We start from the raw sequence: 57,671 nt of genomic DNA on the forward strand, positions 1-57,671 counted from the left end.
TCTTGGCCGGAGCCTTCTTGGCTGCAGTCTTCTTCGCGGCAACCGTCTTGGCCGGAGCGACCTTCTTCGCGACCGTCTTCTTCGCTGCCGCAGTCTTGGCCGGAGCCTTCTTGGCTGCAGTCTTCTTCGCGGCAACCGTCTTGGCCGGTGCAGCCTTCTTGGCGGCGGTCTTCTTCGCGGCCGTCTTCTTGGCAGCAGCCTTCTTGGCGGCGGCCTTGGTGGCAGGCGCCGCTGCGCCGCGCTTGACTGCCGGACCGGTGGCCGGAAGCTTCTGGCCGCCAGCGATAACCGCCTTGAACTGAGCGCCCGGACGGAACGCCGGCACCGACGTCGGCTTGACCTTGACGGTCTCACCCGTGCGCGGGTTACGTGCGACACGTGCCGCGCGACGCCGCTGCTCGAAGACGCCGAAACCGGTGATGGTCACGCTGTCGCCGCGGTGCACTGCCCGGACGATCGTGTCCACGACATGCTCGACAGCTTCCGTTGCCGTGCGCCTGTCCGTGCCCAGTTTCTCGGTCAGAACATCGATGAGCTCTGCCTTATTCATTGAAATTCCTCCGCGAACTAATGGTCCATCATCGGACCGACTACGAACTACGGTAAACCTGAATACCGCAGGAGTCTATGTGCCACGCCAATTCTCAAACAACGCGGCACCATTCTCAGGAACTTATTATCTGGGAGACAGGGCTCCGATTCCAACTTTCAGTCGACGGAAGTGGGCTCCGGAAGAGTCACAGGTTTCCAAGAAGGCCTTGCCTTTTCGAACTCGGAAATGGCTTCTACCTGCCGTAATGTCAATCCGATGTCGTCCAGACCCTCGATCAGACGCCACCGCGTGTAGTCATCAATCGCAAAGGGCACCACGGTGGTTCCGGCCGTCACCGTCTTGTTCTCGAGGTCGACGATCAATTCGAGACCGGGCTGTTCGTCGAGCAACTTCCAGAGCAGTTCGACGTCCGACTGGGACACCTGGGCGGCCAGCAGACCGGCCTTGCCGGCGTTGCCCCGGAAGATGTCCGCGAACCGGGAGGCGATCACGACGCGAAATCCGAAGTCGGATAGCGCCCACACGGCGTGCTCGCGGGAGGACCCCGTGCCGAAGTCCGGTCCCGCGACCAGAACGCTGCCCTTGTCGTACGGGGCGACGTTGAGAACGAAGTTCGGATCGGTCCGCCACGCGGCGAACAGACCGTCCTCGAAACCGGTGCGGGTCACTCGTTTCAGGTAGACCGCCGGGATGATCTGGTCCGTGTCCACATTGGATCGCCGCAGCGGAACGCCGATACCTTTGTGCGTGCTAAAGGATTCCATCGAAAAATCTCCTAAATTCCTTGGGTCCTAGGCCAGATCTGACGGCGCGGACAGGGTTCCCCGGACTGCGGTCGCGGCGGCGACCAGCGGCGAAACCAGGTGAGTCCGCCCGCCCTTGCCTTGACGGCCTTCGAAATTGCGGTTGGACGTGGAGGCGGAACGCTCGCCGGGCGCGAGCTGATCCGGATTCATTCCGAGGCACATCGAGCAGCCCGCCTGCCGCCATTCGGCGCCGGCGGCGGTGAAGATCTCGCCGAGACCCTCCTTTTCGGCCTGGGCGCGCACGCGCATCGAACCCGGCACGATCAGCATCCGGACCCCGTCGGCGACGTGCCTTCCGCGCAACACGTCGGCCACCGCCCGCAGATCCTCGATCCGGCCGTTGGTGCACGAACCCACGAAAACTGTGTCGATCGCCACGTCACGCAACGGAGTTCCGGCTTCGAGACCCATGTAGGTCAACGCCTTCTCTGCGGCGTGACGTTCGCTCTCGTCCACGATCTGCTCCGGATCCGGCACGGCCTCACCGAGCGGCAGACCCTGCCCCGGGTTGGTGCCCCAGGTCACGAACGGCGTCAGCGAACTCGCGTCGATGTGGACCTCGTTGTCGAAAACCGCGCCCTCGTCGGTCTTCAACTGCTCCCAGGCCTCCACCGCGGCGTCCCAGTCGGCGCCCTTCGGCGCGTGGGGACGTCCCTTGATGAATTCGTAGGTGATCTCGTCCGGGGCGATCATGCCCGCCCGCGCGCCCGCCTCGATGGACATGTTGCAGATGGTCATCCGCGCTTCCATCGACATCTTCCGGATCGCTTCGCCGCGGTACTCCAGGACGTAGCCCTGGCCTCCGCCGGTTCCGATCTTCGCGATGACGGCCAGAATGAGATCTTTGCTCGTCACGCCCTCGGGCAATTCGCCGTCGACGGTGATCGCCATCGTCCGGAACGGACGCAGCGACAACGTCTGCGTCGCCATGACGTGTTCGACCTCACTGGTGCCGATACCCATCGCGATCGCACCGAAGGCCCCGTGGGTGGACGTGTGACTGTCGCCGCACACGACGGTCATACCGGGCTGGGTGAGACCGAGTTGCGGTCCGACGACGTGGACGATGCCCTGGTCGATGTTTCCCATCGGGTGCAGCCGGACGCCGAATTCCTCACAGTTGCGCCGGAGCGTGTCCACCTGAGTCTTGGAGACGGGGTCCGCGATCGGCTTGTCGATGTCGACGGTGGGGACGTTGTGGTCCTCGGTGGCGATCGTCAGGTCGGGCCTGCGGAGCGGGCGCCCCGCCAGTCGAAGTCCGTCGAATGCCTGCGGACTCGTCACTTCGTGAACGAGATGCAGATCGATGTAGATGAGGTCGGGGTTGTCTCCCTCACCCCGGACCACGACGTGGTCGTCCCACACCTTCTCTGCCAGGGTGCGTGCTTTCTCGGCCATCTTCTCCACCTCTGTGTGTCCCTCGCACCGCGGGCTTCGGACCGGTCCGCCGTGCGCTTGTTGTCGTTACCCTCTTCCCGAACACGCACTCGACGTGAGACGAAGGTGCGCTATGATCCCAATATGCGAGAAAGTGGTATCGACCTATGAGACAGCATAGCGGCATCGGGGTCCTTGACAAAGCGGTGGGCGTGCTCCACGCCGTGGCCGAGAAGCCCTGCAGCCTCACCGAACTGTGCTCGCGCACCGGACTCCCCCGCGCCACCGCCCACCGACTGGCCGTTGGACTCGAGGTCCACCGCCTCCTGACGCGTGACTCCGACGGGCTGTGGTGCCCCGGTCCCGGCCTCGCCGAACTCGCTGCAACGGCCAACGATCCGCTCGTCTCGGCGGCGGCTCTCGTCCTTCCGCGTCTGCGCGAGATCACCGGTGAGAGCGTGCAGCTGTACCGCCGGGAAGGCACGCAACGCATCTGCGTGGCGGCGATGGAGCCGCCCACCGGCCTCCGAGACACCGTTCTCGTCGGGGCACGCCTCCCGATGAGCGCCGGCTCGGGCGCCAAGGTCCTCCTCGCCTGGGCCGACCCGCAGACCCAGCGCACGGTTCTTCCCGACGCGGCGTTCGGCGAGCGCGTCCTGCTCGAGGTCCGCCGCCGCGGCTGGGCGCAGAGCGCCGCCGAGCGTGAACCCGGCGTCGCCAGTGTCGCCGCACCCGTGCGGGACTCCGCGGGCGCTGTCATCGCGGCGATTTCAGTGTCCGGCCCCATCGACAGGATGGGCAGGCGCCCCGGCGCCCGGTGGGCGGCCGACCTCCTCGCCGCCGCGGAGGCGCTGCACAAGAGACTCTGACCTCTCACGACCGACACTCACCGCGACAGGAGAAGCCGATGGGGAAGAACCAACGATCGCAGATCACGATGACGGATTCGGAGATCGCCGAATTCGTGGACCGGAGCCGGATCGCCACCCTGGCAACGGTGGCAGCGGACGGCAGGGCCCATCTGGTCGCCATGTGGTACGCCGTGATCGACGGCGAGATCTGGTTCGAGACGAAGTCGAAATCGCAGAAGGCGGTCAACCTGCGCCGCGACGACCGGGTCACCGTTCTGATCGAGGACGGCCAGACCTATGACACTCTGCGTGGAATTTCGGTCGAGGGCCGGGCGGAGATCGTGGAGGACCCCGATGCGATGTTCGCCGTCGGCGTCAGCGTGTGGGAGCGCTACACCGGGCCCTACACCGACGATCTGCGTCCCGCCATCGATCAGCTGCTGCACAAGCGGGTGGTCGTGCGGATCGTTCCCGAACGCATCAGAAGCTGGGACCACGCCAAGCTCGGCCTTCCCGCGATGCCGGTGGGCGGAACCACCGCGGCGTACCTGGAGACGGCCGACCGTCGCTCCTGACACCGGACAGGGCGGAAAAACAGGAGAATTCTCGGTGCCCTCGGCGTAGCTTCACAGAGTGAACCGACTACCCGAGGGAGTTCACCGTGACTGACGCCGATAACGAGGACACGAAAAAGAAATTCCGCGAAGCACTCGAGCGGAAGAATCATCAGGCCGGTCTGTCCGCCGATCACAAGGACGCGCATTCCAAGGTGCACGAGGCCCACGGGCCTGCCGATCACAAACGCGAATTCCGCCGCAAGACCGGATAAGCGACGCACCGTCCGTTTATATGAAGAAACACCCTCCGATTACTCGGAGGGTGTTTCTCTTTGTAGCCCCGACGGGATTCGAACCCGCGCTACCGCCTTGAGAGGGCGGCGTCCTAGGCCGCTAGACGACGGGGCCAGGAACTTTGTCTTGCTGTGGAAGCTCAGCAAGCATAGCTTCCAGAAGTTCGGAGTCAAAATCGGCCGAACTTCCGCTGGGGTACCAGGACTCGAACCTAGAATGGCGGTACCAGAAACCGCTGTGTTGCCAATTACACCATACCCCAATGGCCGTTCTCGAACCGCTGAGCTTCTGGGCTCTGCGGCCCGCCTCGGGCCGAAGAAGAGATTACCAGCCTACTGCCGGGATTTACCAAATCGTATGGTCAGAGGCTGTTTTTGCACCCTTTTCGGCCCGAGGGCGGCGGTTTCAGCCGGCGATGCCGGCCCGCGCGGAACGCAGCCGGGACAGCGACACGTCGCGTCCGAGCAGTTCCATCGATTCGTACAGCGGCGGGCTGATGTGCGAGCCCGTGACGGCCACCCGCACCGGAGCGAACGCCTTACGTGGCTTGAGGCCCAGTTCGTCCACGAGAGCGGTCTTGAGGGCCTCCTCCAGCGAGGCTGCGTCCCACGCACCGACTGCGTCCAGCGATGCGAGGGCGGCGTCGAGAACCGGGGCGGAGTCGGCCCCCAGGTTCTTCGCCCCGGCGGCCGGATCGATCGCGAAGTCGGCCTCCTCGACGAACAGGAACTTCAGCAGATCCCACGCGTCGGACAGGACCACGATGCGCGTCTGGACCAGATCGGCAGCGGTCGCGAAGACGGCCTCGTCCACCGTCTCCCCGAGGTGGCCGTGGAGCGTGAGGAAAGCACGCAGGCGCGCGGCGAAATCGGCGGGCTCGAGCAGCCGGATGTGCTCGGCGTTGATCGCGTCGGCCTTTTTCTGATCGAACCGGGCCGGATTGGAATTGACCTTGGAGATATCGAAGGCGGCGACCATCTCGTCCAGCGAGAACACGTCGTGGTCGTCGGAAATACCCCAGCCCAGCAGCGCCAGGTAATTCAACAATCCTTCGGGGACGAAACCGCGGTCGCGATGGATGAAGAGGTTCGACTCGGGATCGCGCTTGGACAGCTTCTTGTTGCCCTGCCCCATGACGAACGGCAGGTGCCCGAACTTCGGTGTGAAATCGGCCACGCCGATCCGCTGCATCGCCTCGTAGAGGGCGAGCTGCCGCGGCGTCGACGACAGCAGGTCCTCGCCGCGCAGGACGTGTGTGATCTTCATCAACGCGTCGTCGACGGGGTTGACCAACGTGTACAGCGGGATCCCGTTGCCGCGGGTCAGCGCGAAGTCGGGCACGGTGCCGGCCTTGAACGTCGTCTCGCCGCGCACGAGGTCGTCCCACGTCAGGTCGTGGTCGGGCATCCGGAGCCGGACCACGGGCTTGCGGCCCTCGTCGAGAAACGCCTGCCGCTGCTCCGGCGTCAGGTCACGATCGAAGTTGTCGTAGCCGAGCTTGGGGTCGTGGCCGGCGGCCTTGTGCCGCTCCTCGACCTCCTCGGGCGTCGAGAACGACTCGTACGCCTCGCCCGCCGCGAGCAGTTTCGCGACGACGTCCAGGTGCAGGTCACGTCGCTGGGACTGGCGGTACGGCTCGTACGGTCCCCCGACCTCCGGGCCCTCGTCCCAGTTCAGTCCGAGCCAGCGCAGCGCGTCCAGGATCGCCTGGTACGACTCCTCACTGTCACGGGCAGCATCGGTGTCCTCGATGCGGAACACGAACGACCCGCCGTTGTGTCGGGCGAACGCCCAGTTGAACAGGGCGGTTCGGACGAGCCCCACGTGCGGGGTTCCGGTGGGCGACGGGCAGAAACGGACGCGAACTTCGCTTGTGGTCATGGCTCACTTGGGTCGACGCTGGGAAAACGGACTCCTACAGGCTAGTCCGCTCCCGATGTCGACACGAGAGCCGTCAGCGCTTGGCGGTCACCGGGTTGGTGAGGGTGCCGATGCCGCCGATGGTCACGCTGACGCTCTGGCCGTCGACGATCGGACCGACTCCTTCCGGGGTACCCGTGAGGATGACGTCGCCCGGGAGCAGCGTCATCACGGCCGACACCCATTCGATGATCTTCGGAATGTCGTGCAGCAGAAGCGAAGTGTTGCTCCGCTGCTTCACCACCCCGTCGACCTCGGTGGTGATGTCGACGTCGGACGCGTCGAGCTGGGTCTCGATCCACGGCCCCAGCGGGCAGAACGTGTCATGGCCCTTCGCCCTCGTCCACTGACCGTCGTGGCGCTGATGGTCACGGGCCGACACGTCGTTGGCCGCCGTGTAGCCGAGCACCACGTCGAGCGCCTTCGCCGCGGGCACGTCCTTGCAGGGGCGCCCGATGACGACCGCGAGTTCCCCTTCGTAGTGAACTTCGTTGGAGGACTTCGGCAGGACGATCGCGGCGTCGGGGCCCACGATCGAGGTGTTGGGCTTGAGGAAGATCACAGGATCGGCCGGTGCCTCTCCCCCCATCTCGGCGGCGTGGGCGGCGTAGTTCTTTCCGATGGCGACGACCTTGCTGGCGAGGATCGGGGCCAGCAGTCGCACATCGGCGAGCGGCCAGCTCCGGCCGGTGAAAGTCGGGTTGCCGAACGGATGCTCGGCGATCTCCTTCGCGATCGGGGACTCCCCGTCTCCTTCGATACTGACGAACGCAACACCATCGGGACTTGCCACTCGACCAAGACGCATGGCGCCGAGTCTATCGGCCCGGGTTCACCGCCGTGCCGGGACGCCGGAGGACGCGGGGTATAGACTCCCCATCAACGCCAATATATGAGAATCAAATCCTAGATATTGAGATGACATGACAGCATCGATCGACACCGCGTCCGCCGTCGGAACTGCTCGCAGATGGTGGATGCTCGCCCTCGGGATGTTCGCCCAGGCCGCACAGGCGGTCTTCGTCAACGGCGTCGCCTTCCTCATCCCCGAACTCCAGGCAAACCACGGGCTCAGTCTCGCCCGCACCGGACTCGTCGTCGCCGCACCCACCCTCGGGGTCATGGTCACGCTGATCGCGTGGGGCGCACTGGCCGACCGCTACGGCGAACGCCGGGTGCTGGCCGCAGGCATGGCCACCACCGCGGCTGCGGGCGCGGGCGCGGCCCTCGCCGGATCGCTCACGGCCACCGCGGTCTTCCTGCTGCTCGGCGGCATGGCGGCGGCCTCGGCGAATGCCGCGAGCGGACGCGTCGTCGTCGGATGGTTCCCGCCCGAGCGCCGCGGCCTGGCCATGGGCATCCGGCAGATGTCACTGCCGCTCGGCATCGCCTGCGCTGCGCTGACGCTCCCCTCGCTCGCCCACGACCACGGCATCGGATGGGCGCTCGCGCTGCCCGCCGCCCTGTGCGCCGCCGCCGCGCTGGCCTGCGCACTCTGGGTGGTCGATCCGCCCCGGCCGAGTCGCAGCGACGCGGCGGATCTCGGCATGCTCACGAATCCGTACCGCAGCAGCGGCACACTGTGGCGTATCCACGCCGTCTCCGTGCTGCTCGTCGTGCCCCAGTACACGGTGTGGACGTACGCACTCGTGTGGCTGATCTCCGAAAGGCACTGGGAAGCAACGGCGGCCGGCCTGATCGTGACCCTCGCCCAGATCCTCGGCGCGTTCGGCCGGATGGGCGTCGGTTTCTGGTCGGACGTGGTGGGCAGCCGCATGCGTCCGCTTCGCTGGGTCGCGGCCGGCGGCGGACTGTCGATGGCGGCGCTCGCCGCGACGGACGCGATGGATTCGCCTCTCGCGATCGTGGCGCTGCTCGCGGCGTCCGTCGCGACGGTGGCACCGAACGGGCTCGCCTTCACCGCCGTCGCCGAGATCGCGGGCCCGTTCTGGGGTGGGCGCGCCCTCGGAGTCCAGAACACCGGACAGTTCGTCGCGGCCTCGATCGTTCCCCCGGTGTTCGGCGCGCTGATCGGAATCGTCGGATTCCCGGTGACTTTCGCGATAGCCGCGGGATTCCCGGCCGCCTCGATACCACTGATCCCCGTGGCCCGGTCCGAAGACCGGGCCACGGGGATCGAGGGAGACAGGGCCGAAGCCCGGACCTAGAGGGCCGCAGCGATCCGGTCGCCGACCTCCGACGTAACGACCTTCGAGTCGCCCCGGGACGCCAGATCGGCCTCGACCGCAGCTTCGATGCGCGCGGCGTCACCCTCCCGGCCGAGGTGACGCAGCAGCAGTGCCGCGGACAGGATGGCCGCCGTGGGATCCGCGATCCCCTGGCCCGCGATGTCCGGGGCGCTGCCGTGCACCGGTTCGAACATCGACGGGTTCGTCCCCGAGGCGTCGATGTTCCCCGACGCCGCCAGGCCGATACCGCCCGTGACCGCACCCGCGAGGTCGGTGATGATGTCGCCGAACAGGTTGTCCGTGACGATCACGTCGAAGCGCGACGGGTCGGTGACCATGTAGATGGTGGCCGCGTCGATGTGGCAGTACGCCGTCTCCACGTCGGGATATTCCGCCGACACCGTCTCCACGGCACGCGTCCAGATCGCACCGGCGTTGGAGAGGACGTTCGTCTTGTGGATCAGGGTGACGTGCTTGCGCCGGGTCTGCGCGAGGGCGAAGGCATACCGCACCACCCGCTCGGCGCCGAACCACGTGTTGATCGACACCTCGGTCGCGATCTCGTGCGGAGTGCCGACACGGATCGCGCCACCGTTACCGGTGTACGGGCCCTCGGTGCCCTCGCGCACCACCACGAAATCGATGTCCGGCTGCGCCGCGAGCGGCGACTTCGATCCCGGATAGAGCTGCGACGGACGCAGATTCACGTGATGATCCAACGCGAACCGCATGTTCAGCAGCAGACCACGCTCGAGTACGCCCGGCGTGACCGACGGGTCGCCGATGGCGCCCAGCAGGATCGCGTCGTGCTCGCGGATCGCCGCGAGATCGGCGTCCGGGAGCAATTCCCCCGTGGCGTTGTAGCGACGGGCACCGAGGTCGTACTCGGTGGTCTCGAGATCGGGGACGAGTTTCCGCAGCACCTTCAGCGCCTCGGCCGTGACCTCGACACCGATGCCGTCACCCGGAATGACCGCAAGCTTCATGAACGCCTCACTTCACATAGAGCTGTGCGCGTGCCACGACGGGGTCGTGGCACGCGCACAGTGGGGATTAGGCCAGGTTGACGAGCTCGATCTTGGTGGCGCCGACGGCGGTGGAGATCGCGTCCCGCACCTCGCTCGGCACCTCCTGGTCGACGCGGAGGAGGATGGTCGCACCCTCGCCCTCGGCGTCCTGGCTGAGCTGCGCAGCCTGGATGTCGATGCCGGCATTGCCGAGCTGCGTGCCGATCTTGCCCAGCGCGCCGGGCTGATCGGTGTAGTTGATCACCAGGTTGAGACCCTCGGCGCGCAGTTCGAAGTTGCGGCCGTTGATGTTGACGATCTTCTCGACCTGCTGCGGGCCGGTCAGCGTGCCCGACACGCTGAGGACGCTGCCGTCGCCGAACACGGCGCGCAGGTCCACCACGCTGCGGTGGTTGGGGCTTTCGGCGGCCTTGGTGACCTCTGCCGTGACACCGCGCTCCTCCGCGAGGGCGGGGGCGTTGACGAACGTGACCGCGTCCTCGATGACGGCGGAGAACACGCCGCGCAGAGCCGAGAGCGCGAGCACCTCGACGTCCTCGGAGGCGAGCTCGCCGCGCACGTCGACGGACAGGCTGACGGGCAGTTCACCCGACAGGGCGCCGAGAAGCACACCCTGCTTGCGGACGATCTCGAGCCACGGGGCCACTTCCTCGCCCACGGCGCCACCGGACACGTTGACGGCGTCCGGGACGAAATCGCCTGCGAGAGCCAGCAGTACGGACTTCGCGACGTCCGTGCCCGCGCGGTCCTGGGCCTCGCTCGTCGACGCGCCGAGGTGCGGCGTCACGACGACCTCGGGCAGTTCGAACAGCGGGCTGTCGGTGCACGGCTCGGTCTCGAACACGTCGAGGCCGGCGGCGCGCACGTGACCCGACTTGATGGCCTCGGCCAGCGCGGCCTCGTCGATCAGGCCGCCGCGGGCGGCGTTGACGATGACGACGCCCTTCTTGGTCTTCGCCAGGTTCTCCGTGCCGAGCAGCCCCTTGGTCTCCGGGGTCTTGGGGAGGTGCACGGAGATCAAGTCGGCGCGCTCCAGCAGTTCGTCGAGGGTGACGAGTTCGATACCGAGCTGCGCGGCGCGCGCGGCCGACACGTAGGGGTCGTACGCGATGACGTGGGTCTCGAACGCGGCGAGGCGCTGCGCGAACAGCTGCCCGATGCGGCCGAGGCCGACGACGCCGACGGTCTTGCCGAAGATCTCGACGCCGTTGAACTTGCTGCGCTTCCACTCGCGGTCGCGCAGGGTGGCGTCGGCGGCGGGGATCTGGCGGGCGGTGGCGAGCATCAGCGCGACGGCGTGCTCGGCGGCCGTGTGGATGTTGGACGTCGGGGCGTTGACGACCATGACACCGCGCTCGGTGGCGGCGGGCACGTCGACGTTGTCGAGGCCGACGCCGGCGCGGGCGACGATCTTGAGCTTGGTACCGGCCGCCAGAACCTCGGCGTCGACGGTGGTGGCGGAACGGACGAGGATCGCGTCGGCCTCGGGCACCGCCGCGAGCAGGGCCGGGCGATCAGGTCCGTCGACCCATCGCACCTCCACACCGTCGCCCAATGCCTCGACGGTGGACGGCGCGAGCTTGTCGGCGATCAGAACTACAGGACGGCCTGGCTGGCTCACGTGCAAACTCCCTGAATAGGTGGGTGTGGGGGTGTTTTAACCACACACAGCTTAGTCCGCCCTCACCGGGAAACCGCATCCTGGTCTGCGATACCACATAGTGGACGCCTGCAACAACGGAAACGGGCACGAAACAACACCGGCCCGACGTCGCTGCGGGGACCTCCGACGAGGCCGCCGCGACATCGGGCCGGTGTTGCGGTGGAGCTGTAAAGCGGTGAAACCTAGGCGGTTTCGGTGATCGGGCGGTCGACCCAGCTCATCAGGTCGCGCAGCTTCTTGCCGGTGACCTCGATGGGGTGCTCGGCGTTGGCCTTGCGCAGACCCTCGAGCTCGGTGTTGCCGTTCTCGACGTTGGCGACGAGACGGCGGGTGAACTCACCCGACTGGATGTCGGCGAGGATCGCCTTCATGCGTTCCTTGGTGCCGGCGTCGATGACGCGCGGGCCGGACAGGTAGCCGCCGAACTCCGCGGTGTCGGACACCGAGTAGTTCATGCGGGCGATGCCACCCTCGTACATGAGGTCGACGATGAGCTTGAGCTCGTGCAGGACCTCGAAGTACGCCATCTCGGGCGCGTAGCCGGCCTCGACCATGACCTCGAAACCGGTCTTGACCAGTTCCTCGGTGCCACCGCACAGCACGGCCTGCTCGCCGAAGAGGTCCGTCTCGGTCTCTTCCTTGAACGTGGTCTTGATGACACCGGCGCGGGCGCCACCGATGGCCTTGGCGTAGGACAGCGCGAGAGCCTGGCCCTCACCCTTCGGGTCCTGGTCGATCGCGATGAGCGCGGGAACACCCTTGCCGTCGACGAACTGACGACGCACCAGGTGGCCCGGGCCCTTGGGGGCGACCATGCCGACCGTGACGTTGGCCGGAGCCTCGATCAGCTTGAAGTGGATGTTGAGGCCGTGTCCGAAGAACAGCGCGTCGCCGTCCTTCAGGTTCGGCTCGATGTCCGCCTTGAAGATCGACGCCTGCGCGGTGTCGGGTGCGAGCACCATGATCACGTCGGCCCACTCCGAGACCTCGGCGGGGGTACCGACGGTCAGGCCCTGCTCCTCGGCCTTCGCGCGAGACTTCGAGCCTTCCTTGAGGCCGATACGCACATCGACGCCCGAGTCGCGCAGGCTCAGCGAGTGCGCGTGGCCCTGGCTTCCGTAACCGATCACAGCGACCTTACGGCCCTGGATGATCGACAGATCGGCATCGTCGTCGTAGAACATCTCGACTGCCACAGTTCAACCTCTTTCTTGGATTTGCGTATCTAAAGTACTAGCGAGTGGCCGTGATGGACTTAGGCCCCCGTCCCACGGCCACGACCCCGGACTGCACGATCTCCCGGATGCCGTACGGATCGAGCATCCGCAGCAGCGCATCCAGCTTGGATCGCGTTCCAGTCGCCTCGATCGTGACCGACTCCGGGGAGACGTCGATCACCTTGGCGCGGAACAGATTCACCGTCTCGATCACCTGCGTGCGCACGCTGGCGTCGGCTCGCACCTTGATGAGCACCAGCTCGCGGGCGACGGAGGCCTCACCGTCCTGCTCGACGATCTTGATGACGTTGACGAGCTTGTTCAGCTGCTTGGTCACCTGCTCGAGCGGGAACTCGTCGACGGTCACGACGATGGTCATGCGTGAGATCTCGGGAAGCTCGGTGCCACCGACGGCGAGCGACTCGATGTTGAACCCACGACGGGAGAACAGCGCGGCCACCCTGGCCAGCACGCCCGGCTTGTCCTCGACGAGAACACTGAGGGTGTGGCTGGTGCTCACTGATCTTCCTCCCTGGCCGCTGCGGCCGTGCCCGAACGCTGCTCGCGCTCCATGGCCTCGTGAATGACGGCCGGCTCGGCGGCCGCCTCGTCGTCGTCGAACAGCGGACGGATGCCCCGCGCCGCCATGATCTCGTCGTTGCTCGTGCCCGCCGCGACCATCGGCCACACCTGGGCGTCGGCGCCGACGATGAAGTCGATCACCACCGGCTTGTCGTTGATCGCCTGTGCCTCACGGATCGCCGCCTCGACGTCCTCTTCGCGCTCGACGCGAATGCCGTGGCAGCCCAACGCCTCCGCGAGCTTCACGAAGTCGGGGATGCGGACGGCGCCGTGCGTGCCGAGGTTCGTGTTGGAGTAACGCTCGTCGTAGAACAGCGTCTGCCACTGGCGCACCATGCCGAGGTTGCCGTTGTTGATGAGCGCAACCTTGATCGGGATGCCCTCGAGCGCACAGGTGGCGAGTTCCTGATTGGTCATCTGGAAGCAGCCGTCACCGTCGATGGCCCACACCTCGGTGTCGGGCATGCCCATCTTGGCGCCCATCGCGGCGGGCACGGCGTAACCCATCGTGCCGAGTCCGCCGGAGTTCAGCCAGGTGCGCGGCTTCTCGTAGTTGACGAACTGCGCGGCCCACATCTGGTGCTGGCCGACACCGGCGCAATAGATCGCGTCGGGACCGGCGAGCTTGCCGACCGACTGGATCACGTATTCCGGGGACAGCGCGCCGTCGGAGGGACGGTCGTAGCTGAGCGGGTACGTGCGGCGGATCCCGTCGAGGTACGCCCACCACTCGGTGAGGTCCAGCGTGGTTCCGGTGGCCAGGTCGGCCTTGATCGCCTCGATCAGCTCGACGATGACCTCTTTGCAGTCGCCCACGATCGGGACGTCCGCGTACCGGTTCTTGCCGATCTCCGCCGGATCGATGTCGGCGTGGATGACCTTGGCGTCGGGGGCGAACGAATCGAGCTGACCGGTGACGCGGTCGTCGAAGCGCGCGCCGAGCGTGATCATCAGGTCGCTGCGCTGCAGTGCCGCGACCGCCGCGACCGTGCCGTGCATACCGGGCATGCCACAGTTCAGCGTGTGGCTGTCCGGGAACGCGCCGCGCGCCATGAGGGTGGTGACCACCGGAATGCCGGTGAGCTCGGCCAGTTCGAGCAGTTCCGGAGACGCCTCGGCCTTGACCACGCCGCCACCGACGTACAGCACCGGGTGCTTCGCGTCGGCGATCAGGCGAGCGGCCTCGCGGACCTGCTTGCCGTGCGGCTTCGTGACGGGGCGGTATCCGGGCAGCCGCATCTCCGGTGGCCACGAGAACGTGGTCTGCGCCTGGAGGACGTCCTTCGGGATGTCGACGAGCACCGCGCCGGGACGACCGCTGGAGGCGAGGTAGAAGGCCTCCGCGATGATCCGGGGGATGTCGACGCCGTCGGTGATGAGGAAGTTGTGCTTCGTGATGGGCATCGTGATGCCGGAGATGTCGGCTTCCTGGAACGCATCCGTGCCGATGAGCCCGCGGCCGACCTGACCGGTGATGGCCACGACCGGAACGGAGTCCATCTGCGCGTCGGCGAGCGGCGTCACGAGGTTCGTCGCGCCGGGACCGGACGTCGCCATGCAGACGCCGACCTTGCCGGTCGCCTGGGCGTACCCGGTGGCGGCGTGACCTGCACCCTGCTCGTGACGGACGAGCACGTGCCGGACCTTCTTCGAGTCGAAGAGCGGGTCGTAGACAGGCAGAACGGCACCACCCGGAATGCCGAATACCGTGTCGACCTCGAGCTCCTCGAGGGCTCGGACCACGGACTGGGCGCCGCTGACCCGCTCGGGGGCGAGTTGGCGGCGGCTACCGGTCTGCGTCGCGGCGGCCGCGGTCGTCGGGCTTGCTGCCCCCGACTTGCGCGGCGTGGGTTGAGGCCGTGCGGTTGGTGCGCTCACTGGGAAATCCTCTGATTCTGGCTCCGGGCAACAAAAAACCCCCGTCAGCTGATGCTGTACGAGGGTGGCGCGTCGTTATCTGGCGAGTTGAAGAAATCGACTCAGGCGACGACGCGCCGGCCGATTACGAGCAACTCATTCTGTTTCACGCGCTCGACGGTAGGCGCGCTAATGGTGAACAGTCAACTTGGTGAGTCGGCCGTCCCAGAATATGAGATACGTCGGCTGCGGTGCGAAGATGTAGAGGTGTCAACTCCGCAGCAGCCCGTGCCACCAGAATCATCATCCCACACGACGAACCCGCCCAAGCAGGTCATCCGGATTTCTCCCCTCGCCTATCTGGGATGCGCCTTCCTCCTGTTCGCCGTCTCGTTCCCCATCTTCGGCTGGCCCGCCGCCTTCGGCTGGCTCGTGATCGCCCCGATCGTCGCGGTGGCCTGGGTCGCGCGGGTGCGCACCACGGTCACGCCCGACGGACTCGAGGTGCGCCGGCTGTTCGGCGGACGGTCCCTCGCATGGTCCGAGATCACCGGATTCCGCTTTCCCAAGCGCGGCTGGGCGCGGGCGACACTGGCCGACGGCGGCGAGGTCACCCTTCCCGTCGTCACGTTCGACCGGCTCCCCGACATCGCCGAGGCAAGCGGCGGCCGCATCACCGACCCCTACGCGGCAGCGGCCGCGGCGGAGGAAGCGGCCCAGCATGCCGACGCCGAATCGAACGGCGAGCAGCCGGCGAAGAACCGGCCGGACACAGACGGGGAATAGCGCGCGAGTAGCGTTTGTCAGTACTTCCGTACGCTGACTAAGGAATACGCTCATGCCCCCGCTGAGGTCCCGAACCACCACCGCAGGACGAAATGCCGCAGGCGCCCGCGCACTGTGGCGCGCCACCGGAATGACCGACTCCGACTTCGGGAAGCCGATCGTCGCGATCGCCAACTCGTACACGCAGTTCGTTCCCGGGCACGTCCACCTCAAGAACGTCGGCGACATCGTCGCCGACGCCGTCCGCGCCGCCGGTGGTGTACCTCGCGAATTCCACACGATCGCCGTCGACGACGGCATCGCGATGGGACACGGCGGCATGCTGTATTCCCTACCCAGCCGGGAGATCATCGCCGACTCCGTCGAGTACATGGTCAACGCGCACACCGCCGACGCACTCGTGTGCATCTCCAACTGCGACAAGATCACCCCCGGAATGCTCAATGCCGCACTGCGTTTGAACGTTCCGACCGTGTTCGTCTCGGGCGGGCCGATGGAGGCGGGCAAGGCCGTCGTGGTGAACGGTGTCGCCCAGGCACCGACCGACCTCATCACGGCGATCTCGGCGAGCGCCAACGACGCCGTCGACGAGGAGGGACTGGCCGAGGTCGAGCGCAGCGCGTGCCCGACGTGCGGCTCGTGCTCGGGCATGTTCACCGCCAACTCCATGAACTGCCTCACCGAGGCACTCGGCCTGGCGTTGCCGGGCAACGGTTCGACGCTCGCCACCCACGAGGCCCGGCGCGCACTGTTCACCCGCGCGGGCACCACGGTCGTCGAGGCCGCCCTGCGGTACTACCGGGACGAGGACGACTCCGTCCTCCCCCGCAACATCGCGACGCCCGCCGCGTTCCGCAACGCGATGGCGCTGGACGTCGCGATGGGAGGTTCCACCAACACGGTGCTGCACACCCTCGCGGCCGCGCAGGAGGGCGAGGTCTACGACTTCGACCTCGACAAAATCGACGAGATCAGCCGCAAGGTGCCGTGCCTGTCGAAGGTCTCACCCAACTCGGACTACCACATGGAGGACGTGCACCGGGCCGGCGGAATCCCCGCGATCCTCGGCGAACTCCGCCGGGCGGGACTGCTCGAGAGCGACGTCTCCACCGTGCACACGAAGAGCTTCGACGAGTGGCTCGACACGTGGGACATCCGGTCCGGCAAGGCATCCGACGAGGCCGTCGAACTGTTCCACGCCGCTCCCGGCGGCGTCCGCACCACCGAGCCGTTCTCGACGAACAACCGCTGGTCGTCGCTCGACACGGACGCCGCGAACGGCTGCATCCGCGACTTCGAGCACAAGCACACGGTCGAGGGCGGCCTGGCCGTGCTGCGCGGCAACATCGCCGTCGACGGCGCGGTCATCAAGACGGCAGGCATCGACGAAGACCTGTTCCACTTCCAGGGACCCGCGCGAGTCGTGGAATCCCAGGAGGAGGCGGTGTCGGTGATCCTCGGCAAGAAGATCCAGCCCGGTGAGGTCCTCGTCGTTCGCTACGAGGGTCCAGCGGGCGGCCCGGGCATGCAGGAGATGCTGCACCCCACCGCATTCCTCAAGGGCTCCGGCCTCGGCAAGAAGTGCGCGCTGATCACCGACGGCCGCTTCTCCGGCGGATCCTCGGGACTGTCCATCGGCCACATCTCCCCGGAAGCCGCCAGCGGCGGCGCCATCGGCCTCGTGGAGGACGGCGACCAGATCCTCATCGACGTCGCGACCCGCACCCTGAAACTCCTCGTCGACGACGCGGTGCTCGCCGAGCGCCGCGCGAAGATGGAGTCGTCCGAGCGTCCGTGGCAGCCGGTGAACCGCGAACGGACCGTCACCACGGCCCTGCGCGCGTACGCCGCGCTGGCGACGTCCGCCGACAAGGGCGCGGTCCGCCAGGTTCCCTGACCGCACGCACCGACAGCCCCGGGCACTCACGAAGCCGGGTGCCGCAGCAGGTTTCCTGCCTCGGCACCCGGCTTCCGTCGTCGGTGCGACCGCGAAATCCACCTCGGATGTGACGGCGCTCACGGGTGATCAACTCGCTCAAGCGGCGACACCCGCGAACAGGTTCTACTGATCGATGTGATCAGTTGAGCCCACGCTTCTTGCACACGGCGCTCAGTAGTGGTTCCCTCAGTTGGCCGTTGAGACCTACATCACAATCGGCAGCACCACCGGAACATCTCCGGCCCACGAGGCCATCGGGAACACAACCTAGGAGCGACACATGCCAGGAGTCGGCATTTGGCGAACGAAATCCGTTGAGCAATCGATAGCGGACACCGACGAACCCGACACCCGGCTGCGGAGGGAACTCACCGCGAAGGACCTCACCGTCTTCGGTGTCGCCGTCGTGATCGGCGCCGGCATCTTCACGCTCACCGCCCGGACCGCAGGCAACGTCGCCGGGCCGTCCATCTCGCTCGCCTTCGTCCTCGCCGCCGTCGCGTGCGGCCTGGCCGCCCTCTGCTACGCCGAGTTCGCCTCCACCGTCCCCGTCGCGGGCAGCGCGTACACCTTCTCCTATGCCACCTTCGGCGAGTTCGTCGCCTGGATCATCGGCTGGGACCTCATCCTCGAATTCGCCCTCGCCGCGGCCGTCGTCTCCAAGGGCTGGTCGCTGTACCTGGGCAACGTCCTCGGATTCAGCGGATCCACCACCGCCCACCTCGGGCCCATCGACTTCGACTGGGGCTCGCTGATCATCGTCGGCGGCATCACCCTCGTACTCGCCATCGGGACCAAGGTGTCCTCACGCGTGTCCGCCGTGATCACGGCCATCAAGATCGCCGTCGTCCTCCTCGTCATCACCGTCGGCGTCTTCTACATCAAGAAGGAGAACTACGCCCCCTACATCCCGCCCGCCGAGGGCAACGAGAGCGCCGCACACGGTATCCACCAGACCCTGTTCTCCTTCCTCTCCGGAGCCGACGGCAGCAGCTACGGCTGGTACGGCCTCCTCGCCGCCGCGAGCCTCGTGTTCTTCGCCTTCATCGGATTCGACGTCGTCGCCACCACCGCCGAGGAAACCAAGGACCCGCAGAAGGCGCTCCCCCGCGGCATTCTCGGCTCACTCGCCATCGTCACCGTGCTCTACGTCGCGGTCACCCTCGTACTCACCGGCATGGTGAAGTACACCGACCTCAAGACCGGCAGCCCACTCGTCGGCGACAGCAGCGCCACCCTCGCGACCGCCTTCGAGGCACACGGCATCACCTGGGCGCAGACCGCCATCAACTTCGGCGGACTCGCAGGCCTGACCACCGTCGTGATGGTGATGATGCTCGGCCAGACCCGCGTCCTGTTCGCCATGTCCCGCGACGGACTCGTCCCCCGCGGCCTCGCCAAGACCGGCAAGAAGGGCACCCCGGTCCGCATCACCCTGTTCGTCGGCGCCGTCGTCGCCGTCCTCGCCGCCTTCTTCCCGATGGGCACCCTCGAGGAGATGGTGAACATCGGCACCCTCTTCGCGTTCGTCCTCGTCTGCATCGGCGTGATCGTCCTGCGCCGCACCCGCCCCGACCTGCCCCGCGGATTCCGCGTTCCGCTGGTCCCGCTCGTCCCCATCCTCGCCGTCCTGGCCTGCGGATGGCTCATGCTGAACCTGTCCGTCGAAACCTGGATCCGATTCCTCGTCTGGATGGCCCTCGGCGTCGTCGTCTACCTCGCCTACGGCCGCCGCAAGTCCGTCCTCGGACAGAAGCTCGCCGCACAGGCCCAGGCCACCCCGCCCGAGGAGGAGAACATCCCGGAACTCGTCCAGCGCTGACTCTCGGCCGGCACCGATCCGGCAGAAACGACTGCGCCGCACTCCCGATCGGGGGTGCGGCGCAGTCGTGGTTCAGGGAGACGATCAGATGAGCGGGTTGGCGCCGTTGAGGAAGATCCAGATGCACACACCGGCGGCGACGCCCAGGATCAGTGCCGCGAACGACCCGATGAACGGCCGCGTGGCCCAGCCGCGGCGGCCGTCGAGTGAGATCCGGCCCGGCCCGGTGAGAATGATCACCCCCGCGCACACACCCAGGAGTGTCTCGTACTCGGTGCCGGAGGGCGCGAAGTACTCCAGTCCCGGTTCCGCGATCTGCCGGAACGCCCACGCGTTGATCATCACGGCCAGCACCGAGGCGGCGGCCAGCGGCGTGACGAGGCCGAGGATCAGCAGCGCACCGCCCGCGACCTCACCGATGGCACCGAGCATCGCGAGCAGTTTCGCCTGCTGGAAGCCCGCGTTCACGAGCACCTCCTCGAAACCGTCGAGGCCCGGACCGTTCCACAGTCCGGTCAGCTTCTGCAGACCGTGCACGAGCGCCGTGCCGCCGACCGCGAGTCGCAGTGCCAGCAGGCCGAGGTCCAGGGTGCCGCGGCCGATCTTCACGTCACCCTCGCCGAGCCGGTCGGTCGACGGATCGCCCGCCGTGGACCCGAGGGACGCACCGGAGGTCGCGCCGATCACCTGCGTCGGCTGGTCCGGCACGTCGGACGCCGACTGCCGGTACGCGGGGATCTGTTCGGTGGACAGACCGGCGCCGCGCGCATCGCCGTGATCGAGTTCGTCGTCGGTGCGCGGGAGACCCTGTCCCGCGGAACCGGACGTCGGCGTGGCCGACGGAAACCGCTCGGTGGGAAGGTCGTAAGGGCTCGACACCCTGCCGTAGCCGGGTGAGGCGCCTTGCTGCGCGGCACCGTCGTCCGACGACTCGCTGGGGTCTTTCCGCATGTCAGTCACACCGTCAAGCCTAGGTCGATCCGCCGGACATCGCTGGTAGGCGGAACCGGCGTGGCGGCGACCTCGCACTCTTCCGTAACGTCTCCATCATGATGGTGGGTGGGCGGCGCCGCACGGTGTCCCGCAAGATGGCGATGTCCGCACTCTGCGTGACGGCGGTCCTCGCCGCCGGGTGCGCGAAATTCGACGACTCCGCGTCCTCCCCCTTCACACCCGAGCCGACGGGTGCGTCGGGCGCGGAAGTGGAACCCGAGAACCCGCCGCCGTCCACCACGACCACACCACCGCCGAGCGGCCCGCTCGGACCGTGCCAGGATCCGGATCCCAGTGTCATCGCGACCTGCCTCGACACCACCGGCGGACTCGTCGTCCTCCCCGACGGGGCGACCGCTCTGGTCGCGGAGCGCCGGACCGGCCGCATCCTGCAGGTCGCCCAGGGGCAGACCCCCAAGGAGATCGCGCACGTCGACGTCGACGGCAGCACGGACGGCGGCCTCCTCGACATCGCGCTGTCCCCGAGCTTCGTCGAGGACAACCTCATCTACGCCTACGTCACCACCCCCACCGACAACCGGGTGGTGCGGATCGCACCGGGCGACTCCGCCAAGGAGGTTCTCGGCGGGATCCCGCGCGGCGACACGGGCAATGCGGGGTCGCTCGAATTCTCGGGCGACGAACTGATGGTCCTGACCGGCAACGCGAACAACCCGGCGGCGGCCGCCGATCCGGCGTCCCTCGCCGGGAAACTGCTGAAGGTCACCGCACTGTCGCCCGCACCGACACCGGCACAGCCCCGGCCGCAGGTCGTGCTGTCGGGCATCGGGACCGCGGGCGGGGTCTGCGTCGACCCGGGTGTGGCCGTGTGGGTAACCGACCGCACCCCGCTGGAGGATCGGCTGGTGCGGGTCAGCGCGGACGGCGCGGTGTCGTCTCCGGTGTGGACGTGGCCGGAGCGGCCCGGCGTCGGCGGCTGCGTCGCCGCCGGAGATGTCGTGGCGGTGTCTCTGAGCACCGCGAAGGCCATGTCGGCGCTCGCCGCCGACCCCGGCACGGGCGCCGTCACCACCGCACCGGGTGTCATCGTCCAGGACCGGTACGGCCAACTCGGCGGCGCCGCACTCGGTCCCGACGGGCTCATCTGGGTGAGCACCGTCAACAAGACCGCCGGTCAGCCCGGACCCAACGACGACCGCGTCATCAAGATGCCCCTGCCCTCCGGTGGCGGCGGATTCGACTGACGGGCCGCGCCCCGGCGCCGCGTCGCCCCCGCAACGAACGGGACGCTCGTTCGGTTGATCCGAACGAGCGTCCCGTTGGTGCAGAAGGGGATCAGCCGCCGCAGGCCTCGATGACCAACTCCTTGACGCGGGCCGGATCGGCCTGACCGCGAGTGGCCTTCATCACGTCGCCGACGATCTTGCCCGCAGCCGCGACCTTGCCACCGCGAATCTTCTCGGCGATGTCGGGGTTCGCGGCCAGCGCCTCGTCGACGGCAGCCTTCAACTTCGTGTCGTCGCGTTCGACGACGAGCTCGGGATGAGCCGCGACGACCTGATCGGGGTCGCCCTCACCGGCGAGAACGTGGTCGACCACCTGGCGGGCCACCTTGTTGTTCAGCTTCCCGCTGTCGATCAGCGCGACCACCTGCGCGACCTGAGCCGGCGTGATCGGCAGTTCACCGAGTTCCACCCCGCGGGTGTTCGCCTGCTGCGCCAGGTACGACACCCACCAGGACCGTGCGGCCTCCGGCGAGGCGCCGGCCTCGACGGTCGCGATGACGAGGTCGAGGGCGTTCGCGTTGACCAGGTCACGCATGACCTCGTCGGAGACACCCCAGTCGGCCTGGATCCGGGCGCGGCGGACCCACGGCAGCTCGGGCAGGGTGCCCCGCAGTTCCTCGACCCACTCGGCACTGGGCGCGACCGGCTCGAGGTCGGGCTCCGGGAAGTAGCGGTAGTCCTCGGCGGTCTCCTTGCGGCGGCCCGGCGACGTGGTGCCGTCCGCTTCCTGGAAGTGCCGGGTCTCCTGGATCACCTCGCCGCCGGCCTCGAGCACTGCTGCCTGGCGGCGCATCTCGTACCGGACCGCGACCTCGACGCTCTTGAGGGAGTTGACGTTCTTCGTCTCGGTGCGGGTACCGAGTTCGGTCGCCCCGATCGGCATCAGCGACGCGTTGGCGTCGCACCGCATCGAACCCTGGTCCATGCGGACGTCCGACACGTTCAGCGACTTCAGCAGGTCGCGCAGCGCGGTGACGTACGCGCGGGCCACCTCGGGGGCGCGGGCTCCGGCGCCGCTGATCGTCTTGGTGACGATCTCGACCAGCGGGACCCCGGCGCGGTTGTAGTCGAGCAGCGAGTGGCTGGCACCGTGGATGCGGCCGGTCGCACCGCCGACGTGCAGCGACTTTCCGGTGTCCTCCTCCATGTGCGCGCGTTCGATCTCGACGCGCCAGGTGGTGCCGTCGTCGAGGACGACGTCGAGATAGCCGTCGGTGGCGATCGGCTCGTCGTACTGGGAGATCTGGTAGTTCTTCGGCTGGTCCGGGTAGAAGTAGTTCTTCCGCGCGAACCGGCCCCACGGTGTGATGGAACAGTTCAGTGCGAGTCCGATCCGGATCGCGGACTCCACCGCTGCCTCGTTCACGACGGGTAGCGACCCGGGCAGACCGAGGCACACCGGGCAGACCTGAGTGTTCGGCTCGGCGCCGAACTCGGTGGGACACGGGCAGAACATCTTCGTGTCGGTGCCGAGCTCTACGTGCACCTCCATGCCGAGAACAGGCTCGTACTTCGCGAGCACGTCGTCGTAGTCGAGGAGGTCCGGAGTGTCGACAGCAGTCATGCCACAGAGTTTATGCGTCCGGCGGTTCGCCGGAAAACGCGGTCAGCCGAAAAATGCGGCCGCCTCGTCGTACCGCTCCCGCGGCACCGTCTTGAGGCGCCGGGTGGCCTCCTCGAGGGGCACGAGGTCGATCGACGTGCCGTGCAGCGCGACCATGTTGCCGAAGTCGCCGCGGTGGACGGCGTCCGTGGCGTGCACCCCGAAGCGGGTGGCGAGCACCCGGTCGTACGGCGTCGGGGTGCCGCCGCGCTGCACGTGCCCGAGCACCGTCGTCCGCACCTCCTTGCCGATACGGCGTTCGATCTCGTCGCCGAGCTGCTGTGCGACCCCGGTGAACCGTTTGTGGCCGAACTCGTCGATGCCGCCTTCGCGCAGACTCATCGACTCCGGGGTGGGTGCGGCGCCCTCCGCGACGACACAGATGAAGTGCGAATCGCCGCGCTGGAACCGTTTCTTCACCATGGCGCACACCTCGCCGACGTCGAACGGGACCTCGGGAACGAGAGTGAGGTGCGCGCCCGTGGCCAGCCCGGACTGCAGCGCGATCCAGCCCGCGTGCCTGCCCATCACCTCGACGAGCATCACCCGCTGGTGGGACTCGGCAGTGGTGTGCAGGCGGTCGATCGCGTCCGTCGCGATCGACAGGGCGGTGTCGAAACCGAAGGTCACATCGGTGCAGTCGATGTCGTTGTCGATGGTCTTCGGGACCCCGATCACGGGCACCCCGCTCTCGGCGAGCCAGCTCGCCGCCGTGAGCGTGCCCTCGCCGCCGATCGGGATGAGCGCGTCGATGCCGTTGTCGTCGAGCGTCTGCCGGATCTGGCCGAGGCCGGCCTTGAGCTTGTCGGGGTTGACCCGCGCGGTACCGAGGATGGTGCCGCCCCGGGTGAGGATCCGGTCGATCCGGTCGCCGCTGGACAGCGCGACCTTGCGGTCTTCGAGCAGGCCGCGCCAGCCGTCCCGGAATCCCACCACCGAGCTGCGGTACCGCCCGTCGGCCGTCCGCACCACTGCCCTGATCACCGCATTGAGTCCGGGGCAGTCGCCGCCTCCGGTAAGGATTCCGATCCGCATCCAAGCACCCCTCGTCGTCTCGTGTGGTGATGGTGGTTCTCATTAGACATCTTGCCGCCCGACACGTGTTCGAGCACCTCGGATCGGCCGGTTCTGTCAGCCGGGTGTGACGAGACCGCTCTCGTAGGCCAGGACCACCGCCTGCGCTCGATCGCGCAGGTCCAACTTCGACAGCACCTTCCCGACGTGCGTCTTGACGGTCTGCTCGGCGACGAACAGGCGCTCCGCGATCTCGGTGTTGGACATGCCGCGGGCGATCAGCTCGAGCACCTCGCGTTCGCGGGGCGTCAGTGCCGACAGCGCGGCCGGTTTACGGCGCGCGGTGCTCCGGCGGCTGGTCACGTCGGCGATGAGACGCCGGGTGACGGTCGGCGCGAGAAGCGCCTCGCCGTCGGCGACCACCCGCACCGCGCGGATGAGTTCCTCTGCGGGCGCGTCCTTGAGCATGAAGCCGCTGGCCCCGATGCTCAGCGCCTCGTACACGTAGTCGTCCACGTCGAACGTCGTGAGCATGAGCACCCGCACCGGCGGATCGAACCCCGCCGACAGGATGACGCGGGCGGCGTCCAGTCCGTTCATCTCCGGCATGCGGACGTCCATCAGGACCACGTCGGGTCGCAGGCGCTTCACCTCGCTCACCGCCACCGCCCCGTCCGGGGCGTCACCGATGACGCTGATGTCGGGCTGGGAGGCGAGCAGGGCTCCGAAACCCTGCCGGACCATAGCCTGGTCGTCGGCGATGAATACGGTGATGGCCACGCCGCCAGCCTAGGCGGAGGCGACCGGGAACTCGGCGTGGACCTCGAATCCGCCGTTGTCGTGCAGGTGCGTGGTGAGTACGCCGCCGACCGCCTGCGCACGCTCGCGCATCCCGATGATGCCGTTGCCGCCTGTCGACTCGTGCCTGGTCAGGGCCGAGACGAGGCTCCGTCGCGGCGGGCCGTTGACGATCGACACGGATGCGATCGGCGTCTCGTACGCGATCTTCACCTCGACCGCGGCGCCCGCTGCGTGCCGGGCCGTGTTGGCGAGGGATTCCTGCAGGATGCGGTACATCACCAGCCCGACCGACTCCGACACGTGCCGCGGGTCGCCGTCGGTGTGCCAGGAGACGGGAATGCCGGCCCTGCGGCTGCCCTCGAGCAGCTCGCTGATCTGCTGGACCCCGGGCTGCGGCGCATGCTCGGCGACCTGGCCGTCGCTGCGCAGCACCCCCAGGAGTCCGCGCACCTCGTTCAGCGCGGCGCGGCCTGCGGCTCCGATCGATTCGAACTCGGCCCGCGTCTCGTCCGACATGCCCGCGATGCGGTACGGCGCACTCTGTGCCTGCACCACGACCATCGACATGTGGTGCGCGACGACGTCGTGCAGGTCCCGGGCGATGCGGGCCTTCTCCTCGAGGATCGTCCGGCGCGTGCGTTCGAGTTCGCTCAGCTCTTCCTGCTGCGCGAGTTGCCGCCGGGACAGCACCAGCCACCGGATCAGCAGACCGAACACGACGATGGCGGTCAGTCCCACTGCCCACCCGCGCCCGTTGGTGCCCGGGGTGTCGGCAAGGAACAGCAGGACGGTGGAGATCCATGCCACACCCACGACGGGGATCGCGGCCCGCATGCTGACCGCGGCCAGCAGGGCGAGCATCACGAGGATGTGGACTACCTGCCAGGGGTAGTCGTAGCCTTCCTGCAGGGCGAAGACGCGCGGAATCACCAGCGCCGAGATCGCGGAGACGGCCCAGGCCAGCGCCGGGTTCGACCGGATGAGCAGGAACGGGAACGTCGCGAGCGCCGCCACGAACGGTTGAATCGGAGGACTGACCTGGTGGGTCAGCTGCAGGGTCGGCCACGCCACGGCGAACAGGATCGCCGTGACCACGACGATTGCCACGTTCAGCCACTGACCTTCGGCGGCTCTCCGGATGCGCGTCTTCGTCTTCACACCCTCGACACTAGAAACACAGGTCACGGCCTGTCCTCATACCCCGGACTCACGTCGACGTAGTACCGGAGTATGAGATCGGAGTCCCCTCCCCCCACGAGGCCAGCGATCGAACCGGACCCGGGAGTGATGTGGCTGCGCAACACGAATTCATAACGTCGTCGTCATGCGAACGACGGGGACACGGAGAACGACTTGGGCCGCGGTGGCGTGCGCGGCCACCGCGATACTGACCACCACAGGATTCGCCGGCACCGGTGCGGCGAGCACGCCCCGCCACGAGAACGTCGCCGCCTCCGCCGCCGTGCACACGCTCACCGCACCGGAAGCGCTCACCGAGGACTCCATTCCCGAGGACTTCGCATCGGTGATGGGGTATACACCGGTGCGGATCGACGGAATGCTCGCCAACCCCGGCGGAGACTGCTCCTCCCCGGTGCCGCTGCCGCTCGAGTTCGACACCGCGTGCAAGGCCCACGACCTCGGCTACGACCTGCTGCGGTACGCGTCGCGGTCCGGCGAGGATCTCGGACCCTGGGCGCGGCAGTCGCTCGACGCGCAGCTGGATCAGCGGATGCACACCGCGTGCGACACCCGTCTCGACGAGCAGGCACGGGCGCAGTGCTTCGTGATGGCCAACATCGCGACCACCGCCGTCACCGGAAACAGCTGGCGTCAAGGCTATTCGACGCCGGTCACCGAATCCGGGCTCCCGTACGCGCTGGCCGGCGCCGCCGGCGCCGCACTGCTCGCAGGCGCGGCCTGGTCGATCCGCCGCCGCCCGCGTCCGGTCGGGGCGATCGCATGACCACCGCGGCTCTGTCCGGTCCGGGACGGAGCCCCGCGCACTCCCGCTCGCGTACCGCGCCGAATACCCTGCGCCGCACACTGACCACGACAATCCCGATCTCGGCGCTCCCGCGCACCTCCTCCACGATCGCCGTCACCACCGCGAATCTCGCGTCCCTCGCCCCCTCTCTGCTCCCCCGGAGTGCGCTGACGCAGGCGCTGTTCACCGGGTTCCTCGCCGCGGTCGGCTTCGGGATCGTCGTCCTCGTCCGCCTGCTCCGGCGATTCGTCACGCGCACACACCCGCATCACGCTCCGCGGGACTCGGTGCGTCTGCTGGTCCTGATCGGCGCCATGATCGTGGTGACGTGGGCGATCGTCCTCGCCGATCACTGGCAGGATTCGCTGCGCGCCGCCATGGGCATGCCGGGCATCGGGCCGGACCACTGGATGCAGGCGATCATCGGGGCGGCGCTGACGTTCCTCCTGTTCGCCGGCATCGGCAGCGTCGTCTCCACGGCCGCCCGCCGTCTCGGCTGGATCGGCAGCGCCACCACCGCCGTCGTACTCGCGACCGGGCTGCAACTGGTCGCCGGACCCGCGTTGTGGGAGATGATGTCCCGTTCCTACAGCGACTCCAACGCGCTCGTCGACGTGTCCCTGCACCGGCCGGTGTCGGCCGAATCGTCCGGCAGTCCGGAGTCCGCGATCAGCTGGGAGTCGCTCGGGCGCCAGGGGCGGCGGTTCGTGGCGGCGGGCGAGCAGTCGGCCGCCATCCGCACCTACGTGGGAATGGATTCGGCCCCCGACGTCGAATCCCGTGCGGCACTGGCGGTCTCGGAGCTGGAGCGGGCGGGCGGGTTCACCCGGTCCGCCATCGTCGTCACGGTACCCACCGGCTCGGGATGGATCGACGAGAACGCGGCCGAAGGATTCGAGGATCGCTTCGCCGACGACGTCGCGATCGTCGGCATGCAGTACTCGTATCTGCCGAGCTGGATCACGTTCGTGTTCGGACGTTCCGCCGCAGACGACTCGGCGGCAGCATTGTTCGATGCCGTCGCCGAGCGGATCGCCGACCTACCCGACGTCCTTCGCCCGGCGCTCTACGTCTACGGCCAGAGTCTCGGATCCGTCGGCGGCAGTGCGATTTTCACCGACGCCGATCAACTCCGGGAACGCGTCTGCGGCGCATTGTGGTCGGGCCCGCCCGCCGGTTCCGTGCTGACGGACGGCGCGACGGTGCTGGCGAACACGTCCGACCCGGTGGTGTGGTGGTCGCCCGACCTGATCCTGCACCGGCCCGACCTCTCGCTCGCGGTACGCGATGCGCCGGTCCCCCAATGGATTCCGGGCATCACGTTCCTGCAGACGAGTGTCGACCTGGTGTCCGCGCTGAACTTCGCGTCCGGGCACGGACACCGCTACGGCACCGAGCAGGGCACCGCCCTGCCCGACTGCTCCTAGCTCGGCGAGCCGATCGGACCGCGCGCGGCCTCGTAGGCGGCACCGACCCGGTACAGCCGCTCGTCGGCGAGCGCGGGGGCCATGATCTGCAGTCCCACCGGCAGACCGTCGTCCGCGGACAGCCCCGACGGGACCGACATCGCGCAGTGCCCGGCCAGGTTGGTGGGCAGCGTGCACAGGTCCGACAGGTACATCGCGAGCGGGTCGCCGACCTTCTCGCCCAGCTTCCACGGCGTGAACGGACTGGTGGGCGACACCAGGACGTCCACCTTCTCGTAGGCCTTGTCGAAGTCCCGGGCGATGAGCGTCCGCACCTTGAGCGCCTGACCGTAGTAGGCGTCGTAGTAGCCGGACGACAGCGCGTAGGTGCCGATCATGATGCGACGCTTGACCTCCGGGCCGAAGCCGGCGGCACGCGTCGCGGCCATCACCTGGTCGGCGCTCATGTCGCCCTGGTCGATGCGCAGCCCGTACCGCATGGCGTCGAAGCGCGCGAGGTTCGACGACACCTCGCTCGGCAGGATGAGGTAGTACGACGCGAGCGCGTACTCGAAGTTGGGGCACGACACCTCGACGACCTCGGCACCGAGTTCGGTGAGTTGCGCGACGGCCGCATCGAACGAGGAGATGACCCCGGGCTGGTAGCTGTCGGAGTGCAGTTCCTTGACCACACCGACCTTCACGCCCTTCAGGTTGCCCCCTGCGCCCTCGCGCGCAGCCGCCACCACGGGACGCACGGGCGCGTCGATCGACGTGGAGTCGCGCGGGTCGTGCCCGGCGATGACCTCGTGCAGCAGTGCGGTGTCGAGCACCGTGCGACCGCACGGACCACCCTGGTCGAGCGAGGACGCGCAAGCGACGAGACCGAACCGGGACACCGTGCCGTACGTCGGCTTGGTACCGACCGTCGCCGTGACGGCGGCGGGCTGGCGGATCGAGCCACCCGTGTCGGTGCCGATCGCGAGCGGGGCCTGCCGGGACGCGAGGGCCGCGGCGCTGCCGCCGCCGGAGCCGCCCGGGATGCGGGTCGTGTCCCACGGGTTGCGGGTGGGGCCGTACGCGGAGTTCTCGGTGGACGACCCCATCGCGAACTCGTCGAGGTTGGTCTTTCCCAGGATCGGGATGCCTGCGTCGCGCAGCTTCTTCGTCAGCGTCGCGTCGTACGGCGCGATCCAGCCTTCGAGGATCTTCGACGCACACGTGGTGGGCATGTCGGTGGTGGTGAAGATGTCCTTGAGCGCCAACGGAACTCCCGCCAACGGGGAGGCGGGAGCATCACCTGCGGCGAGGCTGCTGTCCACCTCCTTCGCCGACACGAGGGCCTGCTCGCCCGCCACGTGCAGGAAGGCGTTCAGCTCTCCGTCGACCGCGGCGATGCGGTCCAGATGCGCCTGGGTGACCTCGACGGAGGACACCTCACGGCTGTGGATCTTCGACGCGAGGTCTGCGGCGTCGAGAGTGGTCAGTTCGGCGCTCATTCGCCCTCTCCAAGAATCTGCGGGACGGCGAAACGATCCTGCTCGACGGCCGGCGCGCCGGACAGCGCCTGCTCGGGCGTCAGGCCGGGAACGATCACGTCGGGACGGGTCACGTTGGTGACGGCGTTCGGGTTCGCCATCGGCGGAACATCCTCGGCGGGCACCTCGGTGACCACCTTCACGTGGCTGAGAATCGAGTCCAGCTGACCGGCGAACTCGTCGAGCTCGGCATCGGTCAGGGCGAGTCGAGACAGCCGCGCGAGGTGCGCGACCTCGTCACGGGAGATGGCAGGCACCGCGGGGCCCCTTTCGGTTCGGACGTACACGTTCGGACGTACACAAGTGGGTCCCAGCCTAGAGCAGTGCCCGGATCAGCCGTGCAGCCAGCGCCGCAACCTGGCCGTCAGGAACGGAAGAACCACGAAGACCATCACCGGCGTCGTGAGCACCGTCGCCACTACGGTGCGGGTCACCACGTCCAGGGGCGCCAGCCGGGGAGTGACGAAGATCGCGACGAGCAGCGAGATCGGGAAGAAGCCGAGCCAGATGGTGACCGCCTGCTTCCACCGCGGCGGTGGGGCGCTGACCCGCACGGCGTGGGTGAGCGTCGACTGCGGTTCGAACCAGCCCTCCACCCCGGTCAGCCGGTGCGTCACCGTGTCCTGCGCCAGACCCGTCCCCCGCCCCACCCACACCTTCCGCGCGGGCGAGGTGATCCATGCGTCGAGCGTGTCCTCGTCCGCGAACCGGTACACCACGTGGTACTGCTCGGGGTCGGACACCGCGCGCAGCCAGCCCCCGCCGAGGAACCCCGGGAACGTGCCCGCCATCGCCATCCCGGCGTCCGTCCAGCGCAGGAATTCCTGCTCCCGGCCCGCCGCCACCCGCCTCGAGACGGACGTCGTCACTCCCGTTGCCGTGGTGTTCATGCACCCATGTTTGGGCCGTCGTGTTTCGCGCACGAGGCGAATCCGTATCGGCGATGTCACGAATCGAACGCGACCTGCGAATCCCCGTCCCGCCCCGGGCGAAGCCGCAGGGGGGACCGCATACTCGGGAACGAAAGTGCAAGGATGGTGAGCGACGGGGGTCGCAGGTACTCCCGCGTCTATCTCGTGGTGAAAGGGACGCACGTGTCGTATCTGCTTCGCGTCCAGCTCCCCGACCGTCCCGGTAGCCTCGGCTCTCTCGCCGTCGCCCTGGGCTCGGTGGGTGCTGACATTCTGTCGCTCGACGTCGTGGAACGGGGTGCCGGATTCGCCATCGACGACCTCGTCGTCGATGTCGAGCCGGGATCGCTCCCCGACACCCTCATCACGGCCGCCGAGAATCTGCCCGGCGTCACCGTCGACTCCATCCGGCCGTACGCCGGAATACTCGACACCCACCGCGAGCTCGAGCTCATCGACCAGGTCGCCACCGCCGCGGACGATCGACTGCAGGTCCTCGTCGACGGCGCCCCGCGGGTGCTCCGGGTCGGCTGGTCCGTGGTCGCAGACCTCGGCCCGCACGGCGCATACCGGGTGGTCGGCAGCTCGGGAGCGCCCGAGACGCACGCCACCGAGATCCCGTGGATGCCGCTGGAGAAGCCCACCGCGCTGGACGGCGAGGGCGACTGGGTGCCGCAGGTGTGGCGCGACATGAACACCACACTCGCCGCGGCTCCCCTCGGGACCACCGGCCGGGTGCTGATGCTCGGCCGCCCCGGCGGCCCGGAGTTCCGTCCGTCCGAGATCGCCCGGCTGGGCTACCTCGCCGGCATCATCGCGACCGTGCTGAGCTGACCTTGGCCCCGGGCCGGAAGGTCCGGGGCCGTGGTCGTGGTCGTCTCAGACGAGTTCGCGGACCAGGACGGTGAGCTCGACACCCGGGACGGGCTCCCAATTGCGGTCGGGCACAGGCACGAACCCGTTGCGGTCGTAGATGCGGCGTGCGTCTTCCATGTCGGACTGGGTCGACATGACGACCGCGCGGTCGCCGCGGTCGTAGGCCGTGTCGAGCACGTGCCGCACGAGCGCCGACCCGACGCCGGAACCGCGGGCGTCGGGTGACACGGCGAGCATCCGGAATTCGAGTTCCCCCGGCTGCGCGACGTCGGCGTACGGGGACGCCGGTTCCGCGATCGTGACGGAACCCACGACCCGGCCCTCCAACACCGCCACCCGGACCTCCGCCTTGTCCGCTCGTTCCGCGGTGTCGCGCAACCGGTTCGTGTACGGATCGTGTGCCTCGACGTGTCCGCCGCCCACGTAGGCGATCACCGTGAGGTCGCTGACGGCCTCGTACTCGTCCGGTGTCGCATTCCGAATCTCGATCATGTCCAGAACTATGACAGGACAGCTCACGCCGCCCAAAACTCGAGCGTGAGGTTCCCGTCACACCCCGGAATCCGCGATCGCGTCCGGTCCCCCCTCCAGCAGTCGGCGGAACCCGTCCTCGTCGAGGACCGGCACACCGAGTTCGACGGCCTTGTCGTGCTTCGACCCCGGGGATTCGCCGGCCACCACGAACGCCGTCTTCTTCGACACCGAACCCGCGGCCTTGCCGCCCCGGACGAGGATCGCCTCCTTCGCCTGGTCGCGGGAGAACGTCTCGAGCGAACCCGTGACGACGATCGACAGGCCCTCGAGGTTGCGCGGAATCGATTCGTCGCGTTCGTCTTCCATGCGCACACCGGCCGCCGACCACTTGTCGACGATCTGCCGGTGCCAGTCGACGCCGAACCATTCGACGACGGCCGCGGCGATGGTGCCGCCGACCCCGTCGACCGCCGCGAGTTCCTCGACGGAGCTCTCCCGGATCCGGTCGAGCGACCCGAACTCGCCCGCGAGCGCCCGCGCCGCCGTCGGACCGACGTGGCGGATCGACAGCGCGACCAGCACCCGCCACAGCGGCTTGTCCTTGGCGGTATCGAGATTGTCGAGCAGCCTGCGGCCGTTGGCCGACAGCCCGCCGGCCTTGGTCCGGAAGAGCGTCGTCTTCAGCAGATCGTCCTCGGTGAGCGAGAACAGGTCGCCTTCGTCGCCGATCGCCTTCGCTTCGAGCAGGCTCGTCGCGGCCTCGTAGCCGAGCACCTCGATGTCGAACGCACCGCGGCCCGCGACGTGGAACACACGTTCCCGGAGTTGCGCGGGGCAGTACTGCTGGTTGGGGCAGCGGATGTCCGCGTCGCCCTCCTTGGCGGGAGCGAGCGGCGTGTCGCACTCCGGGCAGTTCGCCGGCATCACGAACTCGTACTCGTCGCCGGTCCTGGCGTCGACCACGGGCCCGAGGACCTCGGGAATCACGTCGCCGGCCTTGCGCAGCACCACCGTGTCGCCGATCAGCACGCCCTTGCGTTTGACCTCGGAGCCGTTGTGCAGGGTGGCGAGGGAGACGGTGGACCCGGCGACGGTGACCGGCTCCATGTAGGCGAACGGGGTGACCCGGCCGGTGCGGCCGACGTTGACCCGGATGTCGAGGAGCTTGGTGGTGGCCTCCTCCGGCGGGTACTTGTACGCGATCGCCCAGCGCGGCGCCCGCGACGTGGACCCCAGCCGGCGTTGCAGCGACGTCTCGTCGACCTTGACCACCAGACCGTCGATCTCGTGCTCCACGTCGTGCCGGTGCTCGCCCCAGTACTGCACCCTGTCCACGACGGCGTCCGCGCCCGTGACGCGGACGGTGTGGGTCGACACGGGCAGGCCCCACGCCGCCAGCGCCGTGTACGCGTCGTACTGGGAGGCCGGCTCGAATCCTTCGCTCCGGCCGAGGCCGTGGCAGATCATCCCGAGGCGCCTGCGGGCCGTGACGGCCGGATTCTTCTGCCGCAGCGACCCGGCCGCAGAGTTCCGGGGATTCGCGAACGGCGCCTTGCCCTCCTCGACGAGCGCCGCGTTGAGTGCCGCGAAGTCCTCGAGCCGGAAGAACACCTCACCGCGCACCTCGAGGAGCGCCGGAACCGGGTATTCGTCTGTGCCGGTGAGTTTTTCCGGGATGTCGTCGATGGTCCGGGCGTTGAGCGTCACTTCCTCACCGGTCCGGCCGTCGCCGCGGGTGGCGGCGCGGACGAGTCTGCCGTTCTCGTACACCAGGTTCAGCGCGACTCCGTCGATCTTCACCTCGCACAGGTAGTGCAGGTCGGGGCCGGTCTCCTGCTCCACCCGGCTGATCCAGGTGCGCAGTTCGTCGGTCGCGAAGACGTTGTCGAGGCTCAGCATCCGCTCGAGGTGGTCGGCGGAGGCGAAGTCGGTGGCGAATCCGCCGCCGACGAGCTGGGTCGGCGAATCCGGCGTCCGCAGGTCGGGGTACTGGTTCTCGAGGTCGTTCAGCTCGCCCAGCAGCACGTCGAACTCTCCGTCGGAGATGATGGGCGCGTCGCGGACGTAGTAGCGGAACTGGTGCTGCCGCACTTCCTCGGCCAGCTCGTTCCAGTGCTCCCGGACATGTCCGGGGGCCGGTGTCGGGGCTGCGGTCGATTCACTCACCATCGAAGATTAACCGGTCCGGCCGACACCGAACCCCGCACTCAGAGCGATTCGGGGTCGTCGGTGAACGCGCTGCTCACCTCGGCGCAGAACTTCAGCGCGTCGCGGCTCCAGGAGCCGTCGGCGCCCGCGAGTCCGCAGGCCGGTGTCACGGCGACCTGCGTCCGCAGCGTCGTGCGCGGAAATCCGAGCCGGTCGATCAGCGTCACCGCAGGTCGGGCGAGGTCGCGCCAGGTGGCGGGCACGGCCGGAGCGGTGGTCGGGATCAGCCCCAGCGCCAGCTCCTTGCCCGCGTCGAGCAACTCGCCGATGCTGTCCAGGTCCGCAGGCGCCAGCTGCGACACGTCCAGACCGACCGCGCGCGCACTGCTGCGCCGCAGCAGGTCCGTGGGCAGGTCCGCGGAGCAGCAGTGCACCATAGTCACTCCGCCGGAGCCGGCGAGGGCGGCCTCGAGCACGGCGAGAGCCTCCGGCTCCGGCATCGCCCGCACGGTCTCGAGCCTCGACCGACCGGACAGCGTGCCCGCCAGCACGGCAGGCAGTCGTGGCTCGTCGAACTGGATCAGCACCTGCGCACCGACACGCCGGGTGACCTCCGCGGCATGCCGCGCGAGTCCTTCCCCCAGCGATTCGGCGAAATCGCGCACTGCACCGGGGTCGGTGAGCACGCGCCTTCCGGTGCCGAGTTCCACCTCGGCCGCCAGCGTGAGAGGACCGACCGACTGCACCTTCACCACGTGATCGGCCCCGACGAGGCCCGCACTCTCCCACGCTTCCTCGAGCGCGTCGAGGTCCTGGTTCAGGAAGTCGGTCGCCCGCTTGGCCACCGAGCCGCGACGCTGCACCACGCGGTAGGCGGACGTGGACACGTCCAGTTGCAGATCCACGAGCAGGGCGCTGGCGCGGCCGATCATGTCGGCGCCGAGCCCGCGGGCGGGCAGCTCCACCAGGTGCGGGAGCCTGCCGAGTTCGCCGAGGACGACGGTGGCGGCTTCACGCGGGTCCGCTCCGGGCCACGAGCCGACGCCGGTGACGCCACCGGCCAATGAAATACCCTGCGTCACTGCGTGTTCGGATGCGCGTCGGTGCCCGAGATGGTTCCGCTACCCAGCACGATGTCGCCTGCCGGGTCGGTCCGGTACAGAACGACGGCCTGTCCCTTCGCCACACCGGTGAGCGGGTCGCGCAGCGAGATGCGGATACCTCCGTCGACGGCTTCCGCCACCGCCTCGGCGAGTCCGCCGTGCGCGCGCACCTGGACGGTGCATTCGACCGGTCCGGACGGCGCGCTCCCGGACGTCCACACGGCGCGGTCCGCGCTGATCGCGTGCACTTCGAGGTTACGCGCCGAACCGACACGGACGGTGCCGGTTTCGGGTTCGATCGACGTCACGTACCGCGGCTGCCCGTCGGCCGCGGGGCCCTGGACGCCGAGGCCCTTCCGCTGACCGATCGTGAACCCGTGCACGCCTTCGTGTTCCGCGAGCACCTCACCCGAATCGGCGTCGACCACACTGCCCGGGCGGACACCGATGTGGGCGCCGAGGAACGCCCGGGTGTCACCGGACGGGATGAAGCAGATGTCGTGGCTGTCGGGCTTGTTCGCCACGGCGAGACCGCGTTCGGCGGCCTCTTCCCGGATCCGGTCCTTCGGGGTGTCGCCGACGGGGAACATCGCCCGCGACAACTGCTCGGCCGTCAGAACACCGAGCACGTACGACTGGTCCTTGTCCGCGTCGACGGCACGGCGCAGCACACCGTTGTCGAGCTGCGCGTAGTGACCGGTGGCCACCGCGTCGAACCCGAGGGCGATCGCGCGGTCCGCGAGCGCCGCGAACTTGATCTTCTCATTGCATCGCAGGCACGGGTTGGGGGTCTCCCCCGCCGCGTAGGACGCCACGAAGTCGTCGATCACGTCTTCCTTGAAGCGGTCGGCGAAATCCCATACGTAGAACGGGATTCCGAGCACGTCCGCGGCACGCCGGGCGTCACCGGCGTCTTCCTTGGAGCAGCAGCCCCGGGACCCGGTGCGCAGCGTGCCCGGCTCGGCGGACAGCGCGAGATGCACACCCACCACGTCGTGTCCGGCAGCGACTGCCCGTGCCGCCGCCACGGCGGAATCGACGCCGCCGCTCATGGCCGCCAGTACTCGCATCAACGATTCCCTCCACGCGCTCCGACACCGGCGAGCCCGGCGGCGCGGGCCCGCTCCACAACTTGCGGCAGTGCCGCGATGACTGCATCCACGTCCGCGACCGTCGACGTGTGCCCGAACGAGAAGCGCAACGACCCGCGCGCGGTCGCGGCCTCCACGCCCATCGCGGTCAGGACGTGGCTGGGGCGGGCGACACCGGCGGTACACGCCGAACCGGTCGAGCACTCGATCCCGGCGGCGTCGAGCAGCATCAGCAGCGAATCGCCCTCGCAACCGGGGAACGTGAAGTGGGCGTTGCCCGGCAGTCGCGCGCTGCCCACCGGACCGTTCAGCACGGCGTCCGGGACGATCTCGCCGACGCGCTCGATGAGGCGGTCGCGCAGGACGGACAGTTCCGCGGCGCGGGAGTCGAGATTCGCGGTCGCGTCGCGCAGCGCCGCCGCCATGCCGACGACACCCGCGGTGTCCGGGGTGCCCGAACGCAGGTCGCGTTCGTGTCCCCCGCCGTGCAGCAACGGCACACACGGCACCTGCCGTCCCAGCAGGAGTGCACCGACACCCTGCGGTCCGCCGACCTTGTGCGCGGCGATGCTCAGCGCGGACAGCCCGCTGGCAGCGAAGTCCACGGGGATGTGCGTGACGGCCTGGACGGCGTCGCTGTGCACGGGCACACCGAACTCGGCCGCCACCGCGGCGAGTTCGGTGATCGGCATGATCGTGCCGACCTCGTTGTTGGCCCACATGATCGTGACCAGGGCGGTTTCGTCCGCATGGACGGCGAGTTCGTCGCGCAGCGTCTGCGGCGACACCCGGCCCAGTTCGTCGACGGGCAGCCACGTGACCTGTGCGCCCTCGTGCTTCTCGAGCCACTCCACCGCGTCGAGCACCGCATGATGCTCGACGGCACTGGCCAAAATCCGCACCCGCCCGGGGTCGGCGTCACGCCGCGCCCAGAAGATGCCCTTGACCGCGAGGTTGTCGCTCTCGGTGCCACCGGAGGTGAAGATGACCTCGGACGGCCTGGCGCCGAGGTCGGCGGCGATGGACTCGCGGGCCTCCTCGATGCGACGGCGGGCGGCGCGCCCGGAACCGTGCAGCGAGGACGCATTGCCCACGGTACTGAAGATGTCGGTCATCGCCCGGACGCTCGCCGGCACCATGGGAGTGGTGGCTGCGTGGTCCAGGTAGACGGGGTGATCGGCACTGCGGGCAGAGGTCATGACGTGACCAGGATAGCTCAGGCGACGAGACGCTCCGCCGCCTCGACGTCCGTAGCCGCCGTCCCGACCGCACTCTGCAGCGGATCGACGATGTCGTGCGCCGCGAGATCGATGCGTTCGTCGCCTCGGGCGGCGCGTTCGCATCGGGCCGCAAGATCGCGGCGGCACTCCCCCGGATACTCGATCGGCGCCAGCCGGACCTCGGCGTTGACGCCCTTCTGACGGATGATGCGCCGGATCGACCGGCCGATCGTCTCCTCGCCCACGAAGCACGGCCCGGTCGTCAGTTCGCCGCCCCGTCCGGTGTATCGCAGCGAGATCGGCTGAACCGGGCACTCCGCGTCGATCGCCGCCTGGAACAGCGCGGGCCGGAATCCGCCGTACGCCCGTCCACACCACGTCGTGCCCTCGGGGAACGCCACGACTCGTTCGCCGTCGCGCAGCCTGCCCGCCGTCGTCGCCACGGTGCCCGGGAGCGCCCGCAGGCTCTGCCGTTCGATCGGGACGACCCGCATCCGCCGGGCGAGCGAACCCAGAACCGGCCAGTCCAGCAGATCGCCGCGGGCGACGAAGTTCGCCGGTGCCAGCGCACTGAGCACCAGCACGTCGGTCCAGGACACGTGGCCGGCCACCACCAGAAGCCCGCCGTCGTGCCGGCGCTTTCCGCGGTGATCGACCACGACGAGGCGAATTCCCACGCAGCGCAACAGAATCGCCGCATACCGACGCTGCAGACCCGTCCGCCACAACCGCGGCAGCAACCATCCCGCGGTCAGGAGCGGCGCCGTCGCCAGCGCCGACACCACGAGGCACCACCGCACGACCACGGTCGGGATCGACACGGCGTTCGCCTCCGCGGGCAGGCATCCCGCGCCGCACGGACTCGACGGCATCCACGAATGCACGGGCACTGCAGCCGTCTCCGGCACCGCGGCCGTCTCCGGCACCGCGGCGCTCATGCCTGCGCCCCCGCCTCGAAAGTGGCCGAAGCCGAACGCAGGCGGTCGAGGTACCGCTCGTTCGCGCCGTGCAGTCCCTGCAGGGCGACGAAGTCGGCGACACCGAATTCCGGGTCGTGCGCGGGCTCCCCGCACACCTTGGCGCCGAGGCGCAGATATCCCCGGAGCAGCGGCGGCAGGACCGGGCGGGCGGGCGGGTCGATCTCGTCGAGTGATCGCCCGTCGACGCGCACCGGGTTCCTGGGCACGGCCCGGGAGGCCGGGTCGCTGCCGTACTTGCGGAGCAGCAGATCACGCACGCCGCGGACGTTGGAACCGGCCACCGCGTCCGGGTGCTCCCGCATCGGCACGGAGACGCAGCCCATCACCCACTCGTATCCGGTCAATTGCAGGTAGTGGAGGATCCCGGCCCACATCAGGCTCAGGACCGAACCGGAACGGTGATCGGGGTCGACGCACGCCCGGCCCATCTCGACGATGCGGTTGCCGACGGGATCGAGTGCCGAGATGTCGAATTCGGTGGCGGTGTAATAGCCGCCGGCCTGGGCGGCGGCGTCGGGCGGGAGCATGCGATAGCACCCGACGAATTCGCCGGTCTCCTCGTGCCGGACGAGGAGGTGGTCGCAGAAGTCGTCGAACCGGTCGGAGTCGAGGGCGTCCGCGTGCGCGGGGACGGAGAAACCGGGTTCCGAGGCGAACACGCGGTACCGCAACCGCTGAGCGGCCACGCGGTGTTCGCGGTCGGACGAGACGACCAGGGAGTACCTGGGTGCGGTTACAACAGAATCGGCGGTCTCACTCGGTGCGCGGAGAACTGACGAAGTTGTCATGGCGCAGGTTTACCGAGCAGGGGCGGCGCGGGGGCGTCGCCCGGGTGTCGTGTCGATGCAGCCCGGATGAACGGCGGAAGATACGACGGCGGCCCCGCTCCCGGGAAAGGGAACGGGGCCGCCGTCGGTGGAAAATCAGCCCTTGTGAGCCTTGACGGCCTCGGTGAGCTGCGGAGCGACGTTGAACAGGTCGCCGACGATGCCGAAGTCCGCGATCTCGAAGATCGGGGCTTCCTCGTCCTTGTTCACGGCGACGATGGTCTTCGACGTCTGCATACCGGCGCGGTGCTGGATGGCACCGGAGATGCCGAGCGCGATGTACAGCTGCGGGGAGACCGTCTTACCGGTCTGACCGACCTGGAACTGGCCCGGGTAGTAGCCCGAGTCGACCGCGGCACGCGAGGCACCGACAGCGGCACCGAGCGAATCGGCGAGCTCCTCGACGACGGTGAACTTGTCGGCGCTGCCGACACCGCGACCACCGGAGACGACGACGGTCGCCTCGGTGAGTTCGGGGCGGTCGCCGCCGACGATCGGATCACGCGAGGTGATCTTGACGGCACCCTCGTCCTGGGCCGGAACCTCGACGGAAACCTTCTCGCCTGCACCGGCTTCGGGCTTCGCCTCGATGGCGCCCGGACGGACCGAGATGACCGGGACGTCGCCGTTGGCCTTGGCGTCGACGGTGAACGCGCCACCGAAGATGGAGTGCACGGCACTGCCGTCGGACTTCACGTCGACGACGTCGACGAGCAGGCCGGAGCCGATGCGGGCAGCAAGACGTCCGGAGACCTCCTTGCCCTCGACGCTGGCGGCGGTGATGACCGCGGCCGGGGCGGCCGACTCGACGAGTGACGCGAGCACGTCGACCTTCGGCGTGACCAGGTAGCCCTCGATGTCGTCCGACTCGGCGACGTAGATCTTGGCCGCGCCTGCGGCGGCGAGGCCCTCGGCCAGCTTGTCTGCGGTACCGGCGGGACCGGTGACCACTGCGGCCGGCTCACCGAGCGCGCGAGCGGCGGTGATGAGTTCGGTGCTGACCTTCTTCAGTGCACCCTCTGCGTGCTCGACGAGCACCAGTACTTCTGCCATGTCTAACTCTCCCTGTATGTGTCTGCTGGTGTGTAGAGGGGCGCGATCAGATGATCTTCTGGCCCACGAGGTAGGCAGCGATCTTGCTGCCGCCGTCGCCCTCGTCGACGATGCGCTCACCAGCGGTACGCGGAGGCTTGGGGGTGGAGGCGGTGACGGTGGTGCCCGCGTTGGCGACACCGACGGTCTCCGGGTCGACACCGAGGTCGGCCAGCGTGTAGACGAGAACTTCCTTCTTCTTCGCGGCCATGATGCCCTTGAAGGAGGGGAAGCGGGGCTCGTTGATCTTCTCGGTGACGCTGACGATGGCCGGCAGGCTCGCCTCGAGGCCGAAGACGCCCTCGTCGGTCTCGCGCTCACCGGTGACGGTGCCGTCGGCGACGGTCAGCTTGCGCAGCTGCGTGAGCTGCGGGATGCCCAGGTACTCGGCGATGATGGCCGGAACGGCGCCGACGCGGCCGTCGGTGGCCTCGTTGCCGGCGATGATCAGGTCGGCGGGCTCTTCGTTCTCGAACGTGATCTGTCCGAGCGCCGCGGCCAGCGTCCACGCGGTCTGCACCGCGTCGGAGCCGTGGAGGGCCGGGTCGTTGATGTGCACTGCCTTGTCGGCACCCATGGACAGGGCCTTGCGGATGGCGTCGGTGGCGCGGTCCGGACCTGCGGAGAGGACGGTCACCTCGCCACCCTGGGCCTCCTTGATCAGAAGCGCTTCTTCGACGGCGCGCTCGTTGATCTCGTCGAGCACTGCATCGGCGGCCTCGCGGTCAAGCGTGTAGTCGCCGTCGGTCAGCTTGCGCTCGGACCACGTGTCGGGGACCTGCTTGATCAAAACAACGATGTTCGTCATGGGTCTTCGTCGACCTCCTGTGTGTTCTTGCGTGGTTATCGTGAGTCGCTCCGCGCGGGCCGAGCTCTCGTCTTCGATATTTCGTCGCACGATTGCTCTGCGACAGATTACCCCACGCTAAGTTACCCATCGGTAACTTGCGTGAAAGTCTCGTTCACCATAACGGCCGAAACCGCATTTCACCGCTGTGATGTAGACCACCTGGACGAGCGACCTTGCCGGGGGCACTAACCTCGCACCGGTGAGCGAATCATTTGTCGGCGACCGCGAGGACGCACCACTGCCCCTCACGGGCGAGCGGACCGTGCCCGGTATCCCCGAGGAGAACTACTGGTTCCGGCGGCACGAGGTCGTCTACCGCGACCTCCTCCTCCGCTGCGCGGGACGCCGGGTACTCGAGGCCGGATCCGGAGAAGGCTACGGCGCCAACATGATTGCCGATGTGGCACAGGGCGTCATCGGACTCGACTACGACATCTCCGCCGTCGAACACGTTCGCGCGCGGTACCCCCGGGTCGAGATGCTGCACGGCAATCTCGCGGAGCTTCCCCTCGGCGACGAATCCGTCGACACCGTCGTCAATTTCCAGGTGATCGAACACCTGTGGGACCAGGCCCAATTCCTGCGCGAGTGCTTCCGGGTGCTGACCCCCGGAGGGGAACTGCTCGTCAGCACCCCCAACCGCATCACGTTCTCACCGGGCCGCGACACGCCGCTGAATCCGTTCCACACCCGCGAACTCGACGCGGCCGAGCTGACCGAACTGCTCGAGGAGGCCGGATTCACCGTCGCCCTCATGACCGGCGTCCACCACGGACCGCGGCTGAAGGCCCTCGACACGAAGCACGGCGGCTCGTTCATCGGCGCGCAGATCGACCGCGCTCTCGCCGGCGAACCGTGGCCCGAGGAACTGACCCGCGACGTCGAGGGCATCACCGTCCACGATTTCGCACTGCACGAAGGCGACATCGACGACAGCCTCGACCTGGTGGCCATCGCGGTGAAGGATCCTGTTCGGTGACCGAATCCGACCACCGCACCGGAGCGGGCGACGCGACGGAACCGGGAATGTTCTGCCTGGTCCTGCACTCCCACCTGCCCTGGCTCGCCAACCACGGCCGCTGGCCCGTCGGCGAGGAATGGCTCTACCAGTCGTGGGCGGCGTCGTACCTCCCCCTCACCGCGATGCTGCGGCGGCTGGCCGAGGAGGGTCGCTCGCATCTGCTGACCCTCGGCATCACCCCCGTTCTCGCAGCTCAGCTCGATGACCCGCACTGCCTCGCCGGGATGCACCACTGGCTCGGGAACTGGCAGATCCGCGCGCACGAGGCGGCAGGCATGCCCGACGACGCGCACCGCGAACTCGGTGCGCGCGAACACCGTGCGTCCGCCGCCGCGCTCGCCGACTTCGAGGTGCGCTGGCGCCACGGCGGCTCGCCGGTGCTGCGCGATCTCCTCGACCGCGAGGCGTTCGAACTGCTCGGCGGTCCGCTCGCCCACCCGTTCCAGCCGCTGCTCGATCCGCGGCTGCGTGCGTTCTCCCTCCGCGAGGGGCTCGCCGACGCCGCCGCCCGGTGGAACTGCAGGCCGACAGGTATCTGGGGGCCCGAATGCGGGTACACCCCCGGCATGGAGACCGGATACGCCGAGGCCGGCGTCACGCATTTCATGGTCGACGGTCCCGCCCTGCGCGGCGACACCTCGCTCGGCCGGCCGGTCCGGGAGTCGGACGTGGTCGCGTTCGGGCGCGATCTGCAGGTCAGCTACCGGGTGTGGTCGCCGAAGTCGGGCTACCCCGGCCACGGCGCCTACCGCGACTTCCACACCTACGACCACGCCACGGGACTCAAACCGGCCCGGGTCACCGGCCGCACGGTCGACTCGGCAGACAAGGCGCCGTACGACCCCGCCCTCGCGTCGGCGGCGGTCGACCGGCACGTGGCCGACTTCGTCGCCACCGTCCGCAAGCGGCTGCGCGAGGAATCCGGCCGCATCGGCCGGCCCGCACTCGTCGTCGCCGCGTTCGACACGGAACTGTTCGGGCACTGGTGGCACGAGGGCCCCGAATGGCTCGAGAAGGTGCTGCGCGCGCTGCCCGCGGCCGGAATCCGGGTCGGCACCCTCGACGACGCCCGCAGCCAGGGCTACGTCGGCGAACCCGTCCAGCTCGAGAACTCGTCGTGGGGATCCGGCAAGGACTGGCGGGTGTGGGCCGGCGATCAGGTTGCGGACCTGGTGCAACTCAACTCCGAGGTGGTCGGGACCGCACTCGACACCGTCGACAAGACCCACGACCACGACGCCGCCCCCGGACGTCCCGCGCTCCGGAATCGCGTGAACGACCAGATGCTGCGCGAGGCACTCATGACGGTGTCGAGCGACTGGGCGTTCATGGTCAGCAAGGATTCGGCGGCCGGGTACGCCCGCGACCGGGCACACAAGCACGCGCACGCCACCCGCGAGATCGCCGCCGCCGTGTCGGCGGGCAAGGAAGCGGCCGCGAGCAGACTCGCAGAGGGATGGAACCGCGCCGACGGCCTGTTTCCCGGGCTCGACGCGCGACGCCTGCCCGCCGGGGACCACCGGCTGACGGGCACCGAGGGAGGGGCGTCGTGAAGATCCTGATCGTGTCGTGGGAGTACCCACCCGTCGTGGTCGGCGGCCTCGGCCGCCACGTGCACCACCTGGCCACCGAACTCGCTGCCGCCGGACACGAAGTGGTGGTGCTGTCGCGGCGGCCGTCCGGCACCGACGCGTCGACCCATCCCACCGTCACCCACATCGAGGACGGCGTCCTGGTGGTCGCCGTCGCCGAAGACCCCGCGCACTTCGTGTTCGGCGAGGACATGCTCGCGTGGACGCTCGCAATGGGACACGCGATGGTGCGCGCCGGCGTCGCACTGCACAAGCCGGGTGTCGGGGAGGGCTGGCATCCGGACGTGGTGCACGCGCACGACTGGCTGGTGGCACATCCGGCCATCGCGTTGGCCGAATTCTACGACGTCCCTTTGGTTTCCACGCTCCACGCCACCGAAGCCGGACGGCACAGCGGCTGGGTGTCCGGTCGGATCAACCGGCAGGTGCATTCGGTGGAATGGTGGCTGGCCAACGAATCCGATGCGCTCATCACGTGTTCCGCGTCGATGCAGGACGAGGTGACCGCACTCTACGGTCCGCAGCTCCCGCCGATCACGGTGATTCGCAACGGAATCGACCTCACGACGTGGAGTTTCCGCGAGCGTGCGACGCGGTCCGGACCGCCGAAACTGCTGTTCGTCGGCCGCCTCGAATACGAGAAGGGCGTGCAGGACGCCATCGCCGCGCTCCCCCGCATCCGCCGCAGCCACCCCGGCACGACGCTGTCGATCGCCGGGGAGGGCACCCAGTTCACCTGGCTCTACCAGCAGGCCCGCACGCATCGCGTCGCCCGTGCCGTGAACTTCCTCGGCAACCTCGACCACGTCGAACTGCTCGGGTGGCTGCACGGCGCCGACGCCATCGTCCTGCCCAGCCGGTACGAGCCGTTCGGCATCATCGCGCTCGAGGCCGCCGCCTCCGGAACCCCGCTCGTCGCGTCCACCGCGGGCGGTCTCGGTGAAGCGGTCGTCGACGGCGAAACCGGCATGTCGTTCCAGCCGGGCGACGTCACCGGACTCACCTCCGCGGTCCGGGAGGTCCTCGACGACCCGGCCGGGGCACAACAGCGCGCAGTCGCCGCCCGCGACCGCCTCACCGCCGATTTCGACTGGCACAAGGTGGCCGAGGAGACCGTCCACGTCTACGCGGGCGCCAAACGTCGCGTGCGGCATCCGCTGGCGCGGCCGGAGATTCCCGAGCGTCCCCTGCCCGGCCGCTGACCGGGCGAATGTACCGTTCGGCGCGTTCGGTGCGCCGAACGGTACATTCGCCGCTCAGTTCGTGCGGGCCCACCGGATCCGGATCGGACCCCGCGCCGAGTCCGGATCCACCACGGCGCCCTTCTGAGTGATCTCGACTTCGCCGGCGGCGGCCAGACGCCGCGCGGCCTCCCGCACCGACTCCATGAGGGGCCGCCAGTCGTCGGGGGCGACGGCTCGCGCGACGTCCGACGGGCAGATGCTCGCGCTGTCGGCCCGGGCGTCGAGGAGCGCCCGGATGCGATCCTCGAGTTCGCCGTCCGCCACGGTCATGCTGCCGACTATGCCACCGCGCCGCTCAGCTCTCCTGCGCCGCCTTCTTGCGAGCGATGTCTTCGAGGGCCGCGATGTACTTCGCGCGTTCCGCCGCGCCCGCCTCCCACTCCGCCTTGCGGTTCTTCACCGGTTTGGCCGGCGACCCGACGGCGATGCTGAAGTCGGGGATATCACCCTTCACGACGGCGTGTGCGCCGAGAACGCAGCCTCTCCCGACGCGCGTGTTGCGCAGGACCGTCACCTTGGCAGCCACCCACGTGTCGGGACCGATGCGGACCGGGCCCTTCACGATGCCCTGATCCTTGATCGGGACATTCACGTCGTCCATGCGGTGGTCGAAGTCGGTGATGTAACACCAGTCGGCCACGAGCGTCGACGCACCGATCTCGATGTCCAGGTACGTGTTGACGACGTTGTCCTTGCCGAACACCACCTTGTCGCCGATGCGCAGCGAACCCTCGTGGCAGCGGATGGCGTTGCCGTCGCCGATGTGCACCCACCGGCCGATCTCGAGCCGGGACAGGTCGGGGGTCGAATGGATCTCCACCCGCTTGCCGAGGAACACCATGCCGCGCAGGATCACGTGCGGGTTGGCGAGCTTGAATTTCGCGAGCCGGTAGTACCGCACCAGATACCACGGCGTGTACGCCTTGTTCGCCAGCACCCATCGCAGCGAGGCGCGTGTCAGGAAGCGGGCCTGCCCGCTGTCGCTCCGCCGGGATCCTCGCCACCTCGTACGCAACGGTGCGCCCCACATGCTCGTCATAGCCTGTCAGCCTACGTTCACCGCCCGTACCCCCGTTCGGGTGCGTCCGGACTCCGACACCGCCATCGGGGTGCGACGCTCGGCCCCGCCTCGGGGCGTGTGCTCGGCCCCGCCTCGGGGCGTGTGCTCGGCCCCGCCTCGGCGGGATAGTCTCTGGGCCGAGCGTTATCGAAGACGAGGAGATGTAATGCGGCGGGTCCTACGTTCGTCAGTACTGGCGCTGGCGACGATCTCGACTGTCGTCCTCAGCGGCTGCAGCAGCGGACCGCAGGTCGACGACATCTTCTCGGCAGGCGGGTGGCCCGGCATGCACGCCGACGCCCGCAACAGCGACACCAGCCCCGTCACCGGTTCCCGCGACATTTCCTTCGCCTGGTCGCGCCCGCTCGGCGGCCCGGTCGCGAACTACGCGTCCGTGGCGGCGAGCGGCCAGATCTTCATCACCGCGCGCACCGAGAAGGGCTGCAACCTCTTCTCCTACCAGATGGACAGCGGCCGCAAACGCTGGTGCCGGCAACTCGCCCCCGGCGCCGTGGCGTCCACACCGGTCGTCGACGGCGCCGCCAACGTGTACGTCGGCGAGGACGGCGCCATCAACTCGTTCAACGAGTACGGCCAGCTGCGTTGGCGCACACCGGTGGTCGGGACCCCGCTGTCCGCACAGTTCACCGGCGACGGCAACCTCCTCTTCATCACCCAGCTCGGCCAGATCAACGTCGTGAACACGCAGAACGGCCAGAAGGTCGTGGCGCCGTACGATCTCGTCCCGCCACCCTCCCTCGCCGACGGCGCGAACGTCGACATCCTCCCCGACGACAAGGGCCTGCGCGGCTGCTTCTTCGGCGCCCCCGACTGCCCGGTGGCGAACATGCCCGCCATCGACCTCGAGTCCGGCAAGTTCTACTTCACGCTCTTCGCGCCCGGCGCACCCCAGGCGGAACTCGTCGCGATGAAGTACTCCGGCGGCGACAACCCGGTGATCACCCAGGAATGGTCCAGCGACACTCTGCCCGGCGGCAGCGCGTCCAGCCCCGATCTGTCGGCCGACGGCTCCGTTGTCTACGCCAACGACAACTGGGGAACGATGTGGGCGATCGACTCGGCGACCGGTGATGCGAAGTGGAGCTACGACATCGGGTACGCCGCGGCAGGCAGCCCGTCGACGTCCGCGGACGGTCTGATCATCCCCGCCGGTGGTCCCGACGGCCACCTGCTGGCGCTGCAGGACAAGGGCGATCACGCCGAACTCGTCTGGGAACGGAGGGATCTGCTGCAGCTGGGCGTCCCGGCGCAGACGGCCGGGTCCACCGGGTACGCGGTGGTCCGCGAGGGCACGGACGGACTGGCGATGCTCACGTTCGACACCGGAACCGGCGAAACCCTCGATCAGGACACGCTGCCCGGGGCGAAGGGGTTCACCGTCGGCACGTCCGTCGGCCCGAAGGGCGAAGTGCTCACGCCCACCCTGCTCGGGGAACTGTTCGTCCTCCGCTGACCCGTGAGTACTTGTCAACGTCCGGCGGTTAACAAGTACTCACGGGCGCGCAGCGCAGATGAAGGCGACACCGGCCCGGCCGATCCGCGTGATCACCACACTGAGCGAACGGCTTCCGCGCAGCTTCAGCTTGGGCCGCAGGACCGCCGGGTCGACGTCGACGCCGCGGACCAGGATTTCCGCCACACCGCAATCGTGACGGGCCAGTTCCTGCCGCAGCGACTTCTCCGAGTACTTCACCTGGTCGAGGATGCGGAAGCCCCGCACGCCGTCGGGAACGGAATCGCCGGTGAGGTACGCGATCCGCGGGTCGAGTTGCCACAGACCGTGCCGGGCCGCGTAGTGCCGCACCAGGCCCGCGCGCACGACGGCGCCGTCCGGGTCGACGATCCATTCCCCCGGCGCGCGTTCGGGGATGTCGTCGTCCTCGGCGTCCGTGACCGTCCACGCGGTTCCGTCGGAGCCGAGGACGCTCGCCCGCCGGGTGACACCGCCGCCGGACAGCCCCGGCGACCACAGGCAGGCCTCGCGCACACCGCCGTCGAGCGACACCACCTCCACCTCGCCGTCCCAGCCGAGCCGGTCGAAATCGAGTCCGGGGGCGCACTTCACGGCCAGATCGCGACCGCGGTACGCGTCGATCAGATCGGGCAGCGGCGGCTCCAGCGCGGCGGGATCGTGCGTGCGCCTGCCGCCGGACCGTCGCGCCGGATCCGCGAGGACGACGGTGCCGCGGGTGCACGGGACGAGCGCGTCGGCGCGCACAACCGTCGCCCCGGGAACGTTGTGCCGCGCCATCAGGAGGCGGACGGGGTCGAGGTCGCTGCCGATCACCGTCGCCGCCGTCCCGACCGCCGCGTCGAGTTCGGCACCGATGGAGCAGGTGACGTCGTGGACGTTCCGGTCCGACAGCCGCAACGCACGATGTGCGGCGACCGCACGCGGCGTCGCCTGTTGCAGGGCGTCGTCGGTGAAGAACCAGTTTTCGGTGCCGGGTAGTTTGGCGGCCGCCTTCCGTCGCAGCAGGACGGTCTCCACCAGCAACGCCACGTGTGAGCCGAAACGTGTACGCGCCCGGCCGATGTCGGCCAGGCGCGTCGACGCGGTCAGGGCGAGGGCGTCCACTTCCGCGAGAGCGGCCGCCCCGTCCGCACTCTGCAGGAACTGCACGTCCCCGGGAGTGAACGCATAGCCCAATTCAGTTGCCGGGCTTCACGCCGGTGATCATGACGTTATAGAAGAATCCGCGAGGCACCACGTGCCGGAGAAGCTTCTCGTCGACCCAGCTGAGCGTCTTCCATCCGGTGAACGCGAAACGTCCCCAGCCCCAGCCCAGCTTCTCCGGGGGGACCGCGGCCTCGAACGTGCGGACCGGCCACCCGAGCAGAGCGGCGGCGAATTCCTCGGTGGCCGCGTGAACCTGCTCGGCGCCTGCCGACTTCGCGATCTTCTCGAGGTCGCTCGGATCAAATGTGTGGAGGTCGACGACGGCCTCGAGCGCAGCCGCGCGCGAGGACTCGTCCAGTTCCGCCTGCGGGCGACGCCAGTCGGCGAGGAACGGCAACTTGGTGACCCGGGTGGTGACCTCCCACGTCGCGCGACCCAGCCAGCGGGCGTAGAAGTTGCCGATCGTGGTCGGCTCACCGGCGAACACGAAACGCCCGCCCGGCTTCAGGACGCGCAGAACCTCGCGCAGCGACTGCTCGACGTCCGGGATGTGGTGCAGGACTGCGTGTCCCACGACGAGGTCGAACGTGTCGTCCTCGTACGGGATGGTCTCGGCGTCGGCGACGCGGCCGTCGACGGACAGTCCGAGGCCCTCGGCGTTGCGGAGCGCGACCTTCACCATGCCGGGCGACAGGTCGGTGACCGAACCGGTCTTCGCGACTCCGCCCTGCATCAGGTTGAGGAGGAAGAATCCGGTGCCGCAGCCCAGTTCGAGCGCCCGCTCGTAGGGCAGCGGCTGATCGCCCGCGACGGCGTCGAAACGTCCGCGCGCGTAGTCGATGCACCGCTCGTCGTACGAGATCGACCACTTCTCGTCGTACGTCTCGGCTTCCCAATCGTGGTAGAGCACCTGGGCCAGTTTGGTGTCCTTCAGCGCAGCCTCGACCTCTTCGGCGGTGGCGTGCGGATGAGGAGCTGGGTCGTCATGGGCGCTTGCAGTCATGCGGCAAATCCTACTCGCTGGTAAGAGTGAACAGGTTCTAGTTTCGGGGCTTCAGACTACTCGCCCGTGAACTGAGCCTTACCCGGGCCGTTCTCGATGAACGATTCCATCCCGATCTTCCGATCCCGGGTGGCGAACAGCGCGGTGAACAGCTGACGCTCCACCGCCAGGCCGGTGCCCAGGTCGACGTCCAGCCCGCGGTCGACGGCCGCCTTGGCCGCGGCCAGTGCGCGGCCCGCGCCCTTCGTGAACTGCGACGCCCAGGTGCGCGCCGCCTCGTACACGTCGTCCGGCGCCACGACCTCGTCGACCAGACCGATCGCCAGGGCCTCCTCGGCGTCGACGAACCGGCCGGTGAACAGCAGATCCTTGGCCTTGGACGGTCCGATCAGCCGGGCGAGACGCTGGGTGCCACCGCCTCCGGGAATGATGCCGAGCAGGATCTCCGGCACGCCGAGCTTCGCGTTGTCGCCCACGATGCGCCGATCGGCCGACAGCGCAACCTCCAGGCCGCCGCCGAGCGCGTACCCCGTGATGGCGGCGACGGTGGGCTTCGGGATCTCGGAGACCGCCGCGAGGTCGGACTGCAGGTCGCCGATCACGTCGGACATCTGCCCGAACTCCATCTCGGACATTTCCTTCACGTCCGCGCCCGCGGCGAAGACCTTCTCGCCGCCGTAGACGATGACGGCCTTCACGTCGGAGTCGACGGTCGCCGCCCGCGCCGCGGCCCGCAACTCCTGCTGGACCTGACGGTTCAGAGCGTTCATCGGGGGGCGCGCGAGCCGGATCGTGCCGATGCCTTCGGATACCTCGAGGGTGACAAACTCAGCCATGAGGCAAAAGGCTACTTGTCTGCCTCCGACCCGGTTTCGCGGCCCGCCCCATCGCGATCAGCCGCGTGACGCCCACGGATGCGGACCGGCTTCGTAGTAGCCGTCCTGTCCCGGGAACTCGACGCGGAGCTGCTCCTCGCCGGTGATCAGCGTCGGCAGGATCACCGGGATCTCGGGCTCCGCGGCCAGCACGTCCGCGACCGACCCGAACGCGCTGAGTGCCGTCAGCTGACTCCACGTCGGAGGCAGCAGGATGCTTCCGCCGCCCTGCCAGTGCGCGAGCGCCGCGGCCGGACTCTGCCACTGCACCTCCTCGGCCTCGGACGTCGCGCCGTCTGCGATCTGGCCCTGCGGTGCGGCGGCCACGAAGAACCTGGTGTCGTACCGACGGCCCTCGCCGACCGGGGTGATCCAGTTGGCCCAGGGCCGCAGCAGATCGGCCCGGAGGACGAGGTTCTCACGCTTCAGGAAGTCGCTGAACGACAGTTCGCGCGACTCGAGCTGCGTACGTGCCTGCGCGTACCGCGACGTGTCCGCCACGACCGTGTCCGCGCTCGGTCCCGCGAGGAGCACGCCACATTCCTCGAACGTCTCGCGCACCGCCGCGCACACGAGCGCCTTCGCGCGCGCCGCGTCGGTGGAGAACCGTCCGGCCCACCAGTCGACGGACGGTCCCGCCCAGTCGACCTCGGCCTCGGCGTCGGACGGGTCGACGCCGCCGCCAGGGAACACGGTCATTCCGCCGGCGAACGCCATCCCCTTCACCCGGCGGAGGAGCAACACCTCGATGCCGGACGCCGCGGCACCTGCCGCGGCGTCACGGATGAGAATGACGGTGGACGCGTCCTTGGGCGCCACGTCGGTACTGTCGCGGGGCGTCTGCTCTTGCTTCGAGACCATGCCTCGGAACCTACGCCGCCGGGTGACGCGCGTCGCAGTCGGTCCCCGGTCCTCAGGCCCTCCGGTGCGCGCCGGGGACGCGGGTCCGCCGCGCGAAGAACCGGCCGTCCACCTTGTCCAGGCTGATGGACTGACTGAACGCCTCGCTGAGGTTCTCGGCCGTGATGACCTGGTCCAGGAGCCCCTGCGAGACGACTGCCCCCTCCTTGAGGAGCATGGCGTGGGTGAATCCCGGCGGGATCTCCTCGACGTGGTGGGTGATGAGGACCGTCGCGGGGGCGTCGGGGTCGGCGGCGAGGTCGGTGAGGCGCGCGACGAGTTCCTCGCGCCCACCGAGGTCGAGACCGGCGGCGGGCTCGTCGAGCAGCAGCAGTTCCGGGTCGGTCATCAGCGCACGAGCGATGAGGACGCGCTTGCGCTCGCCCTCGGACAGCGTGCCGTAGGTGCGCTTGGCGAGGTGTTCGGCGCCGAGGCTCTCGAGCATCTCTACGGCACGATCGGTGTCCATGTCGTCATAACGCTCACGCCACCGCCCGAGCACCGCGTAGCCGGCGGAGACGACGAGATCGCTCACGACCTCCTCGGACGGCACCCGGTTGGCGAGCGCCGAGGAGGACAGTCCGATCCGCGGCCGGAGTTCGTTGATGTCGACGCGGCCGAGCCGCTCACCGAGGAGGTAGGCGCTTCCGCTCGTGGGATGCAGTTCGGCGGCCGCGATGCGGAGCAACGACGTCTTCCCTGCCCCGTTCGGCCCGAGGACGACCCATCGTTCGTCGAGTTCCACCTTCCAGGTGACCGGGCCCACCAGAGTGTTGCCCCCGCGGCGGAGAAGAACGTCGTCGAATTCGATGAGGAGATCAGGATCAGGTTCATGCACGGACCCATCTTCCCGCACATCTTCCGGGCATTCACGGCAGGATCAGTTGCGTGTCGCCTCACATCGATCCGTACCCCGGCGAGATGTCGTCCCTCCCGCCGAGTCTGCGACTGCCCGGGTCGCCGTTTCCCCTGGGAGCGAAAGTGCGTGGCACCGGAACGCAGTTCGCGGTTCACGCCCCAGACGCCGAACTGGTACAGGTGTGCCTGATTTCGGAGGAGGGCGACGAGACCCGGATCGACCTGGTCCAGCGGACGTACGGCATCTGGCACGGCGTCGTCGAGGGTGTCGGCGCGGGGCAACGCTACGGCTACCGCGCGCACGGTCGCTGGGATCCCGCGCGCGGCGTGCGCCTCAACGCCGCCAAACTACTGCTCGATCCGTGGGCCACCCGCATCACCGGCGAACTCGGCGACCACGAGGCGCTGCTCTCCCACGACGGCGACCCGTTCGGCGGCCCGTCGCTCATCGACAGCCTCGGCCACACACCACTGTCGGTGGTGACGGCCGATCACGCCCACACGAGCGGACCGCGGATCGAAAGGCCGTGGGAGGAAACCGTTGTCTACGAACTCCACGTGGGCTCGTTCACGGCGCGGCACCCCGACGTGCCGCCGCGGTACCGCGGAACGTATCTGGGTCTCGCCGAACCGGCCGTCGTCGGCCATCTCGTGCGACTCGGGGTGACCGCGGTCGAACTGCTCCCGGTGCAGGCGTACGTCTCCGAGGCCACCGTGCGCTCGCGGGGCATGCGCAACCACTGGGGATATTCCACCGCAGCGTTCTTCGCCCCCCACCCGGGGTACGCGGTCGTGCCCGGCGAGGAGATCACCGAGTTCCACACCATGGTCGACGCGCTGCACGCCGCGGGGATCGAGGTCGTCCTCGACGTGGTCTACAACCACACCTGCGAGCAGAGCGTCGACGGCATCAGCCTCAGCTGGCGCGGCCTCGACGCCCCCGGCTACTACCTTCTCGACGCCGAGGGGCGCGACATCGATCTCACCGGTTGCGGGAACACCGTCGACGCGCAGTCGCCCGTCGTCGTCCGGATGATCGGTGACAGCCTGCGTTACTGGGCGCACGAGATGGGGGTCGACGGCTTCCGGTTCGACCTCGCGTCCGCGCTCGGCCGGCCCGGTGGCGGCCGATTCGATTCCCGCGCTTCGATCTTCTCCGCGATCACCGCGGATCCCGTTCTCACGCGCTGCAAACTGATCGCCGAACCGTGGGACGCCACGCCCGACGGATACCGGGTCGGGCACTTCGGATCGCAGTGGTCCGAGTGGAACGACAAGTACCGCAACACCGTTCGGCGGTTCTGGAACGGCGGCACCGGGGTGCGCGAACTCGCCTCCCGGGTGGCGGGCTCGGAGGACGTCTTCGGCACCCGGCGCCCCTGGGCCTCCGTCAATTTCGTCACGGCCCACGACGGGTTCACCGCCGCCGACCTCGTGTCGTACACCCGCAAACGCAACGAAGCCAACGGCGAGGACAACCGGGACGGCGCCGACCACAACGACTCCGTCGACCACGGCGTCGAAGGCCCCACCGACGACCCGGCGGTCACCGAGGCGCGGTCCCGGCACGTCCGCGCGCTGCTGGCCACCCTCGCGCTGTCCACCGGCACACCGATGTTCACCGCGGGCGACGAATTCGGTCACACCCTGGGCGGCAACAACAACGCGTACTGCGTCCCCGAAGGCACCCCACGTGAAGATTCCTGGCCGCTCGACTGGAGCTCCGGGGACCCGGCCCTCGTCGCGTTCGTCACCCGGGCCCTCGACCTCCGGCGCGCCTCCCCCGCCCTGCGTCAGCCGGAATTCTTCGAGGGCAGGCGCACACCCACCGGCCATCCCGACCTCGTGTGGTTCGGCGCGGACGGCGCCGAGATGGACGATTCGGCGTGGCACGACGACTCCCGGCGCACCCTCCAGGCGTGGATCGACGGTTCCGACATCCGCTCCCACACCGAGGACGGACACCAGCTCACCGACGACAGCTGGCTTCTCGTCTTCCACTCGGGCGGACCGGCCGCGATAACCCTGGGGTGTCCCGAATGGTTCTACGGCACGGTGCTCGCCGAGTTCGACTCGGCCTCACCGGACGGCGCACCGGAACCCGGCGGCCCGATCTCCGGCGACTCCACGATCACGGTGTCGGGTCCCGCACTACTCGTCTTCCGCGCGGTCGGGTAGATGCCGCCGAAACGCATCATCAACTGGATGAGCGGGCCGATGCCCAGCGCGTAGACGACGGTGCCCACTCCGACGGTGCCGCCGAGCACCCAGCCGGTGGCCAGCACGGTCACCTCGATCGACGTGCGGATCACCCGCACCGACAGCCCGGTCCGCGCGACCAGCCCGGTCATGAGGCCGTCCCGCGGGCCCGGGCCCATTCCCGCACCGATGTACAGCACGGTGGCGAGCGCGTTGAGGACGACACCGCCGAGCATCACCGCGATCCGCACGACGAGTGAGTCCGCAGGTTCGAGCAACGCCAGCGACGTGTCCACCGACACCGCGATGACCACCACGTTGGCGACCGTGCCGAATCCCGGTTTCTGGCGGATCGGAACCCAGAGTGCCAGCACCAGAACGCCGGTCAACGCGGTCACGGCGCCGAAACTGAGGGGTGTGCGACCGGCGACGCCCTGATGGAACACGTCCCACGGGTCGAGACCGAGGCCGGCGGTGATCATCATGGCCATCGAGAAGCCGTACAGCCACAATCCGGCGAACAGTGCGATCAGGCGTCGAGCGAGCATGACCACCAGTCTGTCGTGCACCGGGGCGGGAGCCCATAGCCATGACGGCGTTACTGGACTGTCGACGCGTCGGCCGCTGCTCTCAGGGGCAGGCGATCACGGTCATGGATCCGGGTGCCACCTCGGTGAAGCCGGCGTCGCGCACCGCGATCGCCCTGCCCCGCACCACCTCGATGGTCAGCGTCTCCCACAATCCGACGTCGGCGTCACGCACGGCGCAGCGGTAGCCGGTGGCCGCCCAGGCGCGGGCCTGTTCGGTCGTCATCGCGCCGGCGAGCAGCATCGACGCGTGACCGACCTGCGCGGCGGCCTTCCCGACCGTCATGTCCAGGACGGAGTTGATCCACAGCACTGGAACGCCGTCGGGAATCTCCGCGGGGTCGTCGTGGTCGAGGTCGGTGCCGCCGATCTGCAACTTCCTGATGCGCGGATCGAGCGCGCCCACGGCAACGGGCACGAGCGCGCGGGCCTGCGCACCGTCGACGTCCACCGTGATCCCGTCGACCTCCTGCGCCGCCCGCCAGCCGGCGCCCCGCGCCCGCCGCGACACCTTGCGGATCCGGGACCCCACCCACGCCTGGTAGTCCGCCTGCCACGGTCCGGGCGCGCCCGTCTCGTCGGGGCCGACGCGCGGGTCGAGGCACAACGCCACCGTCGCGGTCGCGGCTGCCTCCAGCAGCGCACTGCGCGGCGGCGGGTCGGCCTTCGGGATGTGCAGCACGATCGGCATGGCGAGGACCTGCGCCGGGTCGTCCGGATCCGGCAGGCCGCCGTATCCGGCCGCGAGGACGGCGTGACGCGCCGCCCACCCGGAATCGGCACCGGCCTCCCGGGTGACCGCGTCGCGGCACGATTCCGTCACGGCAGCGGGACGCGTCGCACCACGCCGTCCACGGCGTCGGCGGCCTCGACCTCGTCGCGGGTGACCCCGAGGATGAACAGCACGGCGTCGAGGAAGGGGTGCGACAGGGCGGTGTCCGCGACCTCCCGCAGCGCGGGCTTGGCGTTGAACGCGATTCCCAGGCCGGCCGCGTTGAGCATGTCGATGTCGTTGGCGCCGTCGCCGACCGCCACCGTCTGTTCCATCGGGACGCCGACCTGACCGGCGAACTTGCGCAGCGCGGTCGCCTTCGCCGCCCGGTCCACGATGTCGCCGATCACCCGGCCGGTGAGCTTGCCGTCCACGATCTCGAGCGTGTTGGCCTGCACGAAGTCGAGTTCCAGTTCGTGGGCCAGGCCCTCGATGACCTGCCGGAAACCGCCGGACACCACACCGCAGTGGAAGCCGAGCCTGCGGAGCGTCCGGATGGTGGTACGGGCGCCCGGTGTCAGCTCGAGACCGTCCGCGACGTCGTCGATCACCGACGCGTCGAGACCGGCGAGGGTCGCGACCCGCTGGTGCAGGGATTCGGTGAAGTCGATCTCGCCGCGCATCGCGGACTCGGTGACGGCACGCACCTCGTCCTCGACTCCGGCGCGGGCGGCGAGCATCTCGATGACCTCACCCTGGACGAGTGTCGAGTCGACGTCGAACACGATGAGCCGCTTGGCGCGACGGGCCAGGCCCCCGCGTTCGACCGCGATGTCGACGTTTTCCCGCACGGCCACCTCGGCCAGCACGGTGCGCAGGCTCTTGTCCGCCTCCGCCGTGCCGGGAGCGCTCACGAGGAGTTCGAGGCCCGTCACCGGGTAGTCGGCGACTCCGCGGATCGAGTCGATGTTGACCCCGAGGGTCGCCATCTCCCGTGCCACCGAACGCAGCGCGCGAGCCGACACGGGGCTGCCGAGGACGACCACGGCGTGCGTGGACAGCGACTGCCTGCCGGGATCCGCCCCGATCTCGACGTCCACCGACATCCCGACGGTGGCCATCGCCTCTTCGAGTTCCTCCTGCAGCGCTTCCCCGTTCTCGGGGCACGCCACGAGGACACCGAGGGTCAGTCGCCCACGAATCACCACCTGCTCCACGTCGAGAAGGCTCACGTCGTGGCGGGAGAGCGACCCGAAGAGCACCGACGTGACGCCGGGTCGGTCGGGGCCCGTCACGGTCACCAGGACAGTGGTGTCAGCTGCACCCACCGATGTACTCCGATCATGTTGCTCGCGCGGCTTGTCCGGCACCCATTGT

General features: G+C 68.8%; 52 protein-coding genes and 2 tRNA genes. 16 read left to right on the forward strand and 38 right to left on the reverse strand.

Annotation, left to right across the window (positions count from 1 at the left end):
• The 3 genes from P3H15_RS23680 to leuC all read right to left on the reverse strand — a co-directional run.
• A partial coding sequence (locus P3H15_RS23680) for an HU family DNA-binding protein (RefSeq protein WP_276139464.1) occupies positions 1–550 on the reverse strand: 550 nt, incomplete at its 3' end.
• A 158-nt stretch (positions 551–708) separates the two neighbouring features.
• Entirely contained in the window at positions 709–1,317 is a 609-nt protein-coding gene (gene leuD, locus P3H15_RS23685; RefSeq protein ID WP_276139465.1) for a 3-isopropylmalate dehydratase small subunit, read from the reverse strand.
• Positions 1,318–1,344: 27 nt separating this feature from the next.
• Positions 1,345–2,766 carry a 3-isopropylmalate dehydratase large subunit gene (leuC, locus tag P3H15_RS23690; RefSeq protein WP_276139466.1) on the reverse strand — a complete coding sequence of 474 codons (1,422 nt, stop codon included), beginning with the start codon at positions 2,764–2,766 and terminating at the stop codon, positions 1,345–1,347.
• A 137-nt stretch (positions 2,767–2,903) separates the two neighbouring features.
• Between leuC and P3H15_RS23695 the strand changes: the two genes are divergently transcribed.
• The 3 genes from P3H15_RS23695 (at position 2,904) to P3H15_RS23705 (ending at position 4,416) form a co-directional block, all read left to right on the forward strand.
• Positions 2,904–3,605, forward strand: coding sequence for an IclR family transcriptional regulator (locus P3H15_RS23695; RefSeq protein WP_015890242.1), 702 nt, complete (start codon positions 2,904–2,906; stop codon positions 3,603–3,605).
• Positions 3,606–3,643: 38 nt separating this feature from the next.
• On the forward strand, positions 3,644–4,162 hold the full coding sequence (locus tag P3H15_RS23700) for a pyridoxamine 5'-phosphate oxidase family protein (RefSeq protein ID WP_276139467.1): 519 nt from the start codon (positions 3,644–3,646) through the stop codon (positions 4,160–4,162).
• 86 nt (positions 4,163–4,248) lie between these two features.
• On the forward strand, positions 4,249–4,416 hold the full coding sequence (locus P3H15_RS23705) for a DUF5302 domain-containing protein (protein ID WP_015890240.1): 168 nt from the start codon (positions 4,249–4,251) through the stop codon (positions 4,414–4,416).
• Positions 4,417–4,479: 63 nt separating this feature from the next.
• Here the strand turns inward: P3H15_RS23705 and P3H15_RS23710 are convergent.
• From P3H15_RS23710 to P3H15_RS23725, 4 genes are all read right to left on the reverse strand, one after another.
• A tRNA-Glu gene (locus P3H15_RS23710) sits at positions 4,480–4,552 on the reverse strand.
• Positions 4,553–4,628: 76 nt separating this feature from the next.
• Positions 4,629–4,700 (reverse strand) — tRNA-Gln (locus P3H15_RS23715).
• A gap of 143 nt (positions 4,701–4,843) precedes the next feature.
• Positions 4,844–6,319, reverse strand: a complete 1,476-nt coding sequence (gltX, locus tag P3H15_RS23720; protein ID WP_276139468.1) for a glutamate--tRNA ligase — start codon at positions 6,317–6,319, stop codon at positions 4,844–4,846.
• 73 nt (positions 6,320–6,392) lie between these two features.
• Complete coding sequence (locus P3H15_RS23725; protein ID WP_276139469.1) at positions 6,393–7,166, reverse strand: fumarylacetoacetate hydrolase family protein; 774 nt, start codon at positions 7,164–7,166, stop codon at positions 6,393–6,395.
• Positions 7,167–7,281: 115 nt separating this feature from the next.
• Between P3H15_RS23725 and P3H15_RS23730 the strand changes: the two genes are divergently transcribed.
• Complete coding sequence (locus tag P3H15_RS23730; protein WP_276139470.1) at positions 7,282–8,526, forward strand: MFS transporter; 1,245 nt, start codon at positions 7,282–7,284, stop codon at positions 8,524–8,526.
• Here P3H15_RS23730 and P3H15_RS23735 read toward each other — a convergent pair.
• From P3H15_RS23735 to P3H15_RS23755, 5 genes are all read right to left on the reverse strand, one after another.
• Positions 8,523–9,533: a 3-isopropylmalate dehydrogenase gene (locus tag P3H15_RS23735; protein ID WP_095860790.1), complete on the reverse strand. Its 1,011-nt coding sequence runs from the start codon at positions 9,531–9,533 to the stop codon at positions 8,523–8,525. The genes P3H15_RS23730 and P3H15_RS23735 overlap by 4 nt on opposite strands.
• A 67-nt stretch (positions 9,534–9,600) precedes the next feature.
• Positions 9,601–11,196, reverse strand: coding sequence for a phosphoglycerate dehydrogenase (serA, locus tag P3H15_RS23740; RefSeq protein WP_276139471.1), 1,596 nt, complete (start codon positions 11,194–11,196; stop codon positions 9,601–9,603).
• Positions 11,197–11,420: 224 nt separating this feature from the next.
• Positions 11,421–12,422, reverse strand: coding sequence for a ketol-acid reductoisomerase (ilvC, locus tag P3H15_RS23745; protein ID WP_174705454.1), 1,002 nt, complete (start codon positions 12,420–12,422; stop codon positions 11,421–11,423).
• Between the two features lie 49 nt (positions 12,423–12,471).
• A complete protein-coding gene (ilvN, locus tag P3H15_RS23750) occupies positions 12,472–12,975 on the reverse strand; it encodes an acetolactate synthase small subunit (protein ID WP_015890233.1) in 504 nt (167 codons plus the stop codon).
• Positions 12,972–14,915, reverse strand: coding sequence for an acetolactate synthase large subunit (locus tag P3H15_RS23755; RefSeq protein WP_276139472.1), 1,944 nt, complete (start codon positions 14,913–14,915; stop codon positions 12,972–12,974). The genes ilvN and P3H15_RS23755 overlap by 4 nt, the downstream gene beginning before the upstream one ends.
• 267 nt (positions 14,916–15,182) lie before the next feature.
• Between P3H15_RS23755 and P3H15_RS23760 the strand changes: the two genes are divergently transcribed.
• From P3H15_RS23760 to P3H15_RS23770, 3 genes are all read left to right on the forward strand, one after another.
• Positions 15,183–15,680, forward strand: a complete 498-nt coding sequence (locus tag P3H15_RS23760) for a PH domain-containing protein (protein WP_276139543.1) — start codon at positions 15,183–15,185, stop codon at positions 15,678–15,680.
• Between the two features lie 52 nt (positions 15,681–15,732).
• A complete protein-coding gene (ilvD, locus tag P3H15_RS23765) occupies positions 15,733–17,577 on the forward strand; it encodes a dihydroxy-acid dehydratase (RefSeq protein ID WP_276139473.1) in 1,845 nt (614 codons plus the stop codon).
• A 322-nt stretch (positions 17,578–17,899) separates the two neighbouring features.
• The gene (locus tag P3H15_RS23770; protein WP_276139474.1) at positions 17,900–19,441 is read left to right on the forward strand and encodes an amino acid permease; all 1,542 of its coding nucleotides are present in this window, start codon (positions 17,900–17,902) and stop codon (positions 19,439–19,441) included.
• An 84-nt stretch (positions 19,442–19,525) separates the two neighbouring features.
• Here P3H15_RS23770 and P3H15_RS23775 read toward each other — a convergent pair whose 3' ends face one another.
• Positions 19,526–20,392 (reverse strand): DoxX family protein, encoded by an 867-nt coding sequence (locus P3H15_RS23775; RefSeq protein ID WP_276139544.1) that lies wholly within the window; start codon positions 20,390–20,392, stop codon positions 19,526–19,528.
• Positions 20,393–20,490: 98 nt separating this feature from the next.
• Between P3H15_RS23775 and P3H15_RS23780 the strand changes: the two genes are divergently transcribed.
• On the forward strand, positions 20,491–21,639 hold the full coding sequence (locus P3H15_RS23780; RefSeq protein ID WP_276139475.1) for a sorbosone dehydrogenase family protein: 1,149 nt from the start codon (positions 20,491–20,493) through the stop codon (positions 21,637–21,639).
• 91 nt (positions 21,640–21,730) lie between these two features.
• Here the strand turns inward: P3H15_RS23780 and gatB are convergent, their stop codons facing one another.
• The 4 genes from gatB to P3H15_RS23800 all read right to left on the reverse strand — a co-directional run bounded on the left by gatB (position 21,731) and on the right by P3H15_RS23800 (position 26,284).
• A complete protein-coding gene (gene gatB, locus P3H15_RS23785; RefSeq protein WP_276139476.1) occupies positions 21,731–23,245 on the reverse strand; it encodes an Asp-tRNA(Asn)/Glu-tRNA(Gln) amidotransferase subunit GatB in 1,515 nt (504 codons plus the stop codon).
• A 42-nt stretch (positions 23,246–23,287) separates the two neighbouring features.
• Positions 23,288–24,319, reverse strand: coding sequence for an ATP-dependent 6-phosphofructokinase (locus P3H15_RS23790; RefSeq protein ID WP_276139477.1), 1,032 nt, complete (start codon positions 24,317–24,319; stop codon positions 23,288–23,290).
• A gap of 96 nt (positions 24,320–24,415) precedes the next feature.
• Positions 24,416–25,078, reverse strand: coding sequence for a response regulator transcription factor (locus P3H15_RS23795; RefSeq protein ID WP_015890224.1), 663 nt, complete (start codon positions 25,076–25,078; stop codon positions 24,416–24,418).
• A gap of 9 nt (positions 25,079–25,087) precedes the next feature.
• Entirely contained in the window at positions 25,088–26,284 is a 1,197-nt protein-coding gene (locus P3H15_RS23800; protein WP_276139478.1) for a sensor histidine kinase, read from the reverse strand.
• A gap of 139 nt (positions 26,285–26,423) precedes the next feature.
• Here P3H15_RS23800 and P3H15_RS23805 point away from each other — a divergent pair, with 139 nt between their 5' ends.
• The gene (locus tag P3H15_RS23805) at positions 26,424–27,065 is read left to right on the forward strand and encodes a hypothetical protein (RefSeq protein ID WP_276139479.1); all 642 of its coding nucleotides are present in this window, start codon (positions 26,424–26,426) and stop codon (positions 27,063–27,065) included.
• Entirely contained in the window at positions 27,062–28,513 is a 1,452-nt protein-coding gene (locus P3H15_RS23810; RefSeq protein ID WP_276139480.1) for an alpha/beta-hydrolase family protein, read from the forward strand. The genes P3H15_RS23805 and P3H15_RS23810 overlap by 4 nt, the downstream gene beginning before the upstream one ends.
• Here P3H15_RS23810 and gatA read toward each other — a convergent pair.
• The 3 genes from gatA to P3H15_RS23825 form a co-directional block, all read right to left on the reverse strand.
• On the reverse strand, positions 28,510–29,991 hold the full coding sequence (gatA, locus tag P3H15_RS23815) for an Asp-tRNA(Asn)/Glu-tRNA(Gln) amidotransferase subunit GatA (protein ID WP_072937739.1): 1,482 nt from the start codon (positions 29,989–29,991) through the stop codon (positions 28,510–28,512). The genes P3H15_RS23810 and gatA overlap by 4 nt on opposite strands.
• A complete protein-coding gene (gene gatC, locus P3H15_RS23820; protein WP_005240352.1) occupies positions 29,988–30,287 on the reverse strand; it encodes an Asp-tRNA(Asn)/Glu-tRNA(Gln) amidotransferase subunit GatC in 300 nt (99 codons plus the stop codon). Before gatC ends, gatA begins: the two co-directional genes overlap by 4 nt.
• A gap of 75 nt (positions 30,288–30,362) precedes the next feature.
• A complete protein-coding gene (locus P3H15_RS23825; protein WP_276139481.1) occupies positions 30,363–30,920 on the reverse strand; it encodes an antibiotic biosynthesis monooxygenase in 558 nt (185 codons plus the stop codon).
• A 204-nt stretch (positions 30,921–31,124) separates the two neighbouring features.
• On the opposite strand from P3H15_RS23825, the gene P3H15_RS23830 reads away from it, so the two are divergent.
• Positions 31,125–31,775, forward strand: coding sequence for an amino acid-binding protein (locus P3H15_RS23830; RefSeq protein ID WP_025432327.1), 651 nt, complete (start codon positions 31,125–31,127; stop codon positions 31,773–31,775).
• Positions 31,776–31,820: 45 nt separating this feature from the next.
• Here the strand turns inward: P3H15_RS23830 and P3H15_RS23835 are convergent, their stop codons facing one another.
• From P3H15_RS23835 to P3H15_RS23875, 9 genes are all read right to left on the reverse strand, one after another.
• On the reverse strand, positions 31,821–32,309 hold the full coding sequence (locus P3H15_RS23835) for a GNAT family N-acetyltransferase (RefSeq protein WP_276139482.1): 489 nt from the start codon (positions 32,307–32,309) through the stop codon (positions 31,821–31,823).
• A gap of 57 nt (positions 32,310–32,366) precedes the next feature.
• Positions 32,367–34,457: an NAD-dependent DNA ligase LigA gene (gene ligA / locus P3H15_RS23840; RefSeq protein WP_276139483.1), complete on the reverse strand. Its 2,091-nt coding sequence runs from the start codon at positions 34,455–34,457 to the stop codon at positions 32,367–32,369.
• A gap of 41 nt (positions 34,458–34,498) precedes the next feature.
• A complete protein-coding gene (locus P3H15_RS23845; RefSeq protein WP_276139484.1) occupies positions 34,499–35,521 on the reverse strand; it encodes a methionine synthase in 1,023 nt (340 codons plus the stop codon).
• Positions 35,518–36,612, reverse strand: coding sequence for a tRNA 2-thiouridine(34) synthase MnmA (gene mnmA, locus P3H15_RS23850; RefSeq protein WP_276139485.1), 1,095 nt, complete (start codon positions 36,610–36,612; stop codon positions 35,518–35,520). Before mnmA ends, P3H15_RS23845 begins: the two co-directional genes overlap by 4 nt.
• Positions 36,612–37,832, reverse strand: coding sequence for a cysteine desulfurase family protein (locus P3H15_RS23855; protein WP_276139486.1), 1,221 nt, complete (start codon positions 37,830–37,832; stop codon positions 36,612–36,614). Before P3H15_RS23855 ends, mnmA begins: the two co-directional genes overlap by 1 nt.
• Before the next feature lie 17 nt (positions 37,833–37,849).
• Entirely contained in the window at positions 37,850–38,791 is a 942-nt protein-coding gene (locus P3H15_RS23860) for a 1-acyl-sn-glycerol-3-phosphate acyltransferase (RefSeq protein ID WP_276139487.1), read from the reverse strand.
• Positions 38,788–39,621 carry a GNAT family N-acetyltransferase gene (locus P3H15_RS23865; protein WP_276139488.1) on the reverse strand — a complete coding sequence of 278 codons (834 nt, stop codon included), beginning with the start codon at positions 39,619–39,621 and terminating at the stop codon, positions 38,788–38,790. The genes P3H15_RS23860 and P3H15_RS23865 overlap by 4 nt, the downstream gene beginning before the upstream one ends.
• A gap of 135 nt (positions 39,622–39,756) precedes the next feature.
• Positions 39,757–40,713 (reverse strand): electron transfer flavoprotein subunit alpha/FixB family protein, encoded by a 957-nt coding sequence (locus P3H15_RS23870; protein ID WP_124392728.1) that lies wholly within the window; start codon positions 40,711–40,713, stop codon positions 39,757–39,759.
• Positions 40,714–40,759: 46 nt separating this feature from the next.
• Complete coding sequence (locus P3H15_RS23875; RefSeq protein ID WP_005259535.1) at positions 40,760–41,560, reverse strand: electron transfer flavoprotein subunit beta/FixA family protein; 801 nt, start codon at positions 41,558–41,560, stop codon at positions 40,760–40,762.
• A 241-nt stretch (positions 41,561–41,801) separates the two neighbouring features.
• Between P3H15_RS23875 and P3H15_RS23880 the strand changes: the two genes are divergently transcribed.
• The 3 genes from P3H15_RS23880 to P3H15_RS23890 are packed head-to-tail and all read left to right on the forward strand — an operon-like array spanning position 41,802 to position 45,417.
• Complete coding sequence (locus tag P3H15_RS23880; RefSeq protein WP_276139489.1) at positions 41,802–42,581, forward strand: bifunctional 2-polyprenyl-6-hydroxyphenol methylase/3-demethylubiquinol 3-O-methyltransferase UbiG; 780 nt, start codon at positions 41,802–41,804, stop codon at positions 42,579–42,581.
• Positions 42,578–44,176 (forward strand): glycoside hydrolase family 57 protein, encoded by a 1,599-nt coding sequence (locus P3H15_RS23885; protein ID WP_276139490.1) that lies wholly within the window; start codon positions 42,578–42,580, stop codon positions 44,174–44,176. Before P3H15_RS23880 ends, P3H15_RS23885 begins: the two co-directional genes overlap by 4 nt.
• The gene (locus tag P3H15_RS23890; protein WP_276139491.1) at positions 44,173–45,417 is read left to right on the forward strand and encodes a glycosyltransferase family 4 protein; all 1,245 of its coding nucleotides are present in this window, start codon (positions 44,173–44,175) and stop codon (positions 45,415–45,417) included. The genes P3H15_RS23885 and P3H15_RS23890 overlap by 4 nt, the downstream gene beginning before the upstream one ends.
• Before the next feature lie 54 nt (positions 45,418–45,471).
• Here P3H15_RS23890 and P3H15_RS23895 read toward each other — a convergent pair whose 3' ends face one another.
• Positions 45,472–45,729, reverse strand: coding sequence for a DUF3253 domain-containing protein (locus tag P3H15_RS23895; protein ID WP_276139492.1), 258 nt, complete (start codon positions 45,727–45,729; stop codon positions 45,472–45,474).
• A 25-nt stretch (positions 45,730–45,754) separates the two neighbouring features.
• Positions 45,755–46,498, reverse strand: a complete 744-nt coding sequence (locus P3H15_RS23900; protein ID WP_276139493.1) for an acyltransferase — start codon at positions 46,496–46,498, stop codon at positions 45,755–45,757.
• A gap of 187 nt (positions 46,499–46,685) precedes the next feature.
• Between P3H15_RS23900 and P3H15_RS23905 the strand changes: the two genes are divergently transcribed.
• A complete protein-coding gene (locus P3H15_RS23905) occupies positions 46,686–47,993 on the forward strand; it encodes a PQQ-binding-like beta-propeller repeat protein (protein WP_276139494.1) in 1,308 nt (435 codons plus the stop codon).
• Between the two features lie 39 nt (positions 47,994–48,032).
• Here the strand turns inward: P3H15_RS23905 and P3H15_RS23910 are convergent, their stop codons facing one another.
• Genes P3H15_RS23910 through P3H15_RS23930 form a run of 5 tightly spaced genes read right to left on the reverse strand, consistent with a single transcriptional unit; the run spans position 48,033 to position 52,776 of the window.
• Positions 48,033–49,190, reverse strand: coding sequence for a class I SAM-dependent methyltransferase (locus tag P3H15_RS23910; protein ID WP_276139495.1), 1,158 nt, complete (start codon positions 49,188–49,190; stop codon positions 48,033–48,035).
• A gap of 1 nt (position 49,191) precedes the next feature.
• A complete protein-coding gene (locus P3H15_RS23915; RefSeq protein WP_276139496.1) occupies positions 49,192–50,163 on the reverse strand; it encodes a class I SAM-dependent methyltransferase in 972 nt (323 codons plus the stop codon).
• 56 nt (positions 50,164–50,219) lie between these two features.
• Positions 50,220–50,999 (reverse strand): enoyl-CoA hydratase/isomerase family protein, encoded by a 780-nt coding sequence (locus tag P3H15_RS23920; protein WP_124392720.1) that lies wholly within the window; start codon positions 50,997–50,999, stop codon positions 50,220–50,222.
• Between the two features lie 57 nt (positions 51,000–51,056).
• Complete coding sequence (locus tag P3H15_RS23925) at positions 51,057–51,899, reverse strand: NUDIX domain-containing protein (protein WP_276139497.1); 843 nt, start codon at positions 51,897–51,899, stop codon at positions 51,057–51,059.
• 52 nt (positions 51,900–51,951) lie between these two features.
• On the reverse strand, positions 51,952–52,776 hold the full coding sequence (locus tag P3H15_RS23930; RefSeq protein WP_276139498.1) for an ABC transporter ATP-binding protein: 825 nt from the start codon (positions 52,774–52,776) through the stop codon (positions 51,952–51,954).
• Between the two features lie 50 nt (positions 52,777–52,826).
• Here P3H15_RS23930 and glgX point away from each other — a divergent pair, with 50 nt between their 5' ends.
• The gene (gene glgX, locus P3H15_RS23935) at positions 52,827–54,974 is read left to right on the forward strand and encodes a glycogen debranching protein GlgX (RefSeq protein ID WP_346348800.1); all 2,148 of its coding nucleotides are present in this window, start codon (positions 52,827–52,829) and stop codon (positions 54,972–54,974) included.
• Positions 54,975–55,625: 651 nt separating this feature from the next.
• On the opposite strand, the gene P3H15_RS23945 is transcribed toward glgX, so the two are convergent.
• Both P3H15_RS23945 and serB read right to left on the reverse strand, forming a co-directional pair.
• Positions 55,626–56,405 carry an aminoacyl-tRNA hydrolase gene (locus tag P3H15_RS23945; RefSeq protein WP_276139500.1) on the reverse strand — a complete coding sequence of 260 codons (780 nt, stop codon included), beginning with the start codon at positions 56,403–56,405 and terminating at the stop codon, positions 55,626–55,628.
• Entirely contained in the window at positions 56,402–57,622 is a 1,221-nt protein-coding gene (gene serB, locus P3H15_RS23950) for a phosphoserine phosphatase SerB (RefSeq protein ID WP_015890195.1), read from the reverse strand. Before serB ends, P3H15_RS23945 begins: the two co-directional genes overlap by 4 nt.
• Between the last annotated feature and the right edge of the window lie 49 nt (positions 57,623–57,671).

It is taken from the genome of Rhodococcus sp. T2V (assembly GCF_029269925.1).
Taxonomy (GTDB): domain Bacteria; phylum Actinomycetota; class Actinomycetes; order Mycobacteriales; family Mycobacteriaceae; genus Rhodococcus_F; species Rhodococcus_F koreensis.

What these genes read in the sequence shown, in the direction of transcription:
- P3H15_RS23900 (WP_276139493.1), bottom strand. Translation starts at nt 46,498, where the DNA reads ATGACGAGCATGTGGGGCGCACCGTTGCGTACGAGGTGGCGAGGATCC.
- gatA (WP_072937739.1), bottom strand. Translation starts at nt 29,991, where the DNA reads ATGAGCGCCGAACTGACCACTCTCGACGCCGCAGACCTCGCGTCGAAG.
- P3H15_RS23805 (WP_276139479.1), top strand. Translation starts at nt 26,424, where the DNA reads ATGCGAACGACGGGGACACGGAGAACGACTTGGGCCGCGGTGGCGTGC.
- P3H15_RS23870 (WP_124392728.1), bottom strand. Translation starts at nt 40,713, where the DNA reads ATGGCAGAAGTACTGGTGCTCGTCGAGCACGCAGAGGGTGCACTGAAG.
- P3H15_RS23780 (WP_276139475.1), top strand. Translation starts at nt 20,491, where the DNA reads ATGATGGTGGGTGGGCGGCGCCGCACGGTGTCCCGCAAGATGGCGATG.
- gatB (WP_276139476.1), bottom strand. Translation starts at nt 23,245, where the DNA reads ATGACTGCTGTCGACACTCCGGACCTCCTCGACTACGACGACGTGCTC.
- P3H15_RS23860 (WP_276139487.1), bottom strand. Translation starts at nt 38,791, where the DNA reads ATGAGCGCCGCGGTGCCGGAGACGGCCGCGGTGCCGGAGACGGCTGCA.
- P3H15_RS23700 (WP_276139467.1), top strand. Translation starts at nt 3,644, where the DNA reads ATGGGGAAGAACCAACGATCGCAGATCACGATGACGGATTCGGAGATC.
- P3H15_RS23925 (WP_276139497.1), bottom strand. Translation starts at nt 51,899, where the DNA reads ATGGTCTCGAAGCAAGAGCAGACGCCCCGCGACAGTACCGACGTGGCG.
- P3H15_RS23695 (WP_015890242.1), top strand. Translation starts at nt 2,904, where the DNA reads ATGAGACAGCATAGCGGCATCGGGGTCCTTGACAAAGCGGTGGGCGTG.
- gltX (WP_276139468.1), bottom strand. Translation starts at nt 6,319, where the DNA reads ATGACCACAAGCGAAGTTCGCGTCCGTTTCTGCCCGTCGCCCACCGGA.
- ilvC (WP_174705454.1), bottom strand. Translation starts at nt 12,422, where the DNA reads ATGTTCTACGACGACGATGCCGATCTGTCGATCATCCAGGGCCGTAAG.
- P3H15_RS23895 (WP_276139492.1), bottom strand. Translation starts at nt 45,729, where the DNA reads ATGACCGTGGCGGACGGCGAACTCGAGGATCGCATCCGGGCGCTCCTC.
- P3H15_RS23915 (WP_276139496.1), bottom strand. Translation starts at nt 50,163, where the DNA reads ATGACTGCAAGCGCCCATGACGACCCAGCTCCTCATCCGCACGCCACC.
- P3H15_RS23730 (WP_276139470.1), top strand. Translation starts at nt 7,282, where the DNA reads ATGACAGCATCGATCGACACCGCGTCCGCCGTCGGAACTGCTCGCAGA.
- P3H15_RS23865 (WP_276139488.1), bottom strand. Translation starts at nt 39,621, where the DNA reads ATGACAACTTCGTCAGTTCTCCGCGCACCGAGTGAGACCGCCGATTCT.
- P3H15_RS23725 (WP_276139469.1), bottom strand. Translation starts at nt 7,166, where the DNA reads ATGCGTCTTGGTCGAGTGGCAAGTCCCGATGGTGTTGCGTTCGTCAGT.
- P3H15_RS23875 (WP_005259535.1), bottom strand. Translation starts at nt 41,560, where the DNA reads ATGACGAACATCGTTGTTTTGATCAAGCAGGTCCCCGACACGTGGTCC.
- P3H15_RS23790 (WP_276139477.1), bottom strand. Translation starts at nt 24,319, where the DNA reads ATGCGGATCGGAATCCTTACCGGAGGCGGCGACTGCCCCGGACTCAAT.
- P3H15_RS23810 (WP_276139480.1), top strand. Translation starts at nt 27,062, where the DNA reads ATGACCACCGCGGCTCTGTCCGGTCCGGGACGGAGCCCCGCGCACTCC.
- P3H15_RS23735 (WP_095860790.1), bottom strand. Translation starts at nt 9,533, where the DNA reads ATGAAGCTTGCGGTCATTCCGGGTGACGGCATCGGTGTCGAGGTCACG.
- P3H15_RS23825 (WP_276139481.1), bottom strand. Translation starts at nt 30,920, where the DNA reads ATGAACACCACGGCAACGGGAGTGACGACGTCCGTCTCGAGGCGGGTG.
- mnmA (WP_276139485.1), bottom strand. Translation starts at nt 36,612, where the DNA reads ATGCGAGTACTGGCGGCCATGAGCGGCGGCGTCGATTCCGCCGTGGCG.
- P3H15_RS23770 (WP_276139474.1), top strand. Translation starts at nt 17,900, where the DNA reads ATGCCAGGAGTCGGCATTTGGCGAACGAAATCCGTTGAGCAATCGATA.
- P3H15_RS23835 (WP_276139482.1), bottom strand. Translation starts at nt 32,309, where the DNA reads ATGATCGAGATTCGGAATGCGACACCGGACGAGTACGAGGCCGTCAGC.
- P3H15_RS23920 (WP_124392720.1), bottom strand. Translation starts at nt 50,999, where the DNA reads ATGGCTGAGTTTGTCACCCTCGAGGTATCCGAAGGCATCGGCACGATC.
- leuD (WP_276139465.1), bottom strand. Translation starts at nt 1,317, where the DNA reads ATGGAATCCTTTAGCACGCACAAAGGTATCGGCGTTCCGCTGCGGCGA.
- ilvD (WP_276139473.1), top strand. Translation starts at nt 15,733, where the DNA reads ATGCCCCCGCTGAGGTCCCGAACCACCACCGCAGGACGAAATGCCGCA.
- P3H15_RS23905 (WP_276139494.1), top strand. Translation starts at nt 46,686, where the DNA reads ATGCGGCGGGTCCTACGTTCGTCAGTACTGGCGCTGGCGACGATCTCG.
- P3H15_RS23775 (WP_276139544.1), bottom strand. Translation starts at nt 20,392, where the DNA reads ATGCGGAAAGACCCCAGCGAGTCGTCGGACGACGGTGCCGCGCAGCAA.
- P3H15_RS23855 (WP_276139486.1), bottom strand. Translation starts at nt 37,832, where the DNA reads ATGACCTCTGCCCGCAGTGCCGATCACCCCGTCTACCTGGACCACGCA.